The 41,801-nt window shown below is 43.4% G+C and carries 35 protein-coding genes; 13 read left to right on the top strand and 22 right to left on the bottom strand.

Features of this window, described 5'->3' with window-relative positions; all coding sequences use genetic code 11:
- Positions 1 to 189 precede the first annotated feature (189 nt).
- From galM to galE, 4 genes are all read right to left on the bottom strand, one after another.
- The gene (gene galM / locus QQ041_RS14345) at positions 190 to 1,269 is read right to left on the bottom strand and encodes a galactose-1-epimerase (protein WP_285954285.1); all 1,080 of its coding nucleotides are present in this window, start codon (positions 1,267 to 1,269) and stop codon (positions 190 to 192) included.
- A gap of 112 nt (positions 1,270 to 1,381) precedes the next feature.
- A complete protein-coding gene (gene galK / locus QQ041_RS14340) occupies positions 1,382 to 2,542 on the bottom strand; it encodes a galactokinase (RefSeq protein WP_285954284.1) in 1,161 nt (386 codons plus the stop codon).
- A gap of 222 nt (positions 2,543 to 2,764) precedes the next feature.
- Positions 2,765 to 3,817, bottom strand: a complete 1,053-nt coding sequence (locus tag QQ041_RS14335) for a UDP-glucose--hexose-1-phosphate uridylyltransferase (protein WP_285954283.1) — start codon at positions 3,815 to 3,817, stop codon at positions 2,765 to 2,767.
- A 223-nt stretch (positions 3,818 to 4,040) separates the two neighbouring features.
- Positions 4,041 to 5,051 (bottom strand): UDP-glucose 4-epimerase GalE, encoded by a 1,011-nt coding sequence (gene galE / locus QQ041_RS14330; RefSeq protein WP_146492053.1) that lies wholly within the window; start codon positions 5,049 to 5,051, stop codon positions 4,041 to 4,043.
- A gap of 393 nt (positions 5,052 to 5,444) precedes the next feature.
- On the opposite strand from galE, the gene ebgR reads away from it, so the two are divergent.
- The 8 genes from ebgR to QQ041_RS14290 all read left to right on the top strand — a co-directional run bounded on the left by ebgR (position 5,445) and on the right by QQ041_RS14290 (position 19,530).
- The gene (gene ebgR / locus QQ041_RS14325; RefSeq protein ID WP_060982580.1) at positions 5,445 to 6,428 is read left to right on the top strand and encodes a transcriptional regulator EbgR; all 984 of its coding nucleotides are present in this window, start codon (positions 5,445 to 5,447) and stop codon (positions 6,426 to 6,428) included.
- Between the two features lie 323 nt (positions 6,429 to 6,751).
- Positions 6,752 to 9,868, top strand: a complete 3,117-nt coding sequence (ebgA, locus tag QQ041_RS14320; RefSeq protein ID WP_285954282.1) for a beta-galactosidase subunit alpha — start codon at positions 6,752 to 6,754, stop codon at positions 9,866 to 9,868.
- 3 nt (positions 9,869 to 9,871) lie between these two features.
- Positions 9,872 to 10,324: a beta-galactosidase subunit beta gene (locus QQ041_RS14315; RefSeq protein ID WP_285954281.1), complete on the top strand. Its 453-nt coding sequence runs from the start codon at positions 9,872 to 9,874 to the stop codon at positions 10,322 to 10,324.
- Positions 10,325 to 10,502: 178 nt separating this feature from the next.
- Complete coding sequence (locus QQ041_RS14310; RefSeq protein WP_285954280.1) at positions 10,503 to 11,927, top strand: amino acid permease; 1,425 nt, start codon at positions 10,503 to 10,505, stop codon at positions 11,925 to 11,927.
- 574 nt (positions 11,928 to 12,501) lie between these two features.
- On the top strand, positions 12,502 to 13,935 hold the full coding sequence (locus tag QQ041_RS14305; protein ID WP_086715307.1) for an amino acid permease: 1,434 nt from the start codon (positions 12,502 to 12,504) through the stop codon (positions 13,933 to 13,935).
- A gap of 406 nt (positions 13,936 to 14,341) precedes the next feature.
- The gene (ygjJ, locus tag QQ041_RS14300; RefSeq protein ID WP_086715310.1) at positions 14,342 to 15,406 is read left to right on the top strand and encodes a protein YgjJ; all 1,065 of its coding nucleotides are present in this window, start codon (positions 14,342 to 14,344) and stop codon (positions 15,404 to 15,406) included.
- Positions 15,407 to 15,421: 15 nt separating this feature from the next.
- Entirely contained in the window at positions 15,422 to 17,797 is a 2,376-nt protein-coding gene (gene ygjK / locus QQ041_RS14295) for an alpha-glucosidase (protein ID WP_285954279.1), read from the top strand.
- A gap of 392 nt (positions 17,798 to 18,189) precedes the next feature.
- Positions 18,190 to 19,530, top strand: a complete 1,341-nt coding sequence (locus QQ041_RS14290) for an MATE family efflux transporter (RefSeq protein WP_285954278.1) — start codon at positions 18,190 to 18,192, stop codon at positions 19,528 to 19,530.
- Between the two features lie 269 nt (positions 19,531 to 19,799).
- On the opposite strand, the gene QQ041_RS14285 is transcribed toward QQ041_RS14290, so the two are convergent.
- Positions 19,800 to 20,726 carry a LysR family transcriptional regulator gene (locus QQ041_RS14285; protein ID WP_285954277.1) on the bottom strand — a complete coding sequence of 309 codons (927 nt, stop codon included), beginning with the start codon at positions 20,724 to 20,726 and terminating at the stop codon, positions 19,800 to 19,802.
- Positions 20,727 to 20,824: 98 nt separating this feature from the next.
- Here QQ041_RS14285 and chrA point away from each other — a divergent pair, with 98 nt between their 5' ends.
- Entirely contained in the window at positions 20,825 to 21,973 is a 1,149-nt protein-coding gene (chrA, locus tag QQ041_RS14280; protein WP_146492044.1) for a chromate efflux transporter, read from the top strand.
- Between the two features lie 150 nt (positions 21,974 to 22,123).
- Here the strand turns inward: chrA and QQ041_RS14275 are convergent, their stop codons facing one another.
- From QQ041_RS14275 to QQ041_RS14200, 16 genes are all read right to left on the bottom strand, one after another.
- Complete coding sequence (locus tag QQ041_RS14275; RefSeq protein ID WP_285954276.1) at positions 22,124 to 23,044, bottom strand: glycosyltransferase family 2 protein; 921 nt, start codon at positions 23,042 to 23,044, stop codon at positions 22,124 to 22,126.
- Positions 23,037 to 24,818, bottom strand: a complete 1,782-nt coding sequence (locus QQ041_RS14270) for a hypothetical protein (RefSeq protein ID WP_285954275.1) — start codon at positions 24,816 to 24,818, stop codon at positions 23,037 to 23,039. The genes QQ041_RS14275 and QQ041_RS14270 overlap by 8 nt, the downstream gene beginning before the upstream one ends.
- 18 nt (positions 24,819 to 24,836) lie before the next feature.
- Positions 24,837 to 25,841, bottom strand: coding sequence for a lipopolysaccharide assembly protein LapB (locus QQ041_RS14265; RefSeq protein WP_019824863.1), 1,005 nt, complete (start codon positions 25,839 to 25,841; stop codon positions 24,837 to 24,839).
- On the bottom strand, positions 25,838 to 26,809 hold the full coding sequence (locus tag QQ041_RS14260; protein ID WP_285954274.1) for a type II secretion system F family protein: 972 nt from the start codon (positions 26,807 to 26,809) through the stop codon (positions 25,838 to 25,840). The genes QQ041_RS14265 and QQ041_RS14260 overlap by 4 nt, the downstream gene beginning before the upstream one ends.
- 3 nt (positions 26,810 to 26,812) lie before the next feature.
- Complete coding sequence (locus QQ041_RS14255; protein WP_048615562.1) at positions 26,813 to 27,778, bottom strand: type II secretion system F family protein; 966 nt, start codon at positions 27,776 to 27,778, stop codon at positions 26,813 to 26,815.
- 9 nt (positions 27,779 to 27,787) lie between these two features.
- On the bottom strand, positions 27,788 to 29,239 hold the full coding sequence (locus QQ041_RS14250) for a CpaF family protein (protein ID WP_285954273.1): 1,452 nt from the start codon (positions 29,237 to 29,239) through the stop codon (positions 27,788 to 27,790).
- 33 nt (positions 29,240 to 29,272) lie between these two features.
- On the bottom strand, positions 29,273 to 30,493 hold the full coding sequence (locus QQ041_RS14245; RefSeq protein ID WP_285954272.1) for an AAA family ATPase: 1,221 nt from the start codon (positions 30,491 to 30,493) through the stop codon (positions 29,273 to 29,275).
- A gap of 26 nt (positions 30,494 to 30,519) precedes the next feature.
- Positions 30,520 to 31,017, bottom strand: a complete 498-nt coding sequence (locus QQ041_RS14240; protein ID WP_029405623.1) for a TadE/TadG family type IV pilus assembly protein — start codon at positions 31,015 to 31,017, stop codon at positions 30,520 to 30,522.
- A complete protein-coding gene (locus QQ041_RS14235; protein WP_019824856.1) occupies positions 31,017 to 31,445 on the bottom strand; it encodes a TadE/TadG family type IV pilus assembly protein in 429 nt (142 codons plus the stop codon). The genes QQ041_RS14240 and QQ041_RS14235 overlap by 1 nt, the downstream gene beginning before the upstream one ends.
- 2 nt (positions 31,446 to 31,447) lie before the next feature.
- Positions 31,448 to 32,710: a pilus assembly protein TadG-related protein gene (locus tag QQ041_RS14230; RefSeq protein ID WP_019824855.1), complete on the bottom strand. Its 1,263-nt coding sequence runs from the start codon at positions 32,708 to 32,710 to the stop codon at positions 31,448 to 31,450.
- Between the two features lie 16 nt (positions 32,711 to 32,726).
- Entirely contained in the window at positions 32,727 to 32,996 is a 270-nt protein-coding gene (locus QQ041_RS14225) for a hypothetical protein (RefSeq protein WP_029405622.1), read from the bottom strand.
- Entirely contained in the window at positions 32,986 to 34,440 is a 1,455-nt protein-coding gene (locus tag QQ041_RS14220) for a type II and III secretion system protein family protein (RefSeq protein WP_146492034.1), read from the bottom strand. Before QQ041_RS14220 ends, QQ041_RS14225 begins: the two co-directional genes overlap by 11 nt.
- 8 nt (positions 34,441 to 34,448) lie before the next feature.
- Positions 34,449 to 35,198, bottom strand: a complete 750-nt coding sequence (cpaB, locus tag QQ041_RS14215; protein ID WP_048605624.1) for a Flp pilus assembly protein CpaB — start codon at positions 35,196 to 35,198, stop codon at positions 34,449 to 34,451.
- A complete protein-coding gene (locus QQ041_RS14210; RefSeq protein WP_285954271.1) occupies positions 35,191 to 36,540 on the bottom strand; it encodes an AAA family ATPase in 1,350 nt (449 codons plus the stop codon). The genes cpaB and QQ041_RS14210 overlap by 8 nt, the downstream gene beginning before the upstream one ends.
- 37 nt (positions 36,541 to 36,577) lie before the next feature.
- Positions 36,578 to 37,108 carry a prepilin peptidase gene (locus tag QQ041_RS14205; RefSeq protein ID WP_146492032.1) on the bottom strand — a complete coding sequence of 177 codons (531 nt, stop codon included), beginning with the start codon at positions 37,106 to 37,108 and terminating at the stop codon, positions 36,578 to 36,580.
- Positions 37,109 to 37,265: 157 nt separating this feature from the next.
- Positions 37,266 to 37,436, bottom strand: a complete 171-nt coding sequence (locus QQ041_RS14200) for a Flp family type IVb pilin (RefSeq protein WP_102480233.1) — start codon at positions 37,434 to 37,436, stop codon at positions 37,266 to 37,268.
- 194 nt (positions 37,437 to 37,630) lie between these two features.
- Between QQ041_RS14200 and QQ041_RS14195 the strand changes: the two genes are divergently transcribed.
- Together QQ041_RS14195 and QQ041_RS14190 are read left to right on the top strand one after the other, a co-directional pair.
- Complete coding sequence (locus tag QQ041_RS14195; protein ID WP_285954270.1) at positions 37,631 to 38,374, top strand: AraC family transcriptional regulator; 744 nt, start codon at positions 37,631 to 37,633, stop codon at positions 38,372 to 38,374.
- A gap of 83 nt (positions 38,375 to 38,457) precedes the next feature.
- Positions 38,458 to 40,146 carry an AMP-binding protein gene (locus tag QQ041_RS14190; RefSeq protein WP_285954269.1) on the top strand — a complete coding sequence of 563 codons (1,689 nt, stop codon included), beginning with the start codon at positions 38,458 to 38,460 and terminating at the stop codon, positions 40,144 to 40,146.
- A gap of 92 nt (positions 40,147 to 40,238) precedes the next feature.
- On the opposite strand, the gene QQ041_RS14185 is transcribed toward QQ041_RS14190, so the two are convergent.
- Positions 40,239 to 40,445, bottom strand: a complete 207-nt coding sequence (locus QQ041_RS14185) for a DUF1127 domain-containing protein (RefSeq protein WP_048658140.1) — start codon at positions 40,443 to 40,445, stop codon at positions 40,239 to 40,241.
- Between the two features lie 103 nt (positions 40,446 to 40,548).
- Here QQ041_RS14185 and QQ041_RS14180 point away from each other — a divergent pair, with 103 nt between their 5' ends.
- Positions 40,549 to 41,499, top strand: coding sequence for a LysR substrate-binding domain-containing protein (locus QQ041_RS14180; protein ID WP_146492029.1), 951 nt, complete (start codon positions 40,549 to 40,551; stop codon positions 41,497 to 41,499).
- Between the two features lie 45 nt (positions 41,500 to 41,544).
- Positions 41,545 to 41,757, top strand: coding sequence for a VF530 family DNA-binding protein (locus QQ041_RS14175; protein ID WP_017106559.1), 213 nt, complete (start codon positions 41,545 to 41,547; stop codon positions 41,755 to 41,757).
- The last annotated feature ends 44 nt before the right edge of the window (positions 41,758 to 41,801 follow it).

Genomic DNA, 41,801 nt, shown 5'->3' with positions numbered 1-41,801 from the left:
AAAAAAAACCCTAACAGAATCGCTTCTGTTAGGGTTTTCCTACCTTACTCAGATACTCAACAATCGCGCTTAATAAACCGCACTCTTGTTGAGCGCCACTTTTGCTCATCCCCCAAGAACAACGCGATAATTCACATCGTCCTATTCACAAGCAAAAGACATTGGCGTAACGCTTTGAGCTAGAGCGTACTAGTTTGAAGAATCCCCCGAAAATTCAAACTGGTAACAAGTACTGTAGTTATATTCTTGTTCAGGCTTGAGAATACAACTGTCCTGCTTCCACTCTGGGTGGTTAGGAGAGTCAGGTAAGAACTGGGTTTCTAGCGCCAAACCAGCGTAATCTTCATAGCTGCCACCACTTCGGTTTGGTGTGCCACCAAGCCAGTTTCCGGTGTATAGCTGCATTGCAGGTTTGGTTGAAAATACTTTTAGTGTGACGAGCGCATCTGGTGAGGTTACGGTCGCGGCACATTGAGTGCGTTTGCAGCCATCAGCCAATAAGAAAGAGTGGTCGTAACCCTTTGCTGCTTTCTGCTGTTCATCGCCCAACAAACGCTCTGAGATCATCATAGGCTGATTGAAGTCAAAGCTGGTCGATTTCACCGATTTAAGGTTACCTAACGGAATACCCACCGAATTGGTCGGTAAGAACTGATTAGCATTGATACTGACAATGTGTGACAAACAGTCGTGTCCAGCTTCAGCGCCAAGTAAATTGAAGTACGCATGATTCGTTAGGTTGACCACAGTTGGCTTGTCTGTGGTTGCAGAGTAATTAATGGAAACTCGATTGTCTTCGGTGATGTCATAACGCACCGACACATTCAAATTCCCCGGGAATCCTTGGTCGCCATTAGCAGACTCTAGGGTAAACACCACTGACGCTTCGGTTTGCTCGGCAATATTCCAACGGCGTTTATCAAATCCGTTCGGACCACCATGCAAGGTATTGCCCGCTTGGTTGGTTTCCAGCTTGTAATTCTGACCATCAATTTTGAAACGACCATTAGCAATGCGGTTAGCATAACGGCCAACGGTTGTGCCCATATAGCTGGCTTGTTTATCGAAGTTCTCCATTGAGTTAACACCCAACAAAACTTCTCTTTTGTTTCCTTTTACTGGCAAGATACAGCTCAACCACGTTGCGCCAATATCCATGAATGTCACTTGCATGCCGTGTGTATTCGACAGCGTGACAAGCTGAGCAGGTTGGCCATCATAGGCTGCAGTTTCTGTCATGGATTGATGCAGGTTCTGCGCTTGTGTCATTCTAAATTCCTTCTACTGCCAGTAAAAAGCCTCTACGTTGAGGTAAAGGCTTTAGTATTTGGCCTACCATGATCTTTTTACTTGGTAAGCGCTATCTTAAGTCTCGAAGCAGTTAGATTACTTCAATTAGGCCGGCGCCGTCTTTCGCTTGGCACACATAAATTGATTCTTTTAGACCCGTCGCTGCTTGATATTTTTGCTCTACCGTTGTTTTAATTTCATCAACTAAAGCTGGCGGAACCAATGCCACGATACAACCACCAAAGCCACCGCCCGTCATACGCACGCCGCCTTGATCGCCAATCACTTCTTTAACCATATCCACTAGCGTATCGATCTCTTTAACTGTGATTTCAAAATCATCACGCATTGATGCATGTGATTCTGCCATCAACTCGCCCATGCGCTTCATGTCATGAGTACGCAGAGCTTGAGCCGCTTCAACTGTACGGTCATTTTCGGTAATCACGTGGCGAGCGCGCTTAGCAACCATCTCATCCAATTCAGACTCTTTCGCTTTGAATTGCTCAATCGTTACATCACGCAATGCAGGAACACCGAACAAGCGAGCCGCTTCTTCACATTGTTCACGACGCGTGTTGTATTCACTGTCGACTAAGCCACGTTTCTTGTTTGAATTGATGATCACCACCGCCATGTCTTCTGGCATTGAAACCGCTTGAGTTTCTAGGCTACGGCAATCCAAAAGCATCGCGTGGTTCGCAAGGCCTTCTGCCGAGATCATTTGATCCATGATGCCGCAGTTACAGCCCACAAATTCGTTCTCTGCTTGCTGACCATTCAATGCGACTTCCGCTTGCGTGATCTCTAGGTTGTAAAGCACCTTGAATGTCTGACCAATTACCACCTCTAGTGCCGCCGATGAACTCAAACCCGCACCTTGAGGAACGTTACCCGTTACAGAGATATCTGCACCTGTAAATTCAAAGCCGCGACCTTTTAAGCACTTCACCACACCACGAATGTAGTTAGCCCACATCTTGTCTTGTTGGAATGTGATCTCTTGAGTTAGGTCAAATTCATCCACTGCATTACCGTAGTCCACTGATACCACACGTACGATGTTGTCGTCACGTTTAGCCGCTGCGACTACCGTTTGGTAGTTAATGGCACACGGTAGAACAAAACCGTCATTGTAGTCAGTGTGCTCACCAATCAGGTTCACACGACCTGGCGCTTGAACGATGTGAGTCGCTTGGTAACCAAGGACTTGCTCAAAAGATGCTTTCACGTTTTGGATTAGATCAGACATAAGTAAACTCTCTGCTTAAACTCTTTGTTCAATTGTGGCCCCTTCATGGCACCACTTTAATTCTTTGAGATTCCCTATCCTGTTCGTCGATCTCGGTAGGAAATGACAGCATCAGCTTCTAAACTCCTAGGTATTTAAGCTTCTAGGCTTCTCAGCTGTCGTTATTCCAGAATCGAGGGACGAGATATCAGGAATCTCGCTTACTATTTACGAAGAAGCGTATTACTGTTCTTTGTAGTGAACGTCACTCAAATCGCGAAGACGTTGCGCCGCTTGTTCTGCGGTCAAATCGCGTTGTGATTCCGCCAACATTTCGTAACCCACCATGAACTTACGAACCGATGCGCTGCGTAGTAGCGGCGGGTAGAAAAGCGCGTGCAGTTGCCAATGGTCGATATCAGTGCCTTCTTCAAAGAACGGCGCATAGTGCCAGCCCATCGAGTATGGGAATGAACATTGGAACAAGTTGTCGTAGCGGCTGGTCAGCTTCTTGATCGCAAGTGCCAGATCATCACGCTGCTCGCCAGTCAGTTCACTCATACGGCGAATGTGCGTTTTTGGCAGCAACATAGTTTCGAATGGCCATGCAGCCCAGTAAGGCACTACAGCAATCCAATGTTCCGTTTCAACCACAGTGCGTGAGCCGTCTTTCATTTCAGCTTCAACGTAATCCACTAATAGGTTTGAACCTTGTTGTTCGAAGTATTCTTTTAGCAGCTTTTCTTTACGTTCAATCTCGTTTGGCAGAAAGCTGTTCGCCCAAATTTGACCGTGTGGATGAGGCTGAGAACAGCCCATGGTCTCGCCTTTGTTTTCAAACGCTTGAACCCATAGGTAGTCTTTACCAAGCTCTTCAATCTGTTCATTCCAGGTATCGATCACGCCGCGGATTTTATTCACCGGCAACTCTGGCAGCGTTTTGCTGTGGTCTGGAGAGAAACAGATAACGCGGCTCAACCCACGAACACCTTGAGTCTTAAATAGAGGGTTGTCAGACTCTGGAGCGTCAGGCGAATCAGGCATCAACGCCGCGAAATCATTACTGAATACATAAGTACCTTCGTAATCTGGGTTTTCGTCACCCGAAATACGTGTGTTGGTTGGGCACAAGAAACACTCTTTCTCGTACTCAGGAAGTTGTTCAGTCGATGGCTTCTCGTCTTGACCGCTCCACGGGCGTTTAGCACGGTGCGGTGATACTAAAATCCACTGACCTGTTAATGGGTTATAACGACGGTGTGGATGGTCTACTGGGTTAAATTCAACTTTTGACATGCTTAGATTGCTCTCAAATTTTGTGTCTTGGTCAATTCACCAAGATGAATAATTCTTCTACAAGGAGATTCCCTTTCACGCTCGCTCCTCGCTGTAGGGAATGACGTTCAGAAATCGTAGTTTTAAAATTCGTCATTCCAGAATCGAGGGACGAGATATCTGGAATCTCTCTTAACCTGCCTTCCCCAAAGAAATTGGAGTTGCAGCTTTCAATTACATAAAGTTAGTAACCATTGGGATTATTCGACTGCCAATTCCAGGTATCCGCCGTCATTTCCATCACGCTACGCGTCGCCTTCCAGCCAAGTTCGCGCTCCGCTTTTTCTGTGCTTGCCCAACATTCGGCAATGTCACCAGCGCGACGTGGGCAAAGTTCATAAGGAACAGGCTTACCCGATGCTTGTGCGAAGGCTTCAACCATCTCAAGTACACTTGAGCCTTTACCCGTACCTAAGTTGTAAATGTGTAGGCCAGCCTTCTCGCCCACCGCTTTTAACGCGGCGACGTGACCGTCAGCTAAATCCATCACGTGGATGTAGTCACGAACGCCTGTGCCATCGACTGTTGGGTAATCGTTTCCAAAAACAGCCAGTTTTTCACGGCGACCAACGGCTACTTGAGCAATAAACGGCATTAAATTATTTGGGATACCTTGTGGGTCTTCACCCATAGTGCCCGATGGATGTGCACCTACTGGGTTGAAGTAACGTAATAAAGTCACGCTCCAATCGTTCTCCGCGTTGAATAGATCGCTTAAGCACTCTTCCACCATATACTTGCTGCGACCATAAGGGTTGGTGGTCGCGCCAGTTGGTGAAGTTTCAGTAATTGGCACTACTTCTGGATCACCGTAAACAGTAGCCGAAGAGCTAAATACGATGCTTTTCACACCCGCTTTCTTCATGCTTCGAGCTAACACCAGTGAACCATTGACGTTGTTATCGTAGTATTCCAAAGGCTTAGCCACCGACTCCCCTACCGCTTTCAGACCAGCAAAGTGAATCACCGCTTGGATATCATTTTCTGAAAACACGCTATCTAGAAAGGATTGGTCACGAATGTCACCAAGATAAAACGTTGGTCGCTTGCCTGTTAACGATTCGATTCGTTCCAGCACTAGCTCTTTGCTGTTGCAAAGGTTATCAACAATGATCGGTTCCATACCTGCCTGTATCATTTGAATGCATGTATGACTTCCGATATAACCCATGCCGCCCGTAACCAGTACTTTCACAATCAACCTCTCTTTGTCGTCATTCGTGGGCTAACTCGAACTGACATTAAGCTCAGTAGCACCGTATGCCAGAAATAGTAGCAGCCATTTTGACTATAATTCTGTGATCAAAACCACGAATTGTAAACGTTTACACTAACTTTCATCATTACTGCTGATCATGACATAGATGAAATGTATAACCGCCAACCTCTAATTCATTGAATTTTAATAAGATAATTATAGATAGTTAGATTTGAGACATCACAGAGGAGTTGAGCATTTATTTTACTAAAAGTTAATGCAATGACTTCCAGTTTGATTACAATAGGTCTGTAGAATAAAGAGGTGCATTGCTTTTTTACTAAATACCAATTTCAAAGCAGCGCAATGTTCCAATAACAGGAAGTGAGTATGGCAACGTTAAAAGATATCGCGACTGAAGCGAATGTATCATTGGCTACAGTTTCAAGGGTTCTCAATGAAGATCCAACATTAAGCGTCAAGGAAGAGACCAAAAGGCGTATCTTTGAAATTGCAGAGAAGTTGGAATACAAAACCAGCAGCTCACGAAAAACCGTTAGCAGTAAGAAGCAGAACCATCACTTCCTTGCATTATATAACTACAAGCAAGAAGCGGAAGTTAACGACCCTTACTATCTATCGATTCGCCACGGTATTGAAACCCAATGTGAAAAGATGGAGGTTAAGCTAACCAACTGTTATGAAAGTAAAATACAAATAAACTCAGCGCCAATTACAGGTGTTTTGTTGGTAGGAAGAATGACACCAGAGGTTATCGAACAAGCCAAAAAGCTGAGCGATAATATCTGTTATGTCGATTTTACCGATCACTCAGAACCTTATGACTCTGTCGATATCGACCTGGCTTTGATCAGCAAAGAGATCACCAACTTCTTTATCAACCAAGGCTATGAGCGCATCGGCTTTATCGGTGGACAAGACGACGTCGACACCCCTGATATTCGTGAAGTGGCCTTTGCTGAATATGGCAGCCTCAAGAACGTTGTCAGTGAGCAAGACATCTACCGTGGTGACTTCTCTAGCTCTTCAGGTTACAAGCTTGCAAAACAGATGCTCGCGACTGGCGACTACCCTAAAGCCATGTTTATTGCGTCAGATTCCATCGCAATTGGCGTTTTACGAGCAGTTCATGAGCACGGATTAAACATTCCTGAAGATATTGCGCTGATTAGTGTAAACGACATCCCAACAGCTAAATTTACCTTCCCATCTTTATCGACTGTTCGTATTCACTCTGAACTCATGGGAATTCAAGGCGTTAACCTGCTGATCGAGAAAGTACGCGACGGTCGCACTATCCCATTACGCGTCTATGTACCAAGCAAACTCAAGCTGCGCGATACAACAAAATAGTCAGTAATATCAAACAAATACATTAAGGCCATCTTTACTAAAGGTGGCTTTTTTGTGCCTATCAGATACATCAATGTACACATATTCCCCAGTTTAACCTGCTTCATAAATCAGCTAATAGCATTCTTTTAAGTGGATCACACAGCACCGTAAAAAGACCTTAAAAAACGTGATGGAGTTAAAGTAAAACGTTTTCACTAATTTCATTTAGTAAAAGTTTTACTAATAATTACCTCAGTCCAAAAATACTCGTATTCACTACGACCCAATTACGCATAAGAACGTCGGTCAGCAAACTGCATTCAGACCGAGAGAGAGGCAACGTGAACAACTGGGAAAACTTCCTGAACTTACATGAGAACCGTATGGCACCGCGTGCATACTTCTTCTCGTACGCATCAGAAAAAAATGCAAAAACGTTTCAGCGTGAACTTAGCAGCCATTTCCAACTATTGAGTGGCCAATGGAGTTTCAGCTATTTCACCAACCCGCTATTGGTTCCTGAAGAGTTTTATTCTCAGGAAATGAGCGACTGGGGCAACATCACGGTTCCAAACATGTGGCAAATGGAAGGCCACGGCGATCTTCAATACACAGATGAAGGTTTCCCATTCCCAATTGATGTACCTTTCGTACCATCAGACAACCCAACAGGCGCTTACCAACGCTCTTTCTTCCTTGGCGAAAGCTGGGACGAGAAACAAACCATCATCAAATTTGATGGCGTTGAAACTTACTTCGAAGTTTACGTAAACGGCGAATATGTTGGCTTCAGCAAAGGCAGTCGCCTAACGGCTGAATTCGATATCTCTAGCCACGTAAAAGCAGGCAACAACCTACTGTCTATCCGCGTGATGCAGTGGGCCGATTCCACTTACATTGAAGACCAAGACATGTGGTGGACAGGCGGTATCTTCCGTGATGTTTACCTTGTCGGTAAAGAGCAACTGCACGTTCAAGATCTAACGGTTCGCACTGACTTCGATGATGCTTACCAAAGCGCTACCCTATCGTGCAACGTTGTATTAGAAAACCTAGCCGCAGCGGCGAACGCAAACCTTGAGTACGCATTGCTTGATGGCAGCCAAGTTATCTCGCAAGGCTCAGTAGATAACCTAACTGTTCCTAACCAACAGACTGGCGGCAATGCGAATACTCAATTCTCTATCGATGTAGTGAACCCTGTTCAATGGAACGCTGAAACCCCATACCTTTACCAACTATTGCTGACGCTAAAAGACGCCGATGGCAAAGTGCTAGAAGTGATTCCACAACGTGTTGGTTTCCGTGATATTAAAGTTCGCGATGGTCTGTTTTACATCAACAACAAATACGTGATGCTGCATGGCGTAAACCGTCACGATAACGATCATCTAAAAGGCCGTGCGGTTGGCATGGATCGCGTTGAGAAAGACTTAGTGTTGATGAAACAACACAACATCAACTCAGTACGCACTGCGCACTACCCGAACGACCCGCGCTTCTACGAGTTATGTGATATCTACGGTCTATTCGTGATGGGCGAAACCGATGTCGAAACACACGGCTTTGCTAACGTTGGCGACCTAAGCCGCATCACTAACGATGCGGCATGGGAAGCGGTGTTTGTTGAACGTATCGAACGTCATATCCACGCTCAAAAGAACCACCCTTCTATCATCATGTGGTCTTTAGGTAACGAATCTGGCTACGGTTGCAACATCCGTGCTATGTACGATGCAGCTAAAGCGATTGATGACACACGTCTGGTTCACTATGAAGAAGACCGTGATGCTGAGGTGGTAGACATCATTTCAACCATGTACTCACGTGCTCAATTGATGAATGCCTTCGGTGAATTCCCACACGAAAAGCCACGCATCATCTGTGAATACGCACACGCAATGGGTAACGGCCCGGGCGGTTTAACCGAGTACCAGAACGTGTTCTACAAGCACGATTCGATTCAAGGTCACTATGTTTGGGAATGGTGTGACCACGGCATTCTCGCACGTGATGAAGCAGGTACAGAGTTCTACAAGTACGGTGGTGACTACGGTGACTACCCGAACAACTACAACTTCTGCATGGACGGTTTGATCTACCCAGACCAAACACCTGGCCCAGGTTTGAAAGAGTACAAGCAAGTGATTGCCCCAGTGAAGCTTCGCGATTTCGATGCGAAAACTGGCACCTTCACCGTTGATAACAAACTGTGGTTCTCAAACATTGATGACTACACCATCACTGCAGAAATTCGCGCTGAAGGTGAAACCATTGCTGTGCAACACATCAAGGTTGAAGAGCTTGCAGAAAACTCTAGCCGTGAACTAACACTTAACTTGCCACAGCTTGATGAGCGCGAAGTGTTTGTGAACTTTACTGTTCGCAAGGATTCTCGCACGCCCTACAGCGAAGCGAACCACGATATCGCGGTTTACCAATTCCAAGTAAAAGAGAACACGGCGCAACTAGAAGCCTTCACCAACAACAATGCAACGGCACTGAATGTTGAAGAGTCTCGCCTCGCTTACCTAATCAAAGGCCACAACTTTGCACTGAACTTCTCGAAAGTGAACGGCAAGCTGACGTCATGGTTAGTGAATGGCGAAGAGCTGATTAAGTCAGAACCACGAATCAACTTCTTCAAGCCAATGATCGATAACCATAAGCAAGAGCACGATGGTTACTGGGAGCCAGCACACCTACAGATCATGCAGGAGCACTTCCGCACACTTAACGTTGAACAGGTCAATGGCAAGGTAGAGGTCACCACCACTAGCATCATTGCTCCACCAGTATTTGATTTCGGCATGCGTTGTGAATATCGCTACCAAATCAGTGCTGAAGGTCAACTAAACGTCGAGCTTAGCGGCGAACGCTACGGTGATTACCCACACGTGATTCCAGTTATTGGTTTTGATATGGGCATCAACGGCGACTTCGACCAAGTTCAATACTACGGCCGCGGCCCAGAAGAGAACTACCAAGACAGCAAGCAAGCCAACATGATTGATGTGTACCAATCAACGGTTGCAGACATGTTCGAGAACTATCCGTTCCCGCAAAACAACGGCAACCGCCAGCATGTTCGTTGGGCTGCGCTTTCAAGCCGCGCGGGTAATGGTATTGCGGTAAAACCACAGCAAGAAATCAACTTCAGCACATGGTTCTACACCAATCAAAACCTGCACCAAGCACAGCACACGATTGAGCTAGAGAAGAGTGGCTACATCACGCTAAATCTAGACCACCAAGTGATGGGCTTAGGCTCAAACTCTTGGGGTAGTGAAGTGTTGGATTCTTACCGCGTATACATGGATGAGTTCCGCTACGGTCTAACGCTAGTGCCATTCCAAGCAGGTGACTGTAATGCACAAGCACTTATCAATCATAACTTTGGTGACGAGTTCTTCACGGCGAATACGCCAACAACTCAACCACAACAGAACGAGGCATAAACGATGATCGTTTTAGACAACCTAGAGCAATTTAAAGTCGTTTACCGCGACGGTCGTAAATGGCAGCGCTGTGTAGAAGCGATTGAAAACATCGGCAACATCAAAGATGGCGTGATGTATTCCATTGGTGACTCACTGGCTTACATGATTGAAGACGGCGTGGCTCGTAACACAGAAAACTTCACCGGTAACCGCCGTTACTTTGATGTGCACTACTACTTGGAAGGTCGTGAAACGGTTGAGTTTGCAGCTAAGTCTCAACTTGAACAGACCCAAGCTTACAGCGATGAAACCGACCGTGAACACCTAATGGGTAACGGCGAGACTCGCGAATTGGTTGAAGGTCAAGTTGCGATCTTTGATAACAGCAAAGCTTACCGCTTTCACGGTGATAACCGAGTTCGCAAAGTAGTGCTGAAAGTAACCATTGAAGACGGTTACTTCCTCAATAAGTAACCGCAACTAAGCTACCGAAGTTAAACAACAGAAAGTAGCAACAACAAAATCTATTCACAGTGTGTGCCGAGCCTTGCCGTTCAAGGCTCAGTCACACTGCATAACGCCTTTACGCTTCTTCCCTACAAGGAAGCTTAAAGAAATAACGACTATAATTACGTGACCCTTGGAGGACACTATGTCTGAATCTGTACGCGGTAAGTTAGGTAAATTTGCCTTACTCTCCATGACATTTGCAGCGGTATTTAACGTTCGCAACATTGTAAACAACAACATCGAATTGGGATTGAGTTCAGCCCCTATCTTTTTGCTCGCAACCCTTATTTACTTCATTCCATTCGTGTTCATCATTGCTGAATTCGTATCAGCAAATAAAAATTCTGAGTCAGGCATGTATGACTGGCTTAAAAAACCGCTAGGCTCAAAAGCTGCCTACCTAGGTTCGTTCCTATATTGGTTCGTAAACCTTTTCTGGTTTGTATCTCTACTACCAAACGTAATTGCATATGCGTCTTACGCGATGTTGGGCTATGAATACGCCTTCTCGCCAGTCGTGACATCGGCCATCTCGATTGCTCTGTTTGCAGCAGCGACACACATCTCAACCAAAGGCGCGAGCTGGTTAGGTAAGATTGCAGAGATCGTGGCATACGGCGTATTCGCTCTATTCGCAATCTACGTTATCGGTGCACTGATGGCGCTAGGCGGTAACCATGAACCAGTAGAACCAATCACACTAGAAGCGATGACACCAACCATCAACTGGGCGACACTAGGTATCATGTGTTGGATCTTCCAAGCAGCCGGTGGTGCAGAAACCGCAGCCGCTTATCTAAATGATGTTAAGGGCGGTCACAAATCTTTCATCAAGGTCATCATTGGTGCGGGCATCGCAATCGGCGCTATGTACGCAGTTGGCTCTCTATTGGTAAACGTATTCGTTGCTCGTGACGAACTGACCTACGCTGGCGGTATGGTTGAAATCTTCACTGGTATGGCGAACTACTTCGACATTTCACAATCTCTAACGGGTCGCTTCGTCGGTATTATCCTATTCGTTGCCATGTTCGGCTCAATGATGATGTGGACAGCGGCTCCAGTAAAAATTCACTTCTCAGAAATCCCTAAAGGTGTTTACGGTGAGAAGACAACAGAGCTTAACGAACACGGTGTGCCAGTGCGTGCAGCTTGGTGGCAATTCGCATTTGTATTCGTGATGCTTGTGGTTAACGGTTTTGGCTCTGAATCAGTACAAGACATGATGAACACAGCAATCAACCTAACGGCTGGTACAGCAATGCTTCCGCCTATCTTCATCATGGTGGCGTACTTTGTATTCCGCTTGAAGCATGACGATACACCGCGTGATTTCCGCATGGGTACTCGCGTTCAAGGCATGGCTGTTGTATCGGTACTTATTGGTATCTTCGTTGTGAGCATGACGGCATCGGCATTCCCAACAGGTGTTGACCTAATGCAAGCCTTCTTCGTCAACGTATTCATGACAGCGGTATTCTCTGGTATTGCATGGTGGTGGATCTCTCGCTTTGAAAAGAAGCAAGCAGGTAAAGACGCAAAGCTAGCAACGGCTAAGCAGTCGTAACACTCAGCATGAGCCCCAACTTAAAAAGCGCCTATCAAGGCGCTTTTTTTGTTTTAAATCAGATGATTAAATAACAAACCAAGAAAATGAAAACGGCATTCTGTCAAGGTTTCAGTTCACGAAAAACACCAATGAATAGGTAATAAAACTCGAATAAAAACCAAGGTAAAACATTAACTAAATTTATTTACCCAAGGTCACATATTTGATCAATTTCGATTAACTTCCCGCCGCTTAATCTTTAATCTTCTTGCTGAAGAGACAAACTAATTCATATAAAAAAAGCGACACAAAGCCCCTACAAGCCTTATAAATCGTCGCTTATGAAACAAGCAATCTCTTCAATGAACGTCTTAATCTTTAACTCTTTGTTTTGGTAATAACTTTACTGAAATACCAGAGAGAAAAAGCCCAAAGAAGTCCGATCGTAAATCTATAAAAACAACAATGAGCCAACCCTGACAAAACAAAGCGGGTGTTTGCCAAACCAACATAACAATAAAAGTGCGGCCTAGAGCTTCCCTCTCTAGGACCAAGTTATAACGATCATCAACGTGATTCACCGGAGAACATCATGTCCGAAAATAAACGCAGTACGATAGGCAAATTTGCCCTACTGTCTATGACCTTCGCGGCGGTATACAGCTTCAATAACATCATTAATAACAACATCGAGATCGGCCTTTCTTCGGCTCCGATGTTCTTTCTAGCAACCATCTTTTACTTTGTGCCATTTTGTTTGATCGTTGCAGAGTTTGTGTCACTGAATAAAGACTCTGAAGCGGGTGTTTATTCTTGGGTTAAAAGCTCGCTAGGCGGTCGCTGGGCGTTTATATCAGCTTACACATACTGGTTTGTTAACCTGTTCTTCTTCACCTCTCTGCTACCTAGAATCATCGCTTACGCGTCGTATGCGTTCTTAGGTTTCGAGTACATCTTCACGCCAATGACCACCGCGATATTGAGTACCATCTTATTTGCGGTCGCGACTCATATCTCTAACAACGGCGCGAAATTACTGGGCCCTATAACGTCACTAACATCATCACTGATGCTGCTGCTAACGATGTCTTACATCTTGTTATCTGGCGGTGCTTTGGTAGGCGGTATCGAGCCTGCTGATCCAATCACCATCGAAGCAATGACACCAAGCTTCAACTGGGCATTCCTTGGCGTAATCACTTGGATCTTCATGGCGGCAGGCGGTGCAGAATCGGTCGCGGTTTACGTTAACGACATCAAAGGCGGTCACAAGTCTTTCGTTAAAGTGATCATCATCGCAGGTATCTTCATCGGTGCGCTTTACTCGGTAGGGTCTGTGTTGGCGAACGTATTTGTTGCTCGTGAAGAACTTAAATTTACTGGCGGCTCAGTTCAAGTTTTTGAAGGTCTAGCAAGACACTTTGGACTGTCTGAAATCTTGATGAACCGTTTCGTTGGTGTGGTTTCATTCACAGCTATGCTGGGTTCTCTACTGATGTGGACAGCGACACCAGTTAAGATTTTCTTCTCTGAAATCCCTAAAGGCATCTTCGGCGAGAAAACCGTCGCACTTAACAAACAAGGCGTTCCAGAGCGTGCGGCTTGGGTTCAGTTCTTCATCGTAATTCCACTGATGTTCATCCCAACACTGGCGTCGGACACAGTACAAGACTTAATGAGCACCATCATCAATATGACAGCCGCAGCCTCTATGTTGCCACCACTGTTCATCATGATTGCTTACCTGCACCTACGTGTAAAACTTGACCATCTACCTCGTGACTTCCGCATGGGTTCTCGCCGAGTAGGTATCACCGCAGTGTCGATTCTTATCGCTATCTTTACGGTTGGTTTCTTTGCATCAACCTTCCCAACGGGCGCAGACATCATGACCATCATCTTCTACAACGTGGGCGGGATTGTGATCTTCCTTGGCTACGCATGGTGGAAGTACGGTCAATACGAGAAAAGCTTATCTCCAGAAGAGAAGAAACTAGAAGCAAAACCTGAAGCGGCGAATGCTTAGTTTGACTCCACATTCTGATTGAAACTTAAGGCACTCCCATTTGGCGAGTGCCTTTTTATTTGTGGGTACATTTCCACTCAATCCCCCGTTTTCACCAAAGCCATTCAAGAAAGAAGATATTCGAGTCAGCAATCTAACTACCTACAAAATAATTCACAACCTGAATACCTGCAAACCCAACCATGCCTCTGCAAATTCAACTTAAAGTCAAAATAAAAACAAGGTAAACATTTACTAAAAACAGATCACACTTTTGACCCTAATTAATTTTAAACATCAAAATTATCATTAATATCGGTTTTGCGATCGTAAGTAACCTGACCAATACGCCTTAAGAGCACCCCATATTAGAAGTCAAGACTGCCTACGAGCCTTCATTTATTAACCCGACATAGAAGTGAATAAAATGAAATTTAGCTTTACTAAAACCACTCTTATTACAAGTTGTATTCTTGCTGCCTTAACTGCTAATGCAAACGCTGAAGAATCAGCGGCAAATCATAGTGACACTCAGCCCCCTGAAGCTGCCTCACAAACTCTATTTAACTTTTATGGTGAGCTTGGTCTAGGTGGTCACGTTGCATTAGAAGGTGATGACAAGGGTCGCTACGCTGATGGTACATACATCGAAGCAGGTCTCGCTATCGAGCATGGCAACTGGTTTGGTCTTGCATATATGGAAGGTTGGACAGTACAAGCCGACGATGAAGGCAATGCATGGGCAACTGGTCATGGTTGGGGTGGCTTTGAAGGTGGTTTTAACCGCTTCTACGCTGGCTACCGCACAGATAACAAAACAGAGTTTATTGTTGGTCGTATGGACTCTTCACTGGATGACGTTCAATGGTGGGGCGATGCAACCGTCGAATACGGCTACGCAATATCTAACACTCGCGATGTAAACGTAGGGGTAAAAATTCAAAACTTAGAAGGCAAGCTTCGCTACAGCGTTTCTTTCGCTCCTGAGTCTGACTTCTCTGAAGATGACGCTCTTATCCATTTCGGTAAATACGATAGCTTTGCAGACCAATGGAAAGACAAGAACGCCATGGTCAATGGTTACTTACAATATGACCTCACTGATGACCTAACATTAATGGGAGGCGGTGAAGTCCGTAATAACGATGGCGGAGAGCTATTCCTATTGGGTGCTGAATACAAAAATGTTGCTGCACGTGTTTGGCACGATACAGACAAGGGTAACCAAGAGTCTTTCGGTAGTGAGTCTGGCATTCAAACCAGTGCATGGTACGAAGCAGCACAAGGCGTATACCTATCAGCAGCCTACAACTACGCAAACTTCGACGGCGACAATGGTGAAAAAGAAATCACCTCTTACATCAATGCTGGCGTTTGGTACGAATACGGCAACGGCGCATTTGCGACTGCCTTCGATAGCCGCTTTGGCGTAGGCAGCGATACTGAAATCGGCGACGCGCAAGTGTTCGCAATGCAATACTTCTACTGGTAATAACAGGAACTCATCATGAAACTGAATAAATCATTCGCAGCTCTCGCTATCGGTGCAGCACTTGTTGTTACTGGTTGTGCATCAAACTCTGGCTCAGAACAACTGCAAGCTAACGAATTTAAGAATGTTATCGACCGCACTGGCTCACCAGAATATATGCGTGACTACGACTTCGATGACCACCAACGTTTTAACCCATTCTTCGACCTTGGCGCATGGCACGGTCACCTACTGCCAGATACTGCTGAAGGTATGGGCGGCTTCCCAGGTACTGCACTGCTTACCGAAGAGTACATCAACTTCATGGCTGATAACTTTGACCGCCTAAGCGTGTTCAAAGATGGCAAAAAAGTGGCTTTCACCATGGAAGCTTACAGCCTGCCGGGAGCATTAGTTCAGACGCTGAAATCTGACGATGTGACAGTAGAGATGACGATGCGTTTCGCGTCTAACCGTACCTCTCTGCTAGAAACGAAAATCACCACTGACTCGCCAGTTGAGTTAGTGTGGGACGGTGAACTGCTTGAAAAAACACACGCTAAAGAAGGCGTAGCGCAAACCGACAAAACCATTGCCGAGACTTACCCTGACTACAACCGCCAAATCGTCGCAACCGACGATGGCTTAAAAGTGACTTTCGGTAAGGTGCGTTCAACGTGGGATCTATTGACCTCTGGCGAATCTGAATACCAAGTTCATAAGTCGATTCCAACGAAAACGACTGTTGACGGCCTAGCGTTTACTTCAACCGCAAACATTGAAGAATCAACCACTGTTTACACGACTTACTCGCATGTTCTTACTACTGAAGAAGCACAAGCCGAGCAGCCTGAAATCAAAAAGATCATGGCAAACCCTACCGACTTTTTAGCTGCGTCTGCAGAACGTTGGGAAGGCTATCTTGAAATGGGTTTAACCAACCCGAACGCAACGCCTGAGCAAGAACGAGTTGCGGTTAAAGCGATGGAAACATTAAACGGTAACTGGCGTGGTGCGGCAGGTGCAATGGAGTTTGATTCAGTTACACCATCAGTAACGGCGCGTTGGTTCTCGGGCAACCAAACTTGGCCGTGGGACACGTGGAAACAAGCTTACGCAATGGCTCACTTCAACCCAGATGTGGCGAAAGACAACATCCGCGCGATGTTCGCTTACCAGATTCAGGCTGACGATGCCGTTCGCCCATGGGATGAAGGCTACGTGCCAGATCTATTGGCTTACAACCTAAGCCCAGAACGCGGCGGCGACGGTGGTAACTGGAACGAGCGTAATACCAAACCAAGCTTAGCGGCTTGGGCGGTAATGGAGGTCTACAAGACCACCAGCGATGAAGCTTGGCTTGAAGAGATGTATCCAAAGCTAGTGGCATACCATGATTGGTGGCTACGCAACCGTGATAACAACGGCAACGGTGTTCCAGAATATGGCGCAGCGCGCGACAAAGCACACAACACACCTGAAGGCGAAATGTACTTCACCGTGGTTCGTGGCGACAAACACGACACCGTTGTAGGCCAAGCAGCACTAGATAAAGTCGTCGCTGAAGGTAACTACGATTACATCGAAAGCCCAGCTCAAACGGCAGCGTCTTGGGAATCAGGTCGTGATGATGCAGCCGCTTTTGGTTTCATCGATAAAGATCAGCTAGACGCATACGTTGCTAACGGCGGCAAGCGCAGTGATTGGGATGTTGAGTTCGCTCAAAACCGTGCTGAAGACGGCACGCTACTAGGCTACTCACTGCTGCAAGAGTCGGTTGACCAAGCAAGCTACATGTACAGCGATAACAAGTACCTAGCGGAAATGGCTGACATTTTGGGCAAAGATGCCGAAGCGAAAGAGTTCCGTGAAAAAGCTGAACATCTATCGAACTACATCAACACTTGTATGTTCGATGAGAGCACAAACTTCTTCTACGACATTCGCATTGAAGACAAACCATTGGCGAACGGCTGTGCGGGTAAACCGATTGTAGAGCGAGGCAAAGGCCCTGAAGGTTGGTCACCACTGTTCAACGGTGCAGCGACTCAAGATCACGCTGATGCTGTTGTCTCAGTGATGAAAGATACCTCTGAGTTCAACACCTACGTTCCATTGGGTACTGCAGCACTATCGAGCCCAGCATTTGGCCCAGATATTTACTGGCGTGGACGTGTATGGGTAGATCAGTTCTACTTCGGCCTAAAAGGCATGGACAGCTACGGCTACCGTGACGATGCGATTGAAATGGCAGGTGCATTCTTCGACCATGCTGATGGTTTGGTACAAGACGGGCCAATTCGTGAGAACTACAACCCATTGAACGGTGAACAACAAGGCGCACCAAACTTCTCTTGGAGTGCGGCTCACCTATACATGCTGTACAACGATTTCTTTACCGACGCAGAGTAAACCAAATCTATACCTGTCTTCTGAAATTCAATGAAAAGATAACCTCATAAATTTCAGGCTTTGGCACTCAGTATCTCGCTGAGTGCCTTTTTTACACCTGAAGCCAAATAATCGAACAAACAAGTTCTTAAACTATTTGGCCTACTATGATCCTTTTACTCTGTTCGCTGTACTCCGCAAGCACAGACAAGCTTTTATTCACTAAAAACAAAGAGTAATCTTGCTATAAAACTCCGCTCAAAAATTTCATCACTCACACAGAAACATTGGGCTCTGAAGACTTATTCGAATTTTATTTATCCTTATTAGTCTTCCGGACATTAATTTGATATGCGTTTACTAAATAATCGCTAAACTATAGTGTCGCCTACCCCTTTTTTGAGAAAACCTAAATGCCTAATGCTGGTTCCACCCTAAATAAACGTATGGGAATCGTTGCGCTCACCTGGCCAATTTTTATCGAAGTTCTTCTAAGAACTGCACTCAACACCAGTGATGTCTTCATGTTATCGGGATACTCAGACAAAGCAGTGTCTGCCGTTGGTGTTATTTCTCAGATATCCTTTTTTCTGATCATTGTCTCGACCATGGTCAGCAGTGGTACGGGGATTTTAATCGCGCAATACAACGGTGCCTCTCGCACTCAAGAGAGCGCTCACGTGGGTGTAGCGAGCATCATTCTGGCCATTATTGCCGGTGTGCTACTAAGTGTTATTGCAGTTCTTGTTGCTGAATATTTTATTCCGCTCTATCAACTCGAGCCTCAAGTCGAACAGTACGCGCAAGAATACCTGTTCATCAGTGGTGCTCTCACTTTCAATGTAACCATAGGTGTGGTTCTCACCACAATTCTAAGAAGCCATGGCTATTCAAAGTCACCGATGGTGATCAACATGATTGCAGGTGTCATCAATGTAATCGGTAACTACTGTGCCCTATATCAACCTTTTGGTTTGCCTGTATACGGCGTGCAAGGGGTTGCGACCGCGACCGTAATTAGCCAAGTGATCGGGATGTTGATCTTGATTGGTGTGGTTAGAAGCAAAGGCATTGACCTACCAGTGAAGCAGTTTAAATCTGTGCCTAAAGCCATCTATCAAAAAATCATTAAGATCGGCTCGATGAACGCAGGAGAAGTGCTCTCTTATAACATGGCTCAGATCAGCATTACCTTCTTTGTCGTGCAGATGGGTACGTCTTCACTGGCTGCGTTTACTTACGCACAAAACATCGCTCGCCTCTCTTTTGCATTTGCACTGGCAATTGGTCAAGGTAGCCAAATCCAAACTGGTTATTACATTGGTAAGGGCTGGATCGACGAGATTACCAACCGCGTGCAACGTTACTTTGTGGTTGGTTTTATCGCTTCAACGACGATTACCAGCATTGTTTATGTGTTCCGTTTCGACATTCTCGATCTGTTCACGCAAGATCCAGAGATCATTGCGCTGGCTGCCGCACTGATTGCGGGCTCCATCATTCTTGAGGCTGGCCGAGTATTTAACCTGATCTTTATCTCTTGTCTAAAGGCAGCTGGCGACATTAAATTCCCGATCAAAATGGGCATTCTCAGCATGTGGGGCATTGGGGTTGCCATGAGCTATTTACTTGGTGTGCATTGGGGGTATGGGGTATTTGGCGCTTGGATGGCAATCGCGATGGACGAGTGGTTCCGTGGAATCATCATGGCTTATCGCTGGCGAGCGAAGAAATGGACTCGATTCTCTTTTTAGGTTGTTGTTGATACGCCTAAATTTATCTCGACCAAAAGAGAAAAGCGCTAGGGGGAGCTAGCGCTTTTAAGACCAACTAAGTCCGTTTAGCCTGGCAGTTTTTTCAGCTACATCATGAGGATATAACCATTCTTTTACTTAGGTAAATCAAAAAGTCTATTCTTTACGACTGCTTTAAGTCGTAAATTAAGTATAGTCGGGTTCTTATAATAAGCCGGATTTTTCTCAAGTTAATTCATATAAAATTGGCAACTAACCGGCACGATAAACTATTCGGAAACCACAGATGAGACCGTATTAGTAATCAATTTTCTAAGTAGCTTATTTTTATCATCTAAATGTTTAGCTTTCCTATAAACAAGCTGGATATCAAAATCTGGAACATCAATCGGTGGTTTCACAGCCAACAAGGTTTCTTCACTATCAATATCCTTACGCGCGACAAGCTTGGGAACAATACAAAGTAATTCTCTACCACGAATGAGCCGTTTTACTGTTAAAAAGTTACTGGAAGCTACAGCCACTTTCCGGCTAAGTCCTAATTCAGCCAAACGAATATCAACTCCCGTTTTTAAAGCTCCGGCTGGAGAAACGAGTGCGTGCTCGACAGCAACAAATTGTTCTAGCGACATCGGGTCCTCAATAGATAGAACCGATTGATCAAGCAAACAAACATGCTGCTCCGTATACAAATGCTTTGTTCGATATTGCTTTGGTACCTCACCAAAGCTGCCTATCGTCATATCAAGCTTGGCATCTTCAAAGACTTGCTGGTAGTTACTCCGGTTTACATTGAACAACGCTACTTGGGAGTAAGGAGAGGATTGCTTAATAAGATCAAACAATATTGGAGCGAACATCTGCTCGGCATAATCAGTGAGACCTATCTTCCAAGTCCCTTTATAAGTCTCTGCATCAAACGATTTAGACAGCAGTACCTCTGACTGGATGGTATTTAGTAGTGCTTCGACGGTACTGGATAATTCGATGGCTCGGTCTGTCGCCTCCATCTTGCTACCCACACGCTCAAACAAAGGGTCATCAAACAACTTCCGGAGCCTTTGTAAGCTATGACTCATCGCGGATTGGCTGATATAACAGCGTTCAGCGGCCTTGCTAACGCTGTTGGTTTTATACAACGCCTGCAGTGCAATCAACAAGTTAAGGTCAATCCCTTTCCAGTTAAAATCAGCCATAAAAAACCCATATCATTCATAATTATAATTAAAACAATTAATTTGAATCATAGTTCAACTCCACCTAAATTACGCTAAACATTTATCTGGAATCGATCATGCTTTCAATTTTTAAAACCTTTTTCTGGCTTGGCTGGATTAGCTTCGGTGGACCTGCAGCACACATTGGCTACTTCCGTAAGACATTTGTTGAGAAACTGAATTGGTTGTCCGACGAAGAGTACGGGCAAATTGTCGCCCTCAGTCAATTTCTTCCGGGCCCAGGCTCAAGTCAAGTTGGCTTCGCTGTCGGATACAAAAAAGGTGGCTTAACTGGTGCGATTGCAGCATTTGTGGGGTTCACTTCTCCATCTGTCATTCTAATGCTGATATTGGCTCTAGTGAGTAACCAGTTGTTGGAAGCTCCGCTGTTCATCTCAATCATTCACGGGCTTAAATTACTTGCCGTTGTGGTTGTAGCTGATGCCACTTTCGGTATGTACAAAAACTTTTGCCAATCGAAAATCGCAACCGCGCTGTGTGTCATTACCGCCATTATTTTGCTTTTGATTCCAGGGATCTGGCCTCAAGTGTTGGTTCTAATATTTGCAGCTATGGTTGGCAGTAAGTTCTTAACCTCACAAGAGCTAAAAACGATACCTTCAACACAAAAAATATCGGTAACGCCTCTCGTGATTTTTGTTGCTTTACTGGTTGGCGTGCCTCTATTCAGTGCTTACTCTCAAGGCATTGAAGTGTTTGGCCTGTTCTATCAAGCAGGCAGCCTAGTATTTGGTGGCGGCCATGTGGTACTTCCGCTGCTACAAAATGGTATTGGCGACCAACTGTCTCAAGATGCCTTCCTAACAGGTTATGCAGCGGCGCAAGCAGTACCAGGCCCGATGTTTACGTTAGCCACTTATCTAGGTTATGTGTTGATGCCATCAGCACCGATCACCGGCGCCCTACTCGCAACGATTGCTGTGTTCTTACCGGGCTTCTTATTGCTACTGGGTGTCCTGAAGAACTGGCAGGCGATTGCAAGCAAACCTTTAGTGGCCGGGGCACTTACAGGTGTGAATGCGGCGGTTGTAGGTTTGTTATTGGCAGCGCTATATCAACCCATCTTCACAAGTGCAGTGAGTAGTGGCTTAGATTTCGCTCTGATCATTGTAGGTGTGTGGTTATTGAAAACCGTGAAGCTACCTATTGTTGGATTGGTAGGGTTGTTCATGGTCTTTGGCGCAATGACAGAACTGGCGGTCTAATAGGTTTAAGGTAAGAAGTAAGCGAATCGCTTGCTTCTTACTTTCGTCTTTCATAATTTAATCTACCTAGCACCCGCTATATAATTAGTAATTCCATCTCAAAGCTCATGCTCTCGAGTATTGATCTCTTAGCCAAATATCTCAGCTAAGTCATTCATCGTCCTTAAATCTTAAAATAGAGAGTATTCTCATCTCTCGCCTACCTCGTGATACGTTATCGAGTATCAAACCACAGAAAAAAGACATCACCGCGATCAAAGCTATTGAGCTAGACAAAACAGCGGTAGGTAGCCTTTCAACCAACCCAGTATCAACAAAATCAACAATGACGGGGATACCCAAGATCAATGAAATAAGACCAAGCAATATCGAGAGTACTCCAAAGAAAAACATCGGCTTTACATCTCTCAATAAGAACAAAATAAAGTTAAGAATTTTGATGCCATCGCTCAAGGTGTTCAGTTTGCTGGTAGTCCCTTCAGGTCTAGATTGGTATTGAGTCGAGACTTCTTTGATTGACATATTATGGTGTAACGCATGCACGGTAAGTTCTGTTTCTATCTGGAAACCATCGCTGAAGATAGGTGCGGTTTTGACAAATCTATGGCTCATAATTCGATAGCCAGAAAACACATCATTCAATTGCGCATTGAATGCCAAGTTAATCAGAGATGAAAACATCTTATTCCCAAGGATATGTCCTTTAGGGTAAGCCATTGAAGTTCGCTCGCGACTGCCAATGATCATATCGAGCTTTTCATTATTTAGTTGGTCGATCAGTTCGGGGCATATTGCAGCGTCATAGGTGTCATCACCATCAGCCATCACATAGATATCGGCGTCGATATCAGAGAACATCCGTCTCACAACCTCCCCTTTACCTTGGCGCGGCTCATGTCGCACAATCGCCCCTGCTTGTAACGCCTCGTTGACCGTGTTGTCGGTTGAATTATTGTCATAAACATAAATGGATGCATCAGGTAAGGCTTGTTGAAAAGATGTGACCGTTTCACCAATGGCTCCGGCTTCGTTATAACATGGGAGTAATACTGCGACTTTCTGTTTATTCATGCTCACTCCTTACTTTAAAAACTCGATAACCATCCTCAATTCCATCATATGTAACGTCTAACCAAGCCGGAATATTATCCCCATGAAGTCTTCTAACTAAAGAGTCTTCGCTTCCAGAATCCTTTAGGAGAGTTAAATGAGGGTCATTACCGATCAATATATAATCAACCTTTTTATCGACTATTTTGTTTCTTGCTAGAAGCATGTCCTCTTCTAACATCACTTCGATTAAAAATCGGTTACCCACAATATTTCTATGATAAGGTGCGGCGATTATACTGTTGTTCGTTTTAGCCAATACAGGTGCGCCCGTTTCTATTCCTGAAAGAATTGTATGAGAGTTGATACCGTTATCTTTTAGCACCTTAAAGATGACCGGTAACTTATCGGTCTCATCAAGTTTGGTAGTCACTTCCTCTTCTGGAGACAAAGCGAGAATGACAAACGCTAATGCCAATGGAGCACCTGAGATAATAACCAGCACTTTCAGTAGTGAATACCTAACGTATTCAGACACCTTAATAACAAAATATGCTTGGAAAGGTGCCGCTAAAACAAAACACAACCTCATTACCCTAATCTGCCAAAACATCGCAAGGGCTAAATTAAACATAAAAATGAGGTACAAGATTGCACAGTGCGGGTTTTTATTTCGAAAGAATGGATACAACATTGCGGGAACTAATAGCAACAAATAATTATCCACTGAAAAAAAACCATTCATAGCTATGTATGTTGCGACAGATTTAGCTTCTGCAACTTGATCAAGCCAATACAATTTTAGTATCGGTGGGTAATCAATAAACAAAGCACTAGTCAGTGAGGGGTAAAGAATAACAACCGGAAATAAACACAACAAACCAAGAAAAATAAACAATAAAAATCTTTGAGTTAAATTTTTTCTATTATTAGCCAATCGATTGTAAGCATTGACAAACACCCAACCACTAAAAAAAAGAAGGATGATAATAAATGAGACCTCATCATATTTAAAAGAAAAGAACTCATCATAAGGCCTATTTAATAAAACAGCAAAAGTTCCAAAAATCGAACAAGTTACATATAGCTTAGAGACATAACTAAACCACTCGTCACGAACGAAGCAGTAATACACAGTATAAATAATTAAGAAAATCATAAACAACAAAACATTATCCATCCCAGTCCATAGAGATAGAGACAGGAAAACGGCCTGAACATACACTCGCCATGATTGTCTTAGGTTGTTGATAGAAGTCGGGGTTACTGATAAGAAGAGCGTGGCCAAAATAAGTTGAATATTATGATGGTCAATAGAACCAGGTAAGAAGTGTATTATTGCAGGAGAAAAAATAGCAAACATCGTGCTGATAAAGCGGTACTTAGCGCCTAAGAAACGTTCGCATAAGTAAAAGCACGATAATGCGAAGAACAATAAATAAAGCAAAGGGACAATAGAAATCGAGATAGCATAAGCAAGGCTATCACCAACCATAAATATCAATGGGAAAGCGACCAAAGAGAGCATTAGATCAGGAAATCGAGACCAATGAATAATAACACCGTCATCGGCATTAAAGTTACTCATTGGCTCTAGGTACCAATGGCCATTCCTCATCCACTCCTGAAACTGAACAAAACGCATATAATCGTCATTGTCATTCAGGTTGAGTATTGAAATGCTTTCCCACTTATAAATAAATATCAAAATGGCACATACGAACCAAATTACAGAAATAGCTATGATGTCTTTGTTAAAATTATCACTTTTAGGCAATATGAATATCCTTTTCATTAAGCCAAATTCAAATCACTATTGTTCCATCTCTCTCACTTCCGCTAGTGCTCTGTTTAAGTTTTCATTTGCTACTTTGTAGTAAGATGATTTTTTATCGATAGCTTGTTGTAAATATGGAACCGCCTGATCAGGTTTTCCTTGTAAGATCAGGAAGTAGCCAACGTTATTCAACGCTTCTGGGGCGTCCATGTGCCTCATGAACACGTTGGTGGCCTTTTTTATATCCCCAGAGGCTAAATAAATAAGTGCTAGATTATTCTGAGCTTTTTCATTATTCGGTTCTAACTCTAAGGCTGAACGCGTGTATTGATACGCTTCCTTGTAGTTACCATACATGTAGTGGGAGTAGCCCATATTCAACAAAGCTTTGACTGAGCTTTTATCTATCGTTAGTGACTTTTTGAAGTACTCTTGTGCGATCTGATGCTTTCCGTCAACATCTTCCAATACACCAATCCCCATATAAGCTAATGCTGGAGACATGCTGTCTACCTTCAAACTGGCCACTTCACTTTGGCTCAACGCTTGGTAATTTTGGATTGTTTCACTACTTTTCAAACGAACTTGGTCTGAATTTATCGCTTTAAAGAAATAGCTTCGACCTTCATCTGTACGGCGTTGCTTTGTATACAAAACACCTAACTGCTCCAATACTTCGGTGTGGGCTGGGTTAAAGTCTAGCGCAGCTAGGTAAGCTTTCTCGGCCAACGCATAATTACCGCGAGACGAATGTATTTGGCCAATAGTGAACAAAGTTTTATCGTGAAACTCTTTTTCAGGGAAGGACAAGGAACGTATATATTCATATAAGGCCAAGTCTATATTGTTGTCTCGCAGAGCAATGTCACCGCGCATAATTGCTTCTTTTTCATTTAGCGGTGGATCATCACTAGTCAAAGAATCGATTGGTTTACCAGAGTACAATTCTGCATCAAATTGATTAGTCGGTTCATCCGAAGAAGCACAACCAAGAAGCAAAATTGGCAATAGTAGTAGAAGAAACTTATTGTATAACATCATAAACTTGCTCCCGGCGCAGTTAATGCGTCCATTACGATCAATAGTCCTGGGCCAAGTGCGACAATGAAAAAGCAAGGCCAAATAAATATCAACATTGGGAATAACATTTTGGTCGGTATTTTCGCCGCAATTTCTTCAGCGGCTTGCTGACGTTTATCTCTAAAGTCTTCAGTATAATCACGGAGTGTTTGCGCTAAACTCCCCCCCATTCTCGATGCATGAGAAAGCAAAGAAACCAAACCTTCCAACTCGACTAAACCAGTTCGTTCGATAAGCTGCCTAAGCGCATCAGGCATAGTGACGCCCGCTTGAATTTTAGCAAATACAGTCTCTAGTTCATCCGCAAGTTCAGGTTGAGAGACATAGAGCTCAGACGCTACGCGCCCAAGAGCGGCATTAAAACCAAGCCCAGATTCGGTACACACAACAAGAAGATCAAGCGCATCAGGAACACCGTTTCTTATTTTTTTCTGACGCTCTTTTTGTAACTTACTCAGAACAATATTTGGCGTAAATGTTCCGAGAAAAACACAGGTCATGATGAGTAAGTTATTGTAGTCTCCACCCAACGATATGTAATAGACCATAAAAGCAGCGACGATACCTATTAAGCTAGATAAAACCTTCAACGCATAGAAAACTGATAATGAACTCTTCTCATGGAACCCAGCATGCATCAGCTTTTCTGAGTAAGTTTCATTATCTTTTTTATTACCTTTACTTATAAAAGGGCTTAATGATTCAAGCGTATTTGAGAAATTATAGGGCTTTCTTCCATCAGCCCTCCCTTCTTCAGATATTTGTCTTAGCTTCTTGTCTAAAGGAGATCGAGCACCTAAAAACAGAAATCCAACAGTCAATGTTAACAAGACAGTAGTAAGCAAAATCATCGCATAAATAACCACCTGAGAGCTGATCCCAAACTCTTCTAACATCTGCTTCCAGACTTCAATATTGAGTAGTTCCATAAGTTAAATCTCTATGCTAATGATCTTTTTAATCCACAAGGCCCCGATGGCCAAAAGAACAATACCGACACTGACCATCGATAAACCGCGCGGATCTTTATAAAGTGGCTCGATATACTCGGGACTAGCCACCCGTAATGCGAAAAACAAACCAAAAGGGGATAACGTTAAGATCCATGCTGATAAGCGACTTTCAGCAGAGAGTGTTTTTACCTTCCTTTCCAGTTTAAAACGCGCTCTAAGTACTTCAGATACCTTTTGCAGGTTCTCAGATAAGTTACCCCCAGTCTCTTTTTGCAACATTACGGCACTGGAAAAAGCCAGCATTGATACGGTGGGGACTCGTTCTGTCATCTGTAAAATCGCTAGACGTAAATCATAACCATAATTAAGTAAATTATAGGTGTTCTTAAATTCAGTACCTATTGGGTCAGGAAGCTCTTCGCCAACCTCATTAAATGATTGAACGAGCGGTTGTCCTGCTTGTAAGGCACGTCGAATAATATCCAACGCCTCAGGAAGTTGCTCTTCAAATCGAGCCATTCGGTAAGTCACTCGGTTTTGCACAAACAAGTAAGCAATGACCCAAACGAAAATGAATGCCGCTACACTTATGAACCACACTTGGTTAGTCATTATCGATATCAATGAGAGCAATACAGCACAAAGAGAAATAATCAGTAAGAATCGGCTTAAAGCCACTTTCATACCTGCGAGTTCCAACATTTTTTTCAAGCCCGCGAAAAAAGAGATAACGATGAGCTTACGGTCCAGCGGGGAGAGTTCTTTGTTATAGTGCTCTTTGAGTAATGACAAACTCTCTGCATCAATATTACGTTGCGTCTCTTTTAAGCGACGAGACAACTCTTTATGCTTCGCTTTCTTACCAGCAGCAGGTAACAACAACGCTTGGGAAATAAAAAGCACTGCGATAAACAATAGGCCTAATGAAACGCTTACATTGTCCATAATCTCTCCTTAACCTTTGGTCTCACTAAAGAGCTCGAAAGGCAGATCGAGTCCCCGTTTGACTAACTGATCATGATATTGAGGTACTACCCCCGTAGCAGTGAAATAGCCGATAATATTGCCGTCTTCATCAATACCTTTACGCTGAAAACGGAAAATTTCCGACATAGTAATCACCTCGCCTTCCATGCCGTTAATCTCTTGGATACTCACCATGCGGCGCTTACCATCCTCTTGTCGCTCCATTTGAACAACAAGATGGATAGCCGAAGCAATTTGAGCTCTTAAGTTTTTGGTTGAGATGTTCCATCCTGCCATGGAAAACATATTTTCGACCCGGCTTAGGGCATCACGAGGCGTATTAGCGTGAATCGTCGCAAGAGAACCATCGTGACCCGTATTCATTGCAGCTAACATATCAACAGCTTCACTGCCCCTCACCTCACCAACAACAATTCTATCAGGGCGCATACGCAAGGTATTTTTCACCAACTCTCTCTGACTGATCTCCCCCTTACCTTCCAAGTTAGCAGGGCGGGTTTCTAGACGAATAACGTGAGGTTGTTGAAGTTGTAATTCAGCCGAGTCTTCTATGGTAATGATTCGTTGGTCTCGCGGGATGAAACCAGAAAAGATGTTCAGTGTGGTCGTTTTCCCAGACCCCGTACCTCCTGAAATCAAGATATTGAGCTCTCCTTTAACCGCAGCCTCCACAAACTTAGCCATTTGAGGCGAAACTGAGTCATAGTCAATCAAGTTGTCCATCGTCAAACGGTCGACTGCAAAACGACGGATAGAAACGGAGGGGCCATCAAGAGCCAAAGGCGGGATAATTGCGTTAACACGTGAACCATCAACTAAGCGCGCATCTACCATAGGTGACGCTTCATCTATTCGGCGTCCTACTTGGCTTACTATGCGGTCGATAATGTTTCTCAGGTGTCGGTCATCAAGAAAAGTATAGGGCGTTTTTTCGAGTTTACCTCTTCGCTCCACATAAACACTTTTAGGCCCGTTAACTAATATATCTGACACGGTTTGATCAGCTAATAAAGGCTCCAACGGACCAAGGCCAAACACCTCATCTTCTATCTGTTTTATTACCCGCTTACGCCCTTCCGCACTGAGTGCGTGGCTACCATCTTCAGCCATTAACTGTACGATAGCTTCATGTAAATCTAGCTTAGCTCGCTCTTTCTCCAAGCTCGAAAGCAATCCTAAATCAAGAGTTTCCAGCAGCTGCTTATGAAAGAAGTGTTTGATTGATAACTCTTGCTCCAAAACCTTTCGAGCTTCATCGATCGCCTTTTCTTTCTCTACGTTTGCTTCTGAATTCCGAGAGTGGCTAGACGTTTCAACACTTGATAAACCTTCAACAGGATTGGCACCGTCTGAATCATGCGAAATCTGTTCTACTTTTTTTTCAAACTCTGGATTTACATTTTTTCGTTTAAAGAACATCACAATCCCTCGTGTTTACTTTTCATCAACCCATTATGAAAACAACTTTTTTAGCCACCCTTTCTCTTCCTGTTCTGGTGGTGATAGAACATGAGACAAATCGATGATAGAGCGAGTAATAGAGCTTTTCTTTCTCGACTGAACTAACGGCTGCCCCAAGTTGGCACTCTCCAGCGCAACTTTAAAATCGTTAGGCATAAGATGGATATTGTGATTACCCACCGCCTGCTCTACATCTTTTAACTTAATTGAATGTCGCTTTTCATAACGGTTGAGAATGACCTCTATTGAGTCACTTTGTAAGCCATACTCAAACTTCAGAGACTTAATTAGTCGACTTGTGTTTTTTACTGACACTAGGCTCTGTTGTAAAACCAAAAGTACTTTCGTCGCAGGTGATATTGCTGATGCAAACACGTGGTCTAAGCCTCTAGACAGGTCAATGATCACATAAGGGTAAAAACGACGCAGAATTGGAAGTAATCTGCCAATTTTCTGAGCCTGTTCGAAATCATCTGCGTTATTTTCATGCTTAAAGCTTAGAACATGCAGACCCGATTCATGTTTATTTACCAATGACCCCAAAGACATTTCATCCAAATCATTAGAACTGTTGATCGCATCCGAAACACTATAAGTGGGAGTTATGTTCAAATAATCAGGTATCACGCCAAATTGAAGATCGATATCGAGCAAAAGTACTTCATTAGGATGTTGCGTGGCCATCTCAATGGCAGTATTTAACGCTAAGGTGGTTGCTCCCATCCCTCCTTTAGTGTTCAAAAACAAGATAAACTCTCCGTAACTGGAGTTCTCAAGCTTTTCAGAGGCCGTTTTCTTCAAGAGTGGTAGTAGGTCCGATAGGGTCACATTGTGAGACAAAAAATCTGAAGCACCTAAACGCAGTGCGATTTTTAGTGACCCATTATCACTTTCATCACCGAGCACAACTAAAGACAAGTCCTTGTCTTCTAAAGACAAATCATACCCTTGCAACTCAACCATTTTTTGCGCCCAATTCCCGTGAGCTTCAACGAAAATAAGCTCTGGAACATCCGCACTTTTTAAGTATTCCTCACTCATTGCCGCAAGAGAAAACGACGTCACATGAACATTTCGGCATTTTTTTAGCTCTTGAGTCATATGCGAATGAAAGGCGTCAGTGCTGTAGACTAACCAAACCTTTAGATTCGTTCTTAAACGCGTTATATCCTTATCGTTTTCATTAGGCGTTATTTTGATCGCTTCCCCCATATATTCATCTCCTTTTAAATAACCGCTTATGGGCACCGATTTTTGATGTCTGTGCCAGCTTCAGCCCTTACCACCCCTAAGCTTTCTGCCGGCAGTATTGTTTCAAACGCAGGGGCTGCAAGAAATCCATTATTTCCTAGAAAGCTTAGGTTACTGATTAACTGAATGCCATAACCCGTAGCTCTAGCACGCACAAATTTAATGGTGCCAAATCCGGGATTAGTCTCGTAACCAGACGTAATTTCACTACCGCTCGCGTCTAAGTAAGCTACTTCTAAATTCGCATTAGTAAACCCAACAAGAGGAATATCATTCACCACCATTCCCGCAATATTATCTCTATCAAGGACGTAACAGACTGTCGCTAACCTAGCGGCCTTCCTAGTCGCCTCACTGACCATTTGCAGCGAAAATATATAGGCACCCAACGCTAAAATGAGAAAGAGCAGTAGAAAAATTAACGATGAGACTAAAGTGAATTCAATGATGGCAAGCCCTTTGACACGTCCTTTAAACCTTTTCATCACAGTACCCTCATCACCGAAGTGACACTTAACGGAATAGAAAAACTTGTGGCGGATAAAGGAATAGACAAAAACAACGGCACATAGTCATATGTCACGCTGACTCGTACATAGCTGTCAATAGAGGGTGGTGTTACCGTTACATCTGATGTCGTCAATGTAGATAACACAGCCGTCCCTACGCTGCTCTGGCCATAAACCACCACATTTTGAATCTCCAACGTTGGGGCAATAGTGCCACCTTTGGTATCGTAAACCTCACTAACAGCATATCGTGCGCCATTTTGTACAGATTTAGAGATAACATTGTAGTGAATCAAAATATTGCCAAGCTCGATCACCAACCCCAAAAAAAACAGTAACACAGGGGTCGCAATGACCATCTCAACAGCAGCAAAACCACGTTGATGTTTATTAGATAGTGTCATAATTACGACTCCCCGCTATCAGGGTCCTTATACAAAACAATCCTGTAAGCCCCTTCGGTTGTCGACTGATTACTACTAGAGCCACCAGTAACACTGCAAGAATGTATAAACTCACCAAAAACGGCGGGTGTACCTGAGTTGTTAGTTGGTGCTTTTTGCAACAAGAAAAAGCAGCCAATTTTATTCACTGTAAAGTCGGTAGAGCCGCCACTTTTACCCGAGCAGTCCACCATAGGTATAGGTAAAATACGACGCCAAGCAACACCATTAGATGCGCACCCAGAACCGCCACTTGCTATACAGGCATTGGTATCTAACTTATATTGAGCGTAATCGTAGCTATCATCGAAAGTGATCTCTCCAGTATTGGCATCAATCGTTATTTCATTGGTAGGTTCTGTGGTCACATAATCTGAAGGGTAATCAGATGCCGATAATCCACCGCCATAATCACCAAAACGAGTATTTAAACCATCACCTGTCGGACCAACCGTGCCGCCAGGTTTGGTTGTGATATCTTCACCAATTTTAACTGGCTGATCATAACTACCACCTAAGCCTTCTTTGATAGTGTTACCACCAGAACCAAAGTCCAGCAGGTGATAATTACCATTACCCATTTCAGATAGACTACTGTCTCCAACCTTTAAAGCGTGAACGGTTCCAACTTCATAACCGAACACATTGGTTATCTCTTCACCGGTTTCGTCATGATAACCATCTTCATTAACATCATTATCAGAAGTACCATCACCAATACACACTCCAATGGGTACAACATTATTATAAGCGAGGCCTGAACTCGGTCCTGCGACAGCACTTGCCGATACCACTTTTTCAAGACCAAACAGTTGAATAAAGAATTCGTCCATTTCTAGTGCATCTACGCGAACACGCACATAAACATCATCATTTGCACCAAAAGTTGCGCTGCCAGTAAAGTCCTGTGGATCATTGGAATAATCAATACCTATAGAAGCGGTAGAGAAATCAATTTCTTGGTTCCCGGTTGAAGCCGCCATAGCATTAAGTGCCGTACCCACTTCTGCGTCTACAGCGTCTTTATCTTTACTATTGTCTAATATGGTTGCGGCAGCCAACGCTGCAGAATCGACTGCATTTTGTAAGCGCGTTTTATTCACGACCATATGGTTTATGTCTACAGCTAGCGCTGAGACAGCTAGAAAAACCAACAAGGCAGCAGTAATCATCACCGCAACTAAGCCTTGTTGTTTTTTCGGGCTTTGTGATACTCGATACAACATGTGAGTACCTCCAGATTTAGTTAAAATCTTCTAAGATCTGGCTACTACTTCCGGACAGATCATTTTCACCTCTGCCTACATATCTGTCGTAACCAGTCTGCATCCGCTCCCCTGTACCATCAGGTACTTCGAGTAAATTCTCTTGGGTCGCATTAGGGTTATACGTTTGCTCTGTTTTCACTAGTGCTACCGAGTGCCCTAAACGAGCATCATTTGCACAGCCAACCAACACCATCACGAGAAAGACCATCATTATTCTAATCATATCTATCTCCTTATAAATCATGCCCAAATGAACCTTCACTACCACCATCGGTCGGTGATATATCCTGTGACGCTTGAGACTGTTCTGAATCAGATTCAGACGGTTCAGCTATATAAGCGCTTCGACCCAATAAGTAATATTCCAAGTCATTAGGATCAACAAAAGCATCGGTTGGTAACGTCACTTTCGTTCGATCAATAGGTTTAGCGAGTCGAGGAGTTACAAGAATAACGAGCTCTGTTTCACCAGATACATACTCTTGGCTATTGAAAAGCTGACCTAAAATCGGCACATCGCCAAAGCCTGGCATCTTGTTACTGATGTCCCTAACATTCTCACTCAGCAACCCCGCAATACCGATAGTTTGACCGTCGGCTAACTCAAGCGTCGATGACGCACTTCTTCGTGTAATCGGAGGGATAAAGTAAGTCGCATTGGTAGTACCAGGATCAATCGTTAACGAGCTACTATTGGCAATTTCACTCACATCAACCGCTAAGTTTAGGTTGATTTTTTTGTCACTGAGTACCGTTGGGATGAACTTTAAACCTACACCATACTCTTTGTACTCAATCGTAATACCATCCTCATCAGGCACTGGAATTGGAAATTCCCCACCAGCTAAAAACTCAGCCTTAGAACCACTTAATGCGGTTAAATTCGGTTCAGCCAATACCTTAGCGACCCCGTTTTGTTTTGCTACGTCCAGTGCGAAAGTAAACAATGTATTACTATCAATGAATGACCCTAATATGCCGTAGTCCGTCGACGTAGGAATATTAAAGATAGGCGTTGCTCCTAATACTCCTGCAGGTACGGAAGAGGCCCCCCAAGAAAAGTCAGACCCACTGGTTTGGAAGAAGTGGAAGTTTGCATCAAACTTTCTTACCAAGCTTCTTTGAACCTCGGCAACGGTTACCTCTAACATGACTTGTTGGGCCCCGCCAATGGACATCAAATTGATAACACCGGTAGCAGCGGCTTGCTCGCTACCACTTTCATTTGATTTGTCAGCGGTTTGCCCAGATGAATACGTTTCTGCAATTCGCATCGCGACATTCATTTGTTGTTGATTACTCACCTGACCGCTCAATAATAGACGGTTCTGCGCACTGTGCACTTCGATAGTTTCATCTGGAAGGAACTCATATAATTTAGCTTTGAGGCTATTAAGATCATGAGTAACCTCAATGTTAATAGACTCAATTAACCGACCTCGAGAGTCCCAAGCCATTAGGTTTGTCGCACCTAATTTTTTACCAATTAAAAACACTTCATTTGATTTTAAAATTACAATATCTAAAACATCAGGATCACCAAGAGAAACCTTCGCCGCTTTTCCCGACAGCACGACATGCGTAGATTTATGATGTGGAACCGTGACTGTTTTTCCCGTTTGTAACGCCGCAACACTGGCCGTCGAAATACAAATCAGGCTCAAAACACACGCAATTAATATTCTCATATTTCACCTCAATCCTTGACGCGCACATTAGATGTTTCTGTACCTTTGATAATGGTGACACTTGGTCTAGGCACATATCGACGAACCACTTTTTTCTCAACTTCATGTGGGTTTCTCAAAGTCAGCTGAATATCGCCTTTGCTTTTAGCCGTGAGAAGTTTCTCTGCCTCTTTCGGCGTCATCTCAAGTGTTACCGCTCGTACAATAATCGGACTGTTTTCTTTCGTTTTAGCCGTTTGGTCGACAGCCAAAACCTTGATGTCTTTTAATACTGTTTGAGTCGCTGCAGAATTTTTTCCGTAAGAAACGGTATTGAGAATATCAACCTTGTTACCCGGTAATAAGAAACCCGCCACACCAATAACATCATCAACACGTATCGTTACCGCACGTTTATTTTCAGGGATAAGAGCTGCAAGCGTTGACCCTTCTCCTGGTACAGTAAATCGTAACTTGTGAAGCACCTCTCCCGCATAGACAGTATTCGCAACAACCTTGCCAATCAGCTCTGCTTTATCCGAATAGTTATTTTCATTAATCCAATCAACTTCCATCAATCTGGTGGTTAAAAACTGATCCTCGATAATAGTTCCGGCTTCAATTTCTTGTGATGCGACAACAACGGGGTGACGCTCGACCGTTTCAACTTCAACGGTTGGCTGAACTTGATCATCCATCCACTGCTTAGCAAAAAATACAGCCGCTAAGCCGAATACTACGGACAGTAAAAACAGTAGGAAAACTTGACTCTTATTCATTATTCTCTTCCTCGTGTCCATCAGAGGTAAAATAGACTTCCCATGCCATGGAAAGAATATCGAATGTGATAACAGGTGGTAGCTGCTCAAACGAAAGAATATCTTTGCTTATACCAACGAGATCTTTCGGTAAACATGGGAAAAGTGGCACCTTAAGCAGCGTGTGCATTTGAGACAAACGCTCAAAGAAGCCGTCTTGAAGCTCTACTTCTCTATCAGCAACGACGCTCATCCATAAAGCTTCATAATCTCGCTGGTTAAGTGGCTTGAATTCAATCTTGTAACCTAAACGACGTAAAAAGGCGGGATCGCTTATTTTCTTTGGGTTTAGATTGGTAGAAAAGGCAAGAGTTAATACAAATGGCATCGTTATCTGCTGACCATTAGGCAGCGACAAATAGTCGAATGAGTACTCCATCGGTACAATCCAACGATTAAGAAGCGCATCCACCGGCATAGGCTGACGACCAAGGTCATCAATGACAAAAATCCCATTATTTGCCATCATTTGTACTGGGGCTAACCAGACTCGACTATTTTCTGAATGATTAACTTCAAGCATATCCATAGTCAGTTCACCCCCAACTTGGATATTTGGCCTTTCACAATTAAGCCAACGCTTGTCGTATTGATCTTTGAGAGAAATACTTTGATCACTGCCGTTACTATCCAACGGTTTATGATGTTGTGCAGAAAACACCTTGATAATATTACCTAAGGCATAGACTGCATAAGGGATAAACACAGAGGTGTGCAGCGCATTGACAATTCGGCTCGCGACAAAGGTTTTACCAGTACCAGCGTGCCCATATAACAACAAAGCACGTCCAGAATTGATTGCAGGCCCTAGCACTGAAATCATTTTATCGACACCATATACATCATCCAGAGCAGCTTCGACATGTGGTCTAGTGACTAGCTCTACTCTCAGGTCTTGCTGTTTGACCACATCACTGTACTGGTCAAGCGAAACTGGCGCGGGCCCTAAATAAGCATCACGTTTAAAGGCAAGATCAGCTTCTTCCAGCCCTTTTTCAGAAAGGGAGTAACGGACATGACTATGGGAAACTGATGATAGAGAAAGATCTGAGGTAGGCTGAAATACCTCAATTAACGACTTTTTCCTTAAAACGGCCAAAGCACTTTCCACAATATGGGTGACAACACACATATAATTAGAGAGTTCTAACACATCCGACTTAGGGTAAGCAGACAAATGCTTGAGTACAAGGTTTTCAATAACGACTTCAGGAACACCCAACATATCAATAGATGTAGGAACGGCTGGGGCTGAAATTTGAGGCTTCAAAGTTGTTGGAGCAGTACGCCCTATAATATCCATATATTATTCCTCTCCACAAAGCTAACCAACAACAGGTTTAAGTAAAGTAGCTATACATCGCTAATCCCATAACAACAGAGGGTGCAAAAGGCATCGTCACCTTATTTGAATACCTAGCGTGCAAACTAGTACTTTCATTTGATACTGGTGCTACTCCACCAAGCACAATTAGCTTATTTTCAAAATAGCCTTTGATACTAAGACTGTTCGAGTTGGAAAAATTATATAGCAAGTAGAAAGTCCCGATCACTCCAGCAGAAAGTAAGATAAAGTACGATGCATCAAGTAATTGTCCCCACCCAAGATACATCCCTACAATACCTAATAGCTTCACATCTCCTGCAGACATAGCTCTTAAAAAATATAAGAGTAATCCAAAACAAAAAAACACCACGAATCCAACTAAGGACATTAAAAAAACATCAAAGGTGTAATTGCGGTTAAACATTGATAAAAAGTACACAAACAAAAACAGTATCAATATTTTGTTTGGTATACGATGTTTCTCAACATCGTATACCGAAACTGCAATTAGCAATGCCCAAAAAACTGAAGGCTCATTAATCATATATTTAATTCATACACTCGAAAAAATGCTCTGGATTTTGCTAAGTAAGGCTGTCGCCATCCCAGAAAAAACCAATCCTATAGCAATGACAAGTAACGCAGCAGCGATAATGTAGGCAACCGAAGTAAGCCCTCTTTGCAGCTTCACTCCTAACCGATCATAGACCATTAACAATACTGTTCAGTTTCGCTGCGAGTGTAGCCCCTAAACCAGAAAATACAGTTGTTAAACCTAATACCAATAAAGCTGCACCGATTACATACTCGATTACAGTCAACCCTTCTTCATCTTTCATGAATTCTTTACAATTATTCAAAAACTTATCCATGAGAACCTCTCCTTGATTTGCGTATCAGGCTTTGTTTACCTGTAAACTAAATCTAGAGGTGAGAGATATATTAGGTTAGGATTTTCTTGCCATTTACTTGCACTTTTTTGTGGTACTTCTAATCTAATTATTATGCTTCGTTATTTGTCTATTTTTTAACTCACAATTTAATATGAAATAGAGTTGGTATCTATATGAAAGTAGTCACACCTTTATTATCAGATAAAGACAGTGATTTTAATGCTGTTATTATCAATAAAATAAGCCACTACTTCCCCATTAAGAATTGTAAGCAAGATATATCTGTAATCAGTAACTTAGATGTAAGACTGGTATTTTTTATATTGAATAGACCTGACAAACTTCAACTACTTACAATGGCATTATCTATTTGTGAAAACTTGAACAAGAGAATTGTCATTATTTGTTCAGATTCGTTACCTAATATCATTCGAAATCATAAGAATATATTTTTCATTATCGAAACAAACAGTAATCATCTGACCAGTACATTCGAAGAGCTTAAGAGTAAAACACAGCATATCTTCGAATCCCACTTCGATCTCGACAGAAACATAAATAACAATAATCAACTACCTGCAAAGTTGTTTACTTCAGAAGTCGTTAACTTTGTCATGGACAATATCAACAAAGAAATTAGAGAAACAGAGATCGCTGAGAAGTGTCATTGTTCTACAACCTACTTTTCGAAAAAGTTTCATCTACACTTTGGGGTAAGCTTTAGAGACTTTGTTTGTGATAAACGCATTCTACTCGCCAAAAAATTGATTGAAGCGGATACCGAATCAAAAATTGCCGTAATTGCCTATCAATGTGGATACAAGGACGTGTCATATTTTTCGAGAATTTTTAAGAAAAGGACCGGAGTAACACCTGCAAGTTACAGACGTGCCTGCACAGATAACAGAAAACGCTAATTTTACTCCCTAAAAGAAAAAATCATGGTACATTTAACATGATTTTAACAAAAATAACTTAGCGAAAAACATGGAGTTAGACAATGATTCAGCCTAACGAGTTTAGCCAAGAAAACGCAACAGCTCTCCCAACACCAAATGAAATGATCCTAAAATGGGCAGAAGAACGCCCAAATGAGGTCTATTTAAAACAAATTATTAACCGCCAATTTGTCGAATTTACTTATCAAGAAGTGGCCGATAAAGCACTGAAACTGGCGTCAGCATTAGAAGGACTCGGAGCCCAATCAGGCGATCGAATAGCTCTCGTCTCGAAAAACTGTGCAGAGTGGTTTATCTGCGATCTTGCCATGATGTTAGGAGATTTTGTCAGCGTCCCAATCTTTCCAACAGCTGGTGCAGATACCATCCAATACTGTATTGAGCACAGTGAAAGTAAAATAGTGATTGCAGGTAAGCTAGATGATCCTGCTGCTACCCAAAAGGTATTGGATGACAATCCGGACTTAATCAGCATCTCTCTACCATACGATACGGCAGCCAAATGCCAACACACATTTGAACAGCTGATCGATACGCATGAACCATCCACCAAACGTCCTCAACATCACGACGGCAAGCTAATGTCATTAGTGTATACATCAGGCACCTCTGGATTACCCAAAGGGGCAATGCTTACATACGGCGCCTTTACATGGTCAGTTCAAAGGCTGATCGACCATATTGGTATCCAACCCGGCGATCGCCTGTTTTCTTACCTACCGCTTGCTCATATTACAGAACGCGTTTACATCTTTGGTTCTTCAGTAATGGGTGGCGTGGTCACGGCTTTCCCTGAGTCTTTAGACACGTTTATTGATGATGTGAAAATGCATCGTCCTACTCTGTTCATTTCAGTTCCTCGTTTATGGACGCTGTTCCAACAGCGAATCCAAGACAAATTGCCACAGAAGAAACTGAACTTCTTACTTAAGATTCCGTTTATCAACAACATCATTAAGAAGAAGCTTGCCGATGGCCTAGGCTTGGATCAAGCTCGTGTTCTTGGATGTGGCTCTGCGCCTGTATCACCAGCTCTACTTGCATGGTATGAAAGTGTTGGTCTGCACATTACCGAGGCATGGGGAATGACAGAGTCTTTCGCCTACAGCACGATTAATCACCCTTTTAGAGCTGACAAAATTGGTACTGTAGGTAACGCAGGCCCGGGGATCGAACTCAAAATTGCAGAGGACGAAGAGATTTTGGTTCGAAGCAAGGGCATGTTCTCTGGTTATTACAAAAATGACATTGCAACCCAAGAGTCTTTTAACTCTGATGGCTGGCTGCATACTGGTGATATTGGTGATATCGACAGCGAAGGCTACCTAACTATTCGTGGACGTAAAAAAGATACCTTTAAAACCGCGAAAGGTAAGTTTGTTGCTCCTGTACCTATCGAGAACAAACTCTTTGAATACAGCCGCGTAGAAATGATGTGTTTGATCGGTTTAGGCTTACCTGGTCCTATTTTGCTTGTCGTTCCACACGACTTCCCTAATTTTGATCGAGCCCGTTATGAGAAAACCACCAAGCGTGTTATCGAAAAAATGAACGAACAACTCGCCTCACATGAGAAGATCAAAGGTGTATTGATGATTAAGGAACCGTGGAGTATTGAGAATGGCGTGTTAACTCCTACTCTTAAGATCAAACGACATATCCTTGAGCAGAAGTACCACGAAGTCGGTCATAACTGGCCGAAAGATAAATTGGTAGTTTGGGAAGAGTAATCAAAATCGAGAGGGAGCCATCACGGCTCCTTTTTTTGGCAGCAAAGTACGCTCAACCTTAGATTAGCCAGTCCCTCCCCTAACACTCCCACTCACTCCCAAAACGATTTCTTCAGTTCCTTATCAACTTGTTCCTGTGTAATCCCGACATCTCTCAACAAATACTCTGGTAGCTCAGACAGCTGCTTTCTGGTTCTACGATTTTGAAAGTACATGCCTAATTTAGAATAGAATTTCTTAATTGATAATGATGACAAAAATGAATGGTTGGTATTTGCGGTTGCTGTGATCGTATTCATAGCCTTTCTCCTGTTGATCTTTCGCTTTGTTATGGTCAATAATCGACCAATAGAGCAACATCGACAAACGATAGATACTGGCATTCAGTTAAGGAAAACTAATGTGAGAGAGCGCACCCCACCTTTCCAAGGGATATACTATTTTTATACTGCGGCTGAAACAGGCAGTTTTAAGCTTGCAGCAGAAAAGCTATTTGTCACGGCTGCAGCAGTCAGCCAACAAATTCGCCAACTTGAAGAATGGTTAGGCGCAGACCTGTTTATTCGTCAGCACCGAAAAATAGTACTCACTCATGAAGGTGAAGTGCTTTACCTGCAAGCTAAGAAAGGCTTTGCTCATATTCAAGATGGAGTAAGACGAATAAACCAAGACCCCAACCCCACTCAATTGTCGATTTCGACCGTGCCCTCTTTTGCACAACATTGGTTAGTACCTAGAATTGGCGACTTCCGCGACCGTCATCCAGATTTATCGATGTTAATAGAACCGACCAACAAACTGGTTACCTTTGAAGACTCGGCTGTCGATGTCTGTGTTCGATATGGTCATGGTAACTACCCAAACATTGAATCACGTTGGTTGATGGACGAAGTGGTTTACCCTGTCTGCCATCCTATCTATCAAGAAAAATATGGAATCTATGACATCAGCGATCTGCATAAAGCAGAGTTAATTGAAGACCGTTGGCCTGATATGGACTGGAATCTATGGTTAGACGTTGTTGGGGCGAAAGCAGGCCGTTCGTCACTGCAATTTGACGGCTCACATTTTGTTTTAGAGGGTGCATTATCCGTTCAGGGCGTAGCCTTGGTTAAGCACAGCTTGGTGTATCGCTATTTGCAGGAAAAGAAACTCGTCCGAATCGGTAATATCGCTCTGAAGCCTAAATACAATTATTTTTTATGTGCACCTCCAGGTTACTTCCATCGAGAAAAGATAAAACGATTCGAAGAATGGATGCAGGCTCAAGTTAAATTGTTTGGTGATACAGGTAGAGAAGAATTGTCGATTATCCACACCGATTACGAACTTAAATGGTCTGATAATTCATAAAGCGAAACTGGTATACTTAGCTCAAATAAATGGCGAGAACATCTCATGACACAAGAAAATAACCCACTTCACGGTATCACTCTTCAAAAGCTACTGACTGAATTGGTTGAACATTACGGTTGGGAAGAGTTGAGTTACATGGTCAACATCAACTGTTTCAAAAAAGACCCGAGTATTAAATCTAGCCTAAAGTTTTTGCGTAAAACCGACTGGGCTCGTACCAAAGTAGAGCAGATCTACATTGATTTAAAACGCTAGTCCCCTCTTCTCCCGCTCTATCTAAATCTGTCCCGTATCTATTA

It is taken from the genome of Vibrio sp. TMPB1044, assembly GCF_030442075.1.
Lineage (GTDB): Bacteria > Pseudomonadota > Gammaproteobacteria > Enterobacterales > Vibrionaceae > Vibrio > Vibrio satsumensis.
The sequence above is the reverse complement of the archived record's forward strand: the minus strand, read 5'-3'. Positions and strand labels throughout refer to the sequence as shown.

Coding starts and splice junctions, on each gene's coding strand:
- QQ041_RS14310 (WP_285954280.1), top strand. CDS start 10,503: ATGTCTGAATCTGTACGCGGTAAGTTAGGTAAATTTGCCTTACTCTCC.
- QQ041_RS14250 (WP_285954273.1), bottom strand. CDS start 29,239: ATGTTCTTTAAACGAAAAAATGTAAATCCAGAGTTTGAAAAAAAAGTA.
- QQ041_RS14175 (WP_017106559.1), top strand. CDS start 41,545: ATGACACAAGAAAATAACCCACTTCACGGTATCACTCTTCAAAAGCTA.
- QQ041_RS14315 (WP_285954281.1), top strand. CDS start 9,872: ATGATCGTTTTAGACAACCTAGAGCAATTTAAAGTCGTTTACCGCGAC.
- QQ041_RS14305 (WP_086715307.1), top strand. CDS start 12,502: ATGTCCGAAAATAAACGCAGTACGATAGGCAAATTTGCCCTACTGTCT.
- QQ041_RS14335 (WP_285954283.1), bottom strand. CDS start 3,817: ATGTCAAAAGTTGAATTTAACCCAGTAGACCATCCACACCGTCGTTAT.
- QQ041_RS14275 (WP_285954276.1), bottom strand. CDS start 23,044: ATGAATAAACAGAAAGTCGCAGTATTACTCCCATGTTATAACGAAGCC.
- ygjJ (WP_086715310.1), top strand. CDS start 14,342: ATGAAATTTAGCTTTACTAAAACCACTCTTATTACAAGTTGTATTCTT.
- QQ041_RS14260 (WP_285954274.1), bottom strand. CDS start 26,809: ATGGAACTACTCAATATTGAAGTCTGGAAGCAGATGTTAGAAGAGTTT.
- QQ041_RS14220 (WP_146492034.1), bottom strand. CDS start 34,440: ATGAGAATATTAATTGCGTGTGTTTTGAGCCTGATTTGTATTTCGACG.
- QQ041_RS14265 (WP_019824863.1), bottom strand. CDS start 25,841: ATGATGTTATACAATAAGTTTCTTCTACTACTATTGCCAATTTTGCTT.
- galK (WP_285954284.1), bottom strand. CDS start 2,542: ATGTCTGATCTAATCCAAAACGTGAAAGCATCTTTTGAGCAAGTCCTT.
- QQ041_RS14290 (WP_285954278.1), top strand. CDS start 18,190: ATGCCTAATGCTGGTTCCACCCTAAATAAACGTATGGGAATCGTTGCG.
- QQ041_RS14205 (WP_146492032.1), bottom strand. CDS start 37,108: ATGATTAATGAGCCTTCAGTTTTTTGGGCATTGCTAATTGCAGTTTCG.
- QQ041_RS14230 (WP_019824855.1), bottom strand. CDS start 32,710: ATGTTGTATCGAGTATCACAAAGCCCGAAAAAACAACAAGGCTTAGTT.
- QQ041_RS14185 (WP_048658140.1), bottom strand. CDS start 40,445: ATGAATACGATCACAGCAACCGCAAATACCAACCATTCATTTTTGTCA.
- QQ041_RS14195 (WP_285954270.1), top strand. CDS start 37,631: ATGAAAGTAGTCACACCTTTATTATCAGATAAAGACAGTGATTTTAAT.
- galM (WP_285954285.1), bottom strand. CDS start 1,269: ATGACACAAGCGCAGAACCTGCATCAATCCATGACAGAAACTGCAGCC.
- QQ041_RS14255 (WP_048615562.1), bottom strand. CDS start 27,778: ATGGACAATGTAAGCGTTTCATTAGGCCTATTGTTTATCGCAGTGCTT.
- QQ041_RS14190 (WP_285954269.1), top strand. CDS start 38,458: ATGATTCAGCCTAACGAGTTTAGCCAAGAAAACGCAACAGCTCTCCCA.
- cpaB (WP_048605624.1), bottom strand. CDS start 35,198: ATGAATAAGAGTCAAGTTTTCCTACTGTTTTTACTGTCCGTAGTATTC.
- QQ041_RS14200 (WP_102480233.1), bottom strand. CDS start 37,436: ATGGATAAGTTTTTGAATAATTGTAAAGAATTCATGAAAGATGAAGAA.
- ebgR (WP_060982580.1), top strand. CDS start 5,445: ATGGCAACGTTAAAAGATATCGCGACTGAAGCGAATGTATCATTGGCT.
- QQ041_RS14235 (WP_019824856.1), bottom strand. CDS start 31,445: ATGACACTATCTAATAAACATCAACGTGGTTTTGCTGCTGTTGAGATG.
- QQ041_RS14270 (WP_285954275.1), bottom strand. CDS start 24,818: ATGAAAAGGATATTCATATTGCCTAAAAGTGATAATTTTAACAAAGAC.
- QQ041_RS14245 (WP_285954272.1), bottom strand. CDS start 30,493: ATGGGGGAAGCGATCAAAATAACGCCTAATGAAAACGATAAGGATATA.
- QQ041_RS14225 (WP_029405622.1), bottom strand. CDS start 32,996: ATGATTTATAAGGAGATAGATATGATTAGAATAATGATGGTCTTTCTC.
- QQ041_RS14210 (WP_285954271.1), bottom strand. CDS start 36,540: ATGGATATTATAGGGCGTACTGCTCCAACAACTTTGAAGCCTCAAATT.
- chrA (WP_146492044.1), top strand. CDS start 20,825: ATGCTTTCAATTTTTAAAACCTTTTTCTGGCTTGGCTGGATTAGCTTC.
- ygjK (WP_285954279.1), top strand. CDS start 15,422: ATGAAACTGAATAAATCATTCGCAGCTCTCGCTATCGGTGCAGCACTT.
- QQ041_RS14285 (WP_285954277.1), bottom strand. CDS start 20,726: ATGGCTGATTTTAACTGGAAAGGGATTGACCTTAACTTGTTGATTGCA.
- QQ041_RS14240 (WP_029405623.1), bottom strand. CDS start 31,017: ATGAAAAGGTTTAAAGGACGTGTCAAAGGGCTTGCCATCATTGAATTC.